Origin of the sequence: Bradyrhizobium sp. Bra78, assembly GCF_024519855.1 — a bacterium.
Classification (GTDB): domain Bacteria; phylum Pseudomonadota; class Alphaproteobacteria; order Rhizobiales; family Xanthobacteraceae; genus Bradyrhizobium; species Bradyrhizobium japonicum_G.
Genome location: NZ_JALJRE010000023.1, coordinates 1 through 57,391 on the forward strand (window position 1 = coordinate 1; position 57,391 = coordinate 57,391).

A 57,391-nucleotide genomic window follows, 5' to 3' on the forward strand; every position below is an offset into this window, starting at 1 on the left:
GCCTGCATGGTTCGAGACGCCCGCTTTGGCGGGCTCCTCACCATGAGGGTCTGATGTCTCACCGCAAAACGCGACCTCATCCTGAGGGCCCGCCGTAGGCGGGCGTCTCGAAGGATGGGCCGCAGGCAAGCTGCCCGCCACGCTTTTCTTCATATGCGATAGCCCTGGGCCTATCAGGGTGTGAAGCGAGCATGACTTCGCCGTCCCCGCGACCTCAGGCGGAGCGGGACCATGGACCTGCGCGAGGGCGAGCTGATCGGCATGAAATGGCGCGAATTGCAGCGCGTCGCGGACTTCAGCCCGGCCCATCTGCGCCTGAAGCGTCAATCGCCGCCGCGAGCGCGAGGCGCCGAAATGCCGGGGCTCGACCGATGCCGCCGGCCCATCACTTCGTCAAAGTGCTTCTTCACCCAATCATTGCAACAGCAGGCTCTGGCTTCGAGCGCCGGCGCATCGAGGATCAAAATGGCGCCGCGGCGGGTCGCGAGGATCCGTCTTGCCTTGAACATCTGGATGACGCGGCTGGCGTAGCTGCGGGACACGCCGAGCAGGCCGGCGAGCTGCTCGTGGGTCAGAGGGATCTCGGGGCCGCCGATATGCTCGCGCGCGAGGATGATCCACTTGGCGGCGCGCTGCTCGATCGAATGCGCGGCGTTGCAGGCCGCGCTCTGGAGCAGTTGCGCGAACTGGCAGTCGGCATAGTGCAAGAAGACCTGCTGGAGCGTGGCCGACCGCTGCTGCGCCTGCTCGAGCGCGCGCAGCGGCAACCGGACCAGGGTGCCGCCCAGCTTCACGACGATGCGCGAATAAGCGGGCGAGGCGCTGCCGCCGAAGGCAATGCCCACGGCGCCCTCGCGCCCCACCAGCAGGCTTTCGACCTCGCGATCGTCCTCGACCGGCACGGCGAACGACACGAGCGTGGGGCCGCAGGGAAAATGAGCCGCCGCCACCTCGTCGCCGGCGTGATGCAGGATATCGCTCGCCTCCAGTTCGACAGGCTGGAGGTGAGGGCCGAGCAGTTCGAAATCCGCGTGGCTGAGCTGCTGGAGAAGATCGTTTTGGGGCCGGCCGGTCACGTGTCTTGCTCTGGCCGGGAATCGGCGCGAGCCGGAACCCTACGTTTCCGCGACGAAGGCGACGGTTCCAAAGTGCACACAAGGCGGCTTCGTGCGTTGAAAACTTGCAGGTCCGGCTTACGGAATTCCGGAAGTCACCGTGGTCAGGCCGCAGGGAACGCCGGACCCGCGGTATTTCGTGTCACGAACTCTGTGCAGCAGTGCACATATAAGGCGCGCGGGTCGGCATAGCATCGTCCTCGCCGGGCGCCGTACCCCGTGCGCTCTGCCCGACGGACCGCCGGCCTGTACCTCGAACGCCGCCGGGCCGGCGGGCCCGAGGGCGACGGGAAGGATCATCACCCGAAGCGCGCTTCGCAGTCATGCGCAGGCCGGCTTTTTTCCACGTGCGCGCGATAGGCGTCGATCGCCCTGTTGGCGAGCATCAACTGCCGGCGTTCGCCGGTCCTGAGCTGGGCTTCGATGGCATCGAGCAGGAGGTTCGCGGTCTCGTCCGGAGGGCCGAGCTCTCCGCTCAGCTCGAGACAGCTCCAGGCGATGAAGAATGCGCTTTCGACGGTGCAGCGAATGGACATGGCTGCCAACGCGGCGCGGCCGTTGCCGTTCCGAGCTTGGTGTCGCGTCACTGGGCGAAAGTGCGGGCGGCGCTACTTGAGCGAGGTGCTGATCGAGCTGAACTTCTTGTTCAGCGTCGAGCCGAGGTTGTTGACGACGGCGATGATTGCGAGCGCGATGCCGGCGGCGATCAGGCCGTACTCGATCGCGGTGGCGCCGGATTCGTCGGCAAGAAATCGGCGAATGGAGCAGCGGATGGTCTGCATGGTCTCACCAGAATTCCAGGAAGGATGCTGGAGAGATATATAGTGTGCTGGTCGCCGGTTCCCCTATTCGGAACCGGGCCTTGCGTCAATTCCGAGTTAATTTTGCCGAGGAAAAGCGCGGCGGCGAATGAAGCTCCTCCGCCGCCACAGAAACTCAGTTCTTCAGCACGATGCGGCCGACGACCTTGCCGGCGCGCAAGCTGTCGATCCATTTCTGGACGTCGCCCATCGGTTCCTCGCGCATCGGCGTCGGCTTGATCTTGCCGGCACGGGCGAGCGCCATCAGTTCGCGGGCCTCCGCGAGCGTGCCGACCATGAAGCCCTCGATGGTCATGCGCTTGTAGACCCACTGCACCATCGGCAGCGTGAACTGGCCGCCCATCAGGCCGGAGACCACGATCTTGCCGCCGCGCGCGGCAACGGCGACGGCGAAGGCCATGGACTTCTCGTTGCCGGCGAAATCGACGATCTCGTCGAAACCGCCGTCGGTCTCCTTGAGAATGCGCTTGATCACGTCGGGCTCGGCCGGATCGTAGGCAACCGCCGCGCCGTTCTTCAGCGCGGTGTCGCGCGCAGCGGCGCTGAGGTCGGCGACCGCGATCGGCTGCTTGAACATGGCCTCTGCAAAGGAAAGGCCCATCATGCCGACGCCGCCGAGACCGATCAGCAGCAAATTGCGCTGGCGCGGACGATCGACGAGGCGCTTGAGCGCGCCGTAAGCGGTGACACCGGAGCACATCAGCGTCGCGGCCTGGTTGACGGGCAGGGGATCGTAATCGAGCAGGTATTTTGCGTCGGGCACCAGCACGTGGGTGGCGAAGCCGCCGTCGATCGAGACGCCGAGGAAGCGCTGCTTGGCGCAGAGATTCTCGTCGCCATTGGCGCAGTCGCGGCACTGGCCGCAGCCGATCCACGGAAACACCGCCTTCTTCGCGCCGACAAGGCCGGCGGCGACGTCGGGGCCGACTTCGTCGACCACGCCGGCGATCTCGTGGCCGAGCGTGAAGGGCAGCGTCATGCCGCGCGTGGTGTCGAGCTTCTTGCCGCCGCCGAGATCGGCATAGCCGTCCTGGATGTGCAGATCGGAGTGGCAAAGGCCGCAGCGCTCGATACGCACCAGGACCTCGCGCCCTTGCGGCTTTGGCGTGTCGACGATGGTCTCGCACAACGGCGCATCGAACTTGACCAGGGACTGCCGACGCATCAACGCCATTTTCTTTCCTCCGGAATTTCCGTTATCAGCCTTCGCTGCGTATATCGGCCAATTCATGCGCCATGGCAACAAAGCCGGAGATCGGAATGGTCTCCGCGCGCCGCGTCGCATCGACGCCGGCGGCTTGCGCAAGGCGTGCGGGATCGACGCCCAGAGACTTCAGGCTCTGGCGCAGCATCTTGCGACGCTGGCCGAAGGCGGCAGCCGCGACCTGTTCGAGCAGTTTGCGATCGCAAGGCAGAGGCTTTTCGCGCGGCACCAGGCGCACGACCGAGGAGGTGACCTTCGGCGGCGGCACGAAGGCGGACGGCGAAATGTCGAACAGGATCTTGGTCTCGCAGCGCCAGTTGGCGAGCACGCCGAGCCGGCCATAGGCTTCATCGTCCTCGCGCGCGACGATGCGCTCGCCGACCTCGCGCTGGAACATCAGCACCATCGTCTCGTACCAGGGCGGCCATGGCTCGGTGGTGAGCCAGCCGATCAGGAGCTGGGTCGCGATGTTGTAGGGCAGGTTGGCGACGATTTTTGCTCTTTCGCCATCGAGCAGCGGACGCGGGTCGAAGGTCATGGCATCGCCATGCACGATCTCGAGCCGGCCGGGATAGCGCACGGAAATATCCTGCAACGCCGGGATCGCGCGCTCGTCATGCTCGATCGCGATGACGCGCCTGGCGCCGAGCGCAAGCAGTGCGCGGGTCAGTCCGCCCGGGCCGGGGCCGATCTCGACGATGGTGGAGTCGTCCAGCGGCGCCGCCGCGCGCGCGATGCGCGCGGTGAGATTGAGGTCGAGCAGGAAATTCTGACCGAGCGATTTGCGGGCCGAAAGCGCGTGCTGGCGGATGACCTCGCGAAGCGGCGGGAGGTCGTCGATCGCGCTCATCGGATTGTCGCAGCCGCCATGCGGCTCGCAAGCCTCAAGGCGGCGATCAGGCTCGCCGGGTTGGCCTTGCCTCTGCCGGCAATGTCGAAGGCGGTGCCGTGATCGGGCGAGGTGCGGATGAAGGGCAGGCCGAGCGTGACGTTGACCGCGTCGTCGAACGCCACCGTCTTGATCGGGATCAGCGCCTGGTCGTGGTACATGCAGACGGCGCAATCATAGCTGTTTCGCGCGGCTTCGTGAAACATGGTGTCGGCAGGAAGCGGTCCCTTCGCCTCGATGCCGTCGCTGCGCAGCGCCTTGAGGGCCGGCGCGATCACGGTCTGCTCCTCGTGGCCGAGCGAGCCGTCCTCGCCTGCATGCGGGTTGAGGCCGGAGACCGCGATGCGCGGCCTATCGATGCCGAAGCGGGATTTGAGCTCGGCTGCGACGATGCGCACGGTCGAGACGATCAGCTCGCTGGTCAGCTGGGCCAGCGCATCGCGCAAGGAGACGTGGATGGTCACGGGCACCACGGCGAGCCGAGGCGACCACAGCATCATCACCGGCTGGGGCACGCGGCCGTGCTCAGCGGCGAGCTCGGCGAGGAATTCGGTGTGGCCGGGATGGCGGAAGCCAGCGCGATAGAGCACGCTCTTGGCGATCGGATTGGTGACGACGGCGCCGGCGCGGCCCTCGCGGACGTCGGTGACCGCCTGGCGGATCGAGGCGAGCGCGGAAGGGGCGCTGGATGCGTCGGGCTTGCCGGGCTCGGCCGTCGCGCGCGTGCCGGTCGCAACCACGGGCAGGGCCTCGGCGAAGGCAGCTTCGGCCTCGCCGGGGCTCACTTCGGCGATCCCGATGTCGGCTCCGAGCGCTTTCGCGCGGCGGGCGATCAGCGCAGGGTCACCGAGGAGATAGAAGGCGGGCAGGCCCAGTTCGCGGCGCCCGAGCCAGGCTGCGATGGTGATGTCGGGACCGATGCCGGCGGGCTCTCCCAGGGTCAGGGCGAGGGGCTTGGCAGGGGGCTTGGCCATCAGCGGTTGCGATATTCGATCATCGCCGCCTTGCGGAGGTCTTCGAGATAGGCCTTCTGGGTCTTCTCGTATTTCTCCTGATACATCTTGTCGCGAACCTCGCGCTTTTTCGGCGTGTCGATCGTGGTCGGCTTGCGCGAGCACAGCACCACCATCTCGATGCCCGACTTGGTCACCTCGGGCGCGGTCAGGTGGCCGATCGCCGTGTCGTCGAGCACCTTGCGCAGCGCCTCGGGCAGGTCCGCGGTGGTCTTGGTGACGGCATCGCGGATGGTGGCGTTGGGCGTCGAGCGGAACAGCGAATTGGCTTCCTCGCAGCTTCCGACGCGCGAGCGATATTGCTCGGCTTCCTTCATCCGTGTCTCCTGGAAGGCCGCAGACGAGCCGCGCGGCACGATCAGCACGATCGGCTGCATCTTGTATTCGGTGCCCTCGATCTGGAGCTTGTCGCCGGTCTGGGCCTGCACGGCCTCCGCGACGTCGCGCTCGCCGACCATCAGCTTCTCCTTGAAGCGGCCGCGCACGAGGCTGGTCCAGACCATCTCGGCCTTCATGCGCGCCTTCAATGTTTCAGGGCGAACGCCTTTAACATCGAGCGATTTGGTGAGCATCTCCGGCGAGATGCGCATGCGCTGCGCCATGTTCTCGTAGGATTGGTTGATGTCGGAGACCCCGGGATCGACGCCGTATTTCTTGCCCTCCTTCAACTTCACCTTCTCGTCGATAAGCTCGTTGATGACCACCTGCCGGGCGGGGGTCTTCTGCGTGGTCAGCTGGATGAGCTTAGCGCGCTGCTCGATGTCGAAATCGGTGATCGGATCGCCGTTGACCATGACGACGATGTTCTGCGCCCGCACCGGCGCGCCGAGCAGGAACAGGGCGGCGAGGACGAGGAGGAGGCGGAGGACAGGCAATGGAGTCGTCATATTTTTTTCGCTCGCATGTCAGCCGCGGTGAGCCTGCGATGGTGCAAACGCGGCCGTCACTTCAAACCGTTCACTGGAAGCCGGAGGTCCCGGAACCGCTGGTCGCCGACGAGGTCGCCAGCGTGCGCAGGCCGATCTGGAACATGAACGCGTGGCTCAGCACGGGCGGCGTCGAGCCCGCGGAATAGCTATACGAAGTTACATAGTTCGCCGCCAGCACGAAGCAATCGTCGACATAGCCGGCGCCGAGCACATACTGGTTGATCTTGTTGGCTTCCAGGTCCCAACGCGCCGAGCCCGTCACCACCCAATTGGTCGCGACCTTGATCGAGCCCGAGGTCAGGATGCCCTCGCGGCGCGTCAGATAGCCGAGTTCCGGTTGCGGCGCGTAATTGCCGTAGATCATCGCGACCGACCAGCGATCGAAGTTGGCGCGGCCCTCCGCCTCGAAGCGCTGGACGTTCCAGGTCTGCTCGTCCATGCGAGAGCGAACGCTGAACGTATAGGTGCGGTTGGGCGAGTAGCTGGCGCTCGCGACGTAATCGGAACGCGGCTTGTCGAGGCCGGAATCCAGGCCGGTGTTGATGGAGTCCTGGACCGCGTAGGAGTTCATGCCGAACAGCTGGTAGGACTGTCCGAACAGCACCTTGACGGCGCCTCCCTTGTCGAACTGCGTGGTGGACTGCACGCCGACATTGGCGCGGCCGCCGCCCTCGACGCGGTCGTAGCCGGAGAACTTGTCGACGCTGAACAGGTTCGAGGCGTCGAACACCATGCTCTGGGCGTCCTCGTTGGGGAACTTGCCGGCATAGGTCTCGTTCGGCCGGATGATGACCTGCGCGATCGGCTCGATGGTGGTCGAGCCCCAGGGCTGAACGTTGATGAAGGGGTAGCGGTATTCGAGGCCCACGGTCGGCATCAGGCGGAACGCCTGGGTGTCGCCGACGGGAAGGTAGTTCGACACGCCCGGCTGGTTCGAGATCGACGAGTTGATCGCATCGGCGCGAAGGATGGCGAACGGCGTCCAGATTTCACCGAACGGATCGGTGTAGGACTTGCGCCACTGCGCTTCGGCCGTCAGGCGGGTGTAGGTGCCGGGAAAGCCGCGCAGCAGGCACTGCGAGGGCGTGCGCGCGAGCGGGTCGGCCGACGTCGTCGTGCACAGGCTGCCGGTGTTGGCGAGCGTCGTGATCGGATCGAACACCGCGTCATTGCGCGACAGGTTCACGAAATTGGTCTTGTAGCTGAACTCGCCGCCGAACACTGGATAGTTGAGCACGTTCGAGTAGTCGATCACGGGGTAGACGACCGGCACCTGGCCCTGGTTGCCCGAGAAGCTCAGCCAGTACATCGTGCGCGCGTCGAAGAAGCTGCGATTGCCGACGCCGGTCAGATAGAGCTGCGAGATCGCGTCCGTCGGCAGGTTCAGGAACGATCCGAGCGGATCGCGGTACGCCGCCAGGCGGTAATCGGACATGAAATAGTAGTCGGAGAGCAGGACGCCGTCCCAGCCCCAGACCCATTTGTCGTTGAGCGCGAACTGTCCCTTGGTCTCGACGCCGCCGCGGAACTGGCGGTCGCCGGGCTGCCCTGCGAACTGGTCGCGGTCGAGCTGGTCGATGCCGTAGACGCGGATCTGATAGGCGCCGTCCATCAGGCGCTGGCGGAACTCGGCCTGGAACAGCACGCCCTGCTTGGACGTGATGCGCGGGTTGAAGGTCGCGTCCATGTCGGGCGCGATCGCCCAGTAGAACGGGATTTCGACGCCGTAGCCGAACGGGGTGTACGACGTGAAGCCCGGCATCAGGAAGCCGGTCTTGCGCTTCACCGTCGGGTCGGGCGTCGAGAAATAGGGCATGTAGGCGAGCGGCACGCCGAAGAATTCGATCTGCGCCGTCTCGAAATACAGCATCTTCTCCTGCTGGTCGTGGATGATGCGCGCACCCTTGACCTGCCACAGCGGCGGCTTCTTCGGATCGTCCTTGCACGGCGCGCAGGCCGTGTAGACGCCGTTCTCGAACACCGTGTAGTTGCCGCTGGAGCGGTCGGCGCGGCTCGCGGCCATGCGGGTCTGGTCGGCGGTGTCCACGCGCAGCGAATCGACGAAACCGTCGCGGTAGTCGTCGGACAGATCCATGATCTCGGCATAGGTGATCTTGCCGTCGGCATCCGTCATGCGGATGTTGCCCTCGGCATGGAGCCGCTTGGTCTTCTGGTCGTAGACGACCCGATCCGCCTCGACGCTGGTGCCGTTGTAGAACAGCTGGACGTTGCCGACCGCGGAGACGCGCGAATTGTTGTAGTCGTAGTCGACCTCGGTCGCCTGGACCAGCATCTGGTTGTCGTTGGCGACCTTTGGCGGCTTCGGACGCGGCGGCAGCGGATTATAGCTGAACTGGGCGGAGGCGGGCGCCACGGCGGCGACGTCGATCAGCCCGCCGAGCGAGGCGGCCGTGACGACGGCGAGCAGGAGCCTGCGGATGGACAAGCCGCGCCCGTTCGCGCGCACCACGATGCGCTGCGTCAAACGAGACACGAGCCTTCGGTGGACGGCCGTCACTATCCGTCCTCCTGATAGAGCAAGGCCAAAAAGCCGGTGAGGCCGCCCACCACCACGGGCAACCACGCCGCAGCGATCGGATGCATCAACTCAGCCTTGCTCAAATCTTCAGTCACTTTCGACAGAACGTAGAGCAGAAAGCCTGCGCCCACGCCACTCAAAACCATCTTCTGCACGCCGCCCATCCGGAAGAAGCGCAACGACACGGAGGCCGCGAGCATCACCATGGCCGCAAGCAAAAACGGCTGCGCCAGCAGCTTCTGATACTGGAGTCGGTATCCGGCTGTCGCGAAGCCCGAGCTTTCGGAGGAGCGGATGTAGCCCGGTAGTTGCCAAAAGGACACAGTCTCGGGGGTGGAAAAGCTGTTGCGGACCTGCGCCTCGGTCAGTGTCGTCGGAATCGCCAAAACGGCCTGCTCGGTCGGCGCCGCGTTGAGCGAGAAGCGACGGACGTCCCTGAATATCCATTGTCCGGTTTCGAGTTCCGCCTCGCGCGCCTCGACGCGTTCCTTGAAGTGCTGCTCTGTGTCGAACCGAAACAGCGTGAGCCCGGTGAGCCGGATACCCTGCTGCTCGCTGCGCGCCGCATTGATGATCGTCTGGCCGTCGCTGGTGACCTGATTGAGCCAGAAGCCGGAGGCATCCTGGATGCCGCCGCCGGGCGCCGAGCCGAACAGCTCGGCCTCCATGCGCTTGGAGAGCTCGCGCAGATTGGCCGACAACGGATTGTAGGCGACGGTGGCGATCACCCCGATCAGCAGCGCGCTGCCGAGCGCAGGCGAGATGAACTGCCAGGCCGAGATGCCGGCGGCGCGTGCCACCACCAGCTCGAGCCGGCGGGAGAGGGCGAGATAGCAGGTCATGGCGCCGATCAGCATGCAGAACGGCGTCAACTTCTCCAGAAGCTGCGGCACCCGGAACAGCGAGGTCTCGGCCACCATGATCGCCGAGGCGGAAACCAGCCCCGAGGTCTTGCGCACCATCTCGATGTAGTCGACCAGCACCAGCAGCAGGAAAATGCCGGCGAACACGCCGAGCGCCGCGACCACGAAGCGGCCGGCGAAATAGCGCCCGAGTGTATTGGTGAGCATGCTCATGCGGTGGCCGGCCGTCCGAACAGCCGCGCGATGCGCGCGTTCGACCTGTTGATGGCCTCCATGAGGCGGGGAGGCGGTTCGACCACGATGCCGCCGATGATCATCCACAGCCCGACGCCGATGGAGCCCAGCACCATCGCGTATTGAACCAGCACGGCGCCCGGCGACTTCACCGCCATCACCGAGCAGGCGAAGCCTGCCATGCGCAGGCCGAACACGGCGATCACTGAACCGCCGATCGAGAAGTTGCGGCTCTGGCGGGTGGTGCGCGGCGCGCCGAGGAAGGCGAAGGTCAGCACCGCGAAGGCGAAGGGATAGATCGGCGCCAGCAGGCTGTCATGCAGGGCCGAGCGGAACTGCCCGGGGATCTGCTTGTAGACCGGATCGTCCTCGGACGGCGAGAACAGCTCCCAGAGGTAACGCTCGCGGATGCCGAGCGTGACGTCGCGGCCCTGGCCCGAGAACTTCGACATGTCGAAGCCGTAGCGGTCGAACGCCACCAGCGCGGGATCGCGCTTGCCCGCTTCGAAGCGCTGCAGGTTGCCGGTCTCCAGCACCAGGAAAGATCCGGTCTCGTTCTTCACGACTTCGCCGTGCTCGGCGACGATCGAGACGCGCTCGTTCGGATCGCGGCGGTCGTCGATGAAGATGCCGGCGAGGATGCCGCCGGGCTGGCGTTCGCGAATCCGGATCGTCAGGTTCTTGTCGAGCTGGGCGAAGCGGCCGGGCTGGAGGATGTTGGTGAGCACGTCGGCGGTGATCTCGGCGTCCCACTGCTTGATCCGTCGCATGCCGTCGGGGGCGAGATAGGCCGCGATGAAGGCGACCAGCAGCGCCACCACGCAGGTGGCGTAGAAGAATGGATAGAACAGCCGGAACGGCGAGAAGCCGGCCGCATTCATCACGATGATCTCGGAATCGGTCGCGAGCTTGTTCAGCGTGTGCGAGACCGCGATCATCAGCGCGATCGGCGAGATGATCAGGACCAGGGCCGGCACGACGAGGCTGGTGATGCCGAGGAAGGTGAGGATGGTCTGCCCCTGGCTCGTCATCAGGTCGATGCCGCGCAACGCCTGCGTAATCCAGATCACGCCCGTGAGGCTGACCAGGACCAGCGCAAACGACGCGAGCGTCGTGCGGAATATATACCTATCGATCGACCCCATGCGCGACCGTACGATTCCCACCAAGTCCCCGATGCCGGCCGGCATTCCGGCTGTCCAACCAATCCCCGATCAGGAGATCCCCAAGGTCGGCCAGCCATCTCTTCCGACAGCTCACTCTCTCACTACCATCCCTTTGATCCGTCAACAAAATGGCTGCCCCGTGGCACCCTCAATATAAGGTTAATATTTCCCTCGTTGTGGCCGCTCGGCCACGCCGGGCGCTTGGCATCTGCCGCGCCGGTGGCCCATAGTGGGGAAAGTCCAGTGAATCGCCGTTCAGCTCCGGCCCGTGGCCGGGACCGCCGAACGACGGAAAGCCCGGTGTTTTGAAGGAGTTACACATGTCCGATGCCATCAAGGTCGGCTTTGTCCCGTTGTCCGCTGCCGCCCGTGGCATCCTCGTCGTGTTCTGCGACGACAGTCTGAAGCTCGGCCCGGCGACCGCCAAGGCGCTCGGCGGGGCCACCGACCTCGTGAAGCGGGCGGCTTCCGCGGCCGCCTTCAAAGGCAAAAGCGGGGCTGCGCTGGACATCCTGGCGCCGGAGGGGGTGAAGGCCACCCGGCTGATCGTGGTCGGCGCCGGCAAGGCGGCCGGCCTGAAGGCGAATGACTTCCTCAAGTTCGGCGGCGTGGCGGCAAGCAAGCTTTCCGCCGGCGCCACGGCCATGACCATCATGGCGGAACTGCCCGACGGCGCCATGACCAGCGAGCAGGCGGTCGCGATCGCCGCAGGCCTGCGGCTGCGCACCTACAAGTTCGATCGCTACAAGACCAGGAAGAAGGACGGCGAGGAGGGCGGCTTGCGCGCCGACGTCTCGCTTGCGGTCGGCGATGTCGCCGCGGCCAAGAAGGCGTTCGCCTCGGCCGGCCACGTCGTCGACGGCGTGATCATCGCGCGCGACCTCGTCAACGAGCCGCCGAACGTGCTTTTTCCTGAAGAATTCGCGCGCCGCGCCAGTCAGCTCCGCAAGCTCGGCGTCAAGGTCGAGGTGCTCGACGTCAAGGCGATGGACAAGCTCGGCATGGGCGCGCTGCTCGGCGTCGGTCAGGGCTCGGCGCGGCCGAGCCGCACCGTGATCATGCGCTGGGACGGCGGCAAGAAAGGCGAGGCGCCGGTCAGCTTCGTCGGCAAGGGCGTCTGCTTCGACACCGGCGGCATCTCGATCAAGCCGGCCGGCAGCATGGAGGACATGAAGGGCGACATGGGAGGCGCTGCCTGCGTCGTCGGCCTGATGCATGCGCTCGCGGCGCGCAAGGCCAAGGCCAACGTGGTCGGCGCCATCGGCCTCGTCGAGAACATGCCCGACGGCAATGCGCAGCGCCCGGGCGACATCGTCACCTCGATGTCGGGGCAGACCATCGAGATCATCAACACCGACGCGGAAGGCCGCCTCGTGCTGGCCGACGTGCTCTGGTACGTCGCCAAGAAGGTGAAGCCGAAATTCATGGTGGATCTGGCGACCCTGACCGGCGCGATCGTGGTCGCGCTCGGCACCGAGCATGCCGGCATGTTCTCCAACAATGACGAGCTCGCCGACCGGCTGCTGACGGCCGGCATCGAGAGCGGCGAGAAGGTCTGGCGCCTGCCGCTCGGCCCCGAATACGACAAGCTGATCGATTCTCAGTTCGCCGACATGAAGAACACCGGCGGCCGTCACGGCGGCTCGATCACCGCGGCGCAGTTCCTGCAGCGTTTCGTCGACGGCACGCCGTGGGCCCATCTCGACATCGCCGGCACCGCCATGGGCGCGCCGAAGACCGACATCAACCAGAGCTGGGGAAGCGGCTACGGCGTCCGCCTGCTGGACCGTCTGGTGGCAGATCATTACGAGCGCAAATGACCCAAGATGACTGAAGTGCTGTTCTACCATCTGCAAAACATGACGGTGGAGAACGTGTTGCCGCCGCTTCTCGAGAAATCGCTCGAGCGCGGCTGGCGCGTCGTGGTGCAGTCGACTTCGCCCGAGCGCGCCGATGCGCTCGACGCTCACTTGTGGACCTATCGCGACGATTCCTTCCTGCCGCACGCGACATGGCGCGTGAACGACGCCGCCGATCAGCCGATCGTGCTGGCGATCGAGGAGGACAATCCGAACGGCGCCAATGTCCGCTTCCTGATCGACAATGCCGCGCTGCCGCAGGACGGGCAGGGCTATGAGCGCATGGTTCTGCTGTTCAACGGCGACGATCCCGACGCGCTTGCGTTCGCCCGCAGCGCCTGGACGGATTGCAAGGCGAAGGGATTTGATGTCACCTATTGGCAGGCCGACGAGCGGGGCCGGTGGCAGCGTCGGAATTAGCGGCCGATCGCAATTAATGATAATTTGCACTTTTCGGGCGATGATGGTTTCGGTCACCTTCGTGCCGCAAAGTGATGTTGGGACAATCGCTTAAGGCTGGTCCTTCACGCGGGGAATTTGGTTTATCGTGCGACATCAAAAGCTTCCCAGCTCGCTCATAGTTGCGTTAGCCGCCATAGCACCGCTGGTCGCGGGCTGCTCTGGCGCGACCGATCTGCTGTCCAAGGACGCGCAATGGTTCAACACGCCGAGCCGCCTGTTCATCAAGAGCATCTCGATTGAATCGCCGCCGCTGACCCCCGACAAGCCGGTGACGGCCGAGGATCTGGTCAGTGCCGACGGCGCCTGTCCCGGCATGGCGCCGCCCCCCGGGCCGGCCGACGCCAACGCTTCGACCACGGCACCGGCGCCCATGGGCGGCACGGTCGCGCTCGGCCACACCGAATGCGACGTGGTGCGCGGCATCGGCGCGCCCTCGAACGTCAACCTCTCCGGCGATGCCGCCGGCCGCCGCGTCGCCGTGCTCACCTGGACCGCCGGTCCGCGCGCCGGCATTTACACCTTCACGTCCGGCCGCCTGTCCTCGATCGAGGGCACGCCGGAAGCGCCGGTGATGCCGAAGGCGACCAAGCCGAAGCCGAAGAAGAAGGCTGCGACGTAACACGGCCTTCTGCCCTGAAATTGGTTGCGGCTGTCAAATGCGATCAGCCGCGCATGCTCGTCCCGATCGTCAAGCGGCTTTGCATCCCTTGATCGCGGTGGCCGAGGCGTGAACCGTGATCTCCCCGTTCGCGCTCGCCGGCAATCTTGCCTGTAGCCGGCGTTTGAGTTCCGCGCTCTCCGTCTCCGACAGCCTTCCCAATACGCCGGCCGGGCTGCTGACGACCATCGACAGCCAGTAGTCGTCGAAATTCGCAAACGTTCGCTCGACAACCAGTTCGCGAGTTTCGACATCGCGGATGCCGAGCTTCGCCCAAAGCGCTTTCAGTGCCTCGAACCGCGATACATCCGCACTCGGTGGGCGTTGCGCAGGTTTGCCGAGAGCGTCCATCTCCTCCCACAAAGGCTGCGTAGGCGAGCCGCCCCGCGAGATGTCCCAGGTGTAGGATGCGACCATGCCGCCGGGCTTGGTGACGCGGACCATTTCCGATGCACCTTTCTGCGCGTCGGGGACGAAGAACAGCACCAGCGCCATCACCGCGGCGTCGAAGCGGTTGGCGTCGTAGGGAAGCGCCATCGCATCGCCAATCGAAAACTCGACCGGCTTTGCCGATAGCTTCTGGCGTGCGGTAGCAATCTGTGCGTCGGAGGGATCGATCGCGCAAACGGACGAAGGGGCGGACTTCGCAACAAGGAGCTCAGTGAACGCGCCGTTGCCGCAACCGATATCCACCCAGGCCAATCCGGTGCGTGACGCCAGCCAATCGAGGAACAGAGTGCCGGCCGATCGGCTCCAGGGCGACATGAAGCGTTCGTAAGCTGCACCGTCGGTGAATCTGATAGGTTCCGGTGACGACATGTGAGATCTCCCTCAAATATTCCTTGTCTGGATATCCATCGAACCGGAAATGCTGGTCGCTCAACTATTGAGCGGGATCGTTCGTTATCGCTGGCGCCAATTCCGTCGCCGAGCTTAGTACCAAATGCATCGAGCCCACAGGTGCAATTTTCGTTCGGCTCGGCGTGCGCGTCGTTAGCTGCCCCGCAGCCTCGTCAAGCTGCGCGCTTGTCTCGAGCCGCGGTTCTTCCACGCGTTTGAAAATCACGGGGTCGTTACGCGTGATCCGTGATCAGCGACTCGTGATGAGAGCGCCTCCGCATCCGCTGTCGAATACTGCCCCGAAGCAAAACTGGAGGAAATCTCCAGAATAATCACGCGCGTCTCAAGCAGCGGCTCAAGAATGTCATGTGTGCGGCTGCTACGCATCGAAGGGAGGGGCTAGATCGATCGAAGGATATTTGGATGTCTACTACCTCTGTCTTTTCCCCGGTTACGGGGCAGCTCACCATTTTCGGCGACAACGCGAATAACGGCCTCGTGATCAGCCGCGACGAGGCAGGCCGCATCCTGGTCAATAACGGACACGTGAAAACGATCGGTGGCGAACCGACCGTCGACAACACCACCGCGATCGACATTTTCGGTCAAGGCGGTGATGACACGATCACCGTCAACGAATGCCACGGACCGATGCCTGCGGTGCACATTTTCGGCGGTGACGGCAACGACAGGATCACGGGCGGCTCGGGTGCGGACCTGCTGTTCGGGCAGGCCGGTGACGACGTGATCAAGGGCGGCGGCGGCAACGATCTGCTGTTCGGCGGTGCGGATAACGACGTCCTGGATGGCGGCAGCGGCGACAACCAGCTGTTCGGCGAGGCGGGCGACGATCTCATGATCTGGAATCCGGGCGGCGGCACCAATCTGTTCGAGGGCGGCGACGGCAGCGACACCGCGCGGGTCAACGGCAGCAACGACGCCGAGACGTTCACGATCACGGCGAACGGCACGCGCGTGCGGCTCGACGGCATCGGCGCCGCGCCGTTTTCGCTCGACATCGGCACCACGGAAAATCTCGTGCTGCACGCCGGTGGCGGCGATGACGTCATCACCGCGGGCAACGGGCTCGGCAGCCTGATCTCGCTGACGCTCGACGGCGGCGCCGGCAACGACAGGATCATTGGCGGCGACGGTAACGACCTCGTCATCGGCGGCAGCGGCGACGACATCGTCAATGGCGGACGCGGCAACGACGTCGCCCAGCTCGGATCGGGCGACGACACCTTCATCTGGAATCCCGGTGACGGCAGCGACACGGTCGAGGGCGGCGCGGGCACCGACAAGCTTCTGTTCAACGGTGCCAACATCAACGAGACCATCAATATCTCGGCCAATGGCGGCCGGGTGCGCTTCACCCGCGACGTCGCCAACATCACGATGGACCTCAACAGCGTCGAGCAGATCGAATTCGATGCGCGCAGCGGCGCCGACAACATCGTTGTCGGCGATCTCACCGGGACCGGCGTCAAGCAGGTGCTGGTCGATCTCGGAGCCGTTCCCGGCGAGACGCAAGGCGACGGCGCGGCGGATATTGTGACCGTCAATGCTGCCGGCGGCAATCAGCACATCGAGGTCACGGCTGAGGGCACCACCGTGACGGTGACGGGTCTGCCGGAAGTCGTGACGATCGTAAATGCGGAGGCTGCCAACGACCGGCTGGTGATCCAGGCGCTCGGCGGCAACGACGTCATTGATGCATCCCTGCTCGCCGCGGCGATCGGGCTGACCATCGACGGCGGCGCGGGCAACGACACAATCATCGGGAGCCAGGGGGCTGACACCCTGATCGGCGACGACGGCAACGACAAGGTCGTCGGCGGCCGCGGCAACGACGTCGCTCTTCTCGGCGCGGGCGATGATCTCTTCACGTGGAATCCCGGCGACGGCAGTGACACCGTCGAGGGCGGCACGGGAATGGATACGCTGGTGTTCAACGGCTCCAATGTGGCCGAAAATATGTCGATCTCTGCGAACGGCGGTCGTGCACTTCTCACCCGCGACGTCGGCGCCATCACCATGGATCTCAATGGCATCGAGCGGGTGCAGATCGCCGCTGCCGGCGGGGCCGACAACATCTCCGTCAACGATCTCTCGGGGACCGGAGTCACGCAGGTCGCGATCGACCTCAGCGCCGGCCCCGGCAGCCAGAGCGGCGACGGTGCGGCCGACCGCGTGACGGTGAACGGCAGCGCCGGTGACGACAACATCGCGGTGACGACCGCCGGCGGATCGATCGTGGTCAACGGGCTTGCGGCGCAGGTGACCATCGCTCACGCCGACGCCGGTGACGTGCTGACCGTCAACGGCGGAGGCGGCAACGATGTCATCGATTCGTCCGCGATCAAGGCGGGACAGCTGTTCAGCCTCAACATCAATGGCGGCGACGGCAACGACACCATCACCGGCAGCGCCGGCAACGACATCGTGATCGGCGGACGCGGCAACGATTTCGCCAATCTCGGAGCCGGCGACGACACCTTCATCTGGAACCCCGGCGACGGCAGCGACACCGTCGAAGGCGGCAAGGGCACCGACACGCTGGCGTTCAACGGCGCCAATATCAACGAGACCATCAACATCTCGGCCAATGGCGGCCGGGTGCTGTTCACCCGCGACGTTGCCGCCATCGCGATGGACCTGAACGGCGTCGAGCATGTCGACTTCAACGCCCTCGGCGGTGCCGACAACATCACGGTCGGTGATCTCTCGGGCACCGGCGTGAACCAGGTCGACCTCGACCTCGGTGCCAATGACGGCGCCGCCGATACCGTGACCATCAACGCAACCGGCGGGAACGACGTCATCACGGTGACCGAGCACGACGGCATCATCACGGTGTCGGGGCTTGGCCAGGACATCAACATCAGCGATGCCGGTGCGGGCGACAGGATCGTCATCAACGGACTCGATGGCGATGACGTCATCACGGCTTCCGGCTTGCACGGCGGCATCCAGCTCGTCGCCAACGGCGGCAATGGCGACGATATCCTGATCGGCGGACCCGGCAACGACACACTGGCCGGTGGAGCAGGTGACGACGTGCTGATCGGCGGCGGCGGCCTCGATATCCTCGATGGCGGTACCGGCAACAACGTCGTCATCCAGGGCGCCGCCTTCGCCGCAGCGATGATGCTCAACCAGGCCATGGCAGGCAGCTTCGTTCCGGCAGGTGACGGCCACGGCGAGATGCCGCTGGCCGATCCGCACACGGCACAGACCCAGACGCTTGCTCCGCCGCAGCACGCCTGAGTTTGATGAAAGCTGCTGTTGCAACGACGGAGGTGCACTCCCTCTCCCGCTTGCGGGGGAGGGCTGGGGTGGGTGTGCCTCCGCAATCGAGAACCCCGAAGAGGAAGAAGCCCTCACCCCGCCGCCATAGCCGATGCGAAGCATCGGCGTCCAACAGAACGGTGGCCACGGGCCGCCTATGGCGACCTCTCCCGCAAGCGGGAGAGGTTGAACGAGCCCGGCCCGGAGAACGCCCATGACGACGAATACGGTCTCGACCGATACGGGTCTCGACGCGCTGCTCACCCTGCTGCATTTGCAGGGTGTTGCGGCCGATCGTGATCAGCTCAGGCACCGGCTGGGCGCGGCAAGATTCGGCGCAGCTGACATCGTCCGCTGCGCCAGGTCTCTCGGACTGAAGGCACGAACCTATCGAACGCAGTGGAGCCGTCTGTCGGGCAGCCCGCTGCCGGCGATCGCGATGCTGCGTGACGGCAGCTTCATGGTCATTGCAAAAGCCTCGGCCGACAAGGTGCTGGTGCAGTCGCCGCAGGCGCAGCGCCCGGTGCTGATGGAGCGCGACGAGCTGTGTGCGATCTGGGACGGCGGATTGATCCTGATGGCCCGGCGCGCCGGGCTCTCCAACCTCGGGCGGCAATTCGACATCACATGGTTCATCGCGGCGATCGGCAAGTACCGGCGGCTGTTCGGCGAGGTGCTGGCCGCCTCGTTCTTCCTCCAGCTGTTTGCATTGGTCTCGCCGCTGTTCTTCCAGGTCGTCATCGACAAGGTGCTGGTGCACCGCTCGCTGTCCACGCTCGACGTTCTCGTCATCGGCCTCGTCATCGTCTCGCTGTTCGACACCGTGCTGGGTATCCTGCGCAATTATCTGTTCGCGCACACGACCAACCGTATCGACGTGGAGCTGGGGGCGCGGCTGTTCCATCATCTGCTGGCGCTGCCGATGGCGTGGTTTCAGGCCCGGCGCGTCGGCGATTCCGTGGCGCGGGTTCGCGAGCTCGAGAACATCCGCAATTTCATCACCAGCTCGTCGCTGACGCTGCTCATCGACCTGGTCTTCACCTCGGTGTTCCTGGTCGTGATGTTCGCCTATTCGCCGCTGATGAGCTTCATCGTGCTGGCCTCGTTCCCGTTCTACATTGGGATCTCGGCGGTGGCGACGCCGCTGTTTCGGCGCAGGCTGGATGAGAAATTCCGCCGTGGCGCCGAGAACCAGGCGTTCCTGGTCGAGAGCGTTAGCGGCATCGAGACGCTGAAGGCGATGGCGGTCGAGCCGCAGATGCAGCGCCGCTGGGAAGAGCAGCTCGCCGGCTATGTCTCGGCGAGTTTTGGCGTCACCAGCCTCGGCAACACCGCAAGCCAGCTCGTGCTGTTCGTCAGCAAAATCGTCACCGCTGCCATTCTTTATGTCGGCGCGCGGCTCGTGATCGGCGATGCGCTGACCGTCGGCGAACTCGTGGCCTTCAACATTTTTGCAGGGCGCGTTTCGGCGCCGGTGCTGCGGCTGGCGCAGGTCTGGCAGGATTTTCATCAAGCGCGCCTGTCGATCGCGCGGCTTGGCGACATCCTCAACAGCGCGGCGGAGCCGGCTTACTCCGCGGGCCGCGCTGGGCTGCCGCCGCTTCGGGGCAACATCCGCTTCGAGCATGTCGCTTTTCGCTATCGGCTCGACGGGCCGGAGATCCTGCATGACGTCTCGTTCGATATTCCGGCGGGCCAAACCGTCGGCATCGTCGGCTCGTCGGGCTCGGGCAAGAGCACCTTCGCGAAACTGGTACAGCGGCTCTACGTGCCGCAATCCGGCCGCGTGCTGATCGACGGCATGGATCTCGTCATGACCGACCCGGCCTGGCTGCGCCGGCAGATCGGTGTCGTGCTGCAGGAGAACATGCTGTTCAATCGTTCGGTGCGCGACAACATTGCACTGGCCGATCCGACCCTGCCGATGGACCGCATCATGGATGCGGCCAAGCTCGCGGGCGCGCATGATTTCATTCTGGAGCTTCCCGAAGGCTATGACACCGTCGTTGGCGAGCGCGGCTCGACGCTCTCGGGCGGGCAGCGCCAGCGCATCGCGATCGCCCGCGCGCTGGTGACCAATCCCCGGATCCTGATCTTCGACGAGGCGACCAGCGCACTCGACTATGAGAGCGAGCGGATCATCCATGACAACATGAAGGAGATTGCGAGGGGCCGCACGGTCCTGATCATCGCGCATCGTCTCTCCACCGTCCGCGGCGCCGATCGCATCTTCACACTGGAGCGCGGCCGTCTGGTCGAGGACGGCACGCATGATGCGCTGATCAAGACCGGCGGCCGCTACGCCGCCCTGCATCGTCTTCAGGGAGGGATCTATGAAGTCGGCTAGCGCCGTCCCGGCCTCAAGGCCCGAGCACACCGTCGTTCCCTTCCGGAATGCGAAGAGCCGGCGCGCCGAGGAGGCCGCTTTTCTGCCTGCCGCGCTGGAGATCACGGAAACACCGCCGTCGCCGACCGGCCGCGCCATCGCAATGGCCCTGATGCTCCTTGTCTGCGCGGCGCTGGCGTGGTCGGCCTGGGGTACGATCGACATTGTCGCGTCCGCAGCCGGGAAGGTCGTGTCGAGCGGGCGAAGCAAGGTGGTCCAGCCGTTCGAGATCGGCGTGGTGCGCGCCATCCACGTCCAGGACGGGCAATCGGTCAAAGCCGGCGACCTGCTGATCGAGCTCGATCCGACCGTGAACGCCGCAGAGCGCGATCGTCTGCACGACGATCTCATGGCCGAACGGCTCAATGTCGCGCGGCTGCGTGCGGCCCTTGCAAGCGGCGAGGCGGCATCCGCCGATCTGGTCGTGCCCGCGGATGCCGATCCCTTGCTGGTCGCGACGCAGCGGCAGCTTCTCGCCAATCAGGTCAGCGAGCACAGGGCCAAGTTGGCTGCGCTCGCGCGCCAGGAAGCCCAGAAGGAGGCCGAATATCAGACCATTGCGGCGACGATCCACAAATTGGATGCGTTGCTGCCGGTGACCCAGCAACGCGTCGATATCCGCAAGACGCTGATGGAAAAGGAGATCGGCTCGAAGCTGACCTATTACGAGACGCTCCAGCTCCAGATCGAGCAGCAGGAGGAGCTTCGCGTTCAAGGCAGCCGCCTCAAGGAAGCCGAGTCAGCCGTCGCCGCGATCGCCGAGACCCGCAACCAGGCCGTGGCCGAGTACAGGAAGAGCCTGTCCGACGAGCTTGCCAAGAGCGAGCAGAAGGCAAATGGCGTCGCGCGCGACCTGATCAAGGCTCGCCAGAGGACAAGCCTGCAGCAACTGACGTCACCCGTCGATGGCGTCGTGCAGCAGCTCGCGGTCCACACCGTGGGAGGTGTGGTCACGCCGGCGCAGTCGCTGCTCGTGATCGTGCCGACAGATACGCGGCTCGAGATCGAGGCGATGATTTCCAACCGCGATATCGGATTTGTCGAGGCCGGGCAGGGCGCCGCCATCAAGATCGACACCTTCAACTTCACCCGTTACGGCCTTCTCGAAGGCCGGGTCCTGAGCGTCTCGCAGGACGCCATCATCCGCGATCGTCCGCCGGAGCGCGGCGACCGCGCGCTCGGGCAGCAGCACGACAGCAGCGAGCCCAACGGGCAGGAGTTGAGCTACAGCGCGCGCATCTCGCTCGATCGCAGCCAGATGCAGGTGGACGACCGCCTCGTCAGCCTGTCGCCGGGAATGGCGGTCACCGTCGAGATCAGGACCGGCTCGCGCACCATCATGAGCTACCTGTTGTCACCGCTGCAGCGCTACCGGCATGAGATCATGCGGGAACGCTGATTCCGACCTGCTGCCGCCGACCGACCTTCGGCGGGAACATTTGGATTTGGATCGGGCTCGTGTCATTCGGGTCCGCCCGCTGAGACAATATCGCCGAGCTGAGGGTCGATCAGGTTTCCCGGTAGCTACGCCATGCCGCGGGGCGACACGCCTGATGACGTCGTTTCGTGATGGTCGCGCGGCCATGAATGGGTACATATGGCGCGAGCAAAAATTTGGAGGAAAGTATGCGGTTCATTGCCCTCGTATCGGCTCTGCTCTTGCCGTTTGGCGCGGCGCTCGCCCAGGACTATCCGGTCAGGCCCGTCACGATGCTGGTGCCATTCGCCGCCGGCGGCCCCACGGACACCATTGCTCGCCTGACCGCGGCTGGCATGTCGAAATCGCTCGGCCAACAGATCGTCGTCGAGAACGCTCCCGGCGCCGGTGGCACCATCGCCACGACCCGCGCCTCGCGAGCCCAGCCCGACGGGTACACGCTGCTGATCCATCATGTCGGCCTGTCGACCGCCGCTACGCTGTACCGCAACCTCAGCTATGACACGAAGACGGCCTTTGCGCCGATCGGGCTTGTGACCAATGCGCCGATGACCATCATCGCGCGTCCGGATTTCCCGGCCGACACGCTGAAGGAATTGATCGCCTACGCCCAGCAGCAGGGCGACAAATTGACCTATGCCAATGCCGGGCTCGGAGCGGCGTCGCACCTCTGCGGCATGCTGTTCATGACGGCGATCCAGAAGCAGCTCACCGCGGTGCCCTACAAGGGCAATGGCCCCATCATGAACGATCTTCTCGGCAGGCAGATCGATCTCACCTGCGACCAGGCGACGAACACGACCGGCCCGATCCTGTCGAAGCAGGTCAAGGCCTATGCGATCACCACCAAGGAGCGGCTGAAGAGCCTGCCCGATCTGCCGACGGCCGACGAGGCCGGCCTCAACGGGTTCGAGCTCGGTGTCTGGCACGGCATCTATGCCCCCAAGGGCACGCCGCCGGTGGTCGTTCAGAAGCTGACGGCGGCGCTCCAGTCCGCACTCAAGGATCCCACGCTGATCGCTCGGTTCAACGACATCAACACGGAGCCTGCCCCGCAGGAGAAAGCGACGCCGGAGGCGCTCGCCGCCATGCTCGCGAGTGAAGTCGACCGCTGGGCGCCGATGATCAAGGCAGCCGGCCAGTTCGCGGATTGAACCACTCCGGCGCAATTTGCGCCGGCATCGCCGCCTGGGTGGCTCTAATCGCCACGGCTAAAGAACGTCCCATTCAATGGGTAATCGCCAGGTAATAAAATACCGGTACTTTGCATGGGGTTGTTTTTCACATTTTGATGGGGAGCCTAGCCCGCCGCCTCATCGAACTGCGTGCTCGCCTCGAGCCACTGCTCCTCCGCGCGCGCCAGCGCCTCTGATGCATTGGCGCGCGCCTTGGACAGTTGCGCGGCCTGCTTGGGGTCGCGGCTGAAGATGTCGGGCAGCGCCAGTGCCGTGTCGATCTTGGTGATGATCTCGGTGACCCGTGCAATCTCGCTCTCGGCTTCCGCGATGCGCTTCTTCAGCGAGCCGCGATTGTCCGACTTCGGACGCGGCGGCTTCTCGCTCACGGCGCTGCGCTCGCGCGGGGCGGGTTCGCCGTTGCGCGACGACAGCACCAGGCGGCGATATTCGTCGAGGTCGCCGTCGTAATTGGTCACGGTGCGGTCGGCGACGATCCAGAGCCGGTCGGCGCAGGCCTCGATCAGATAGCGGTCGTGCGAGACCATGATGACGGCGCCGGGGAATTCGTTGATGGCTTCGGCAAGCGCGGCGCGGCTGTCGATGTCGAGATGGTTGGTCGGTTCGTCCAGGATGATCATGTTGGGGCCGAAGAAGGTCGCAAGGCCCAGCAGCAGCCGCGCCTTCTCGCCGCCCGACAATTTTGCAACCTTGGTGTCGGCCGCCTTGCCGGAGAAACCGATCGCGCCGGCGCGTGCGCGCACCTTGGCTTCCGGCGCATCGCCCATCAGCTTGCGGACGTGGTCGTAGGTCGAGGCGTCCTCGTTCAGCTCGTCGAGCTGGTGCTGCGCGAAATAGGCGATCGACAGCTTGTCCGCGCGCGTCACCTTGCCCGAGAAGGGGGCAAGGCGCCCGGCGAGCAGTTTGACCAGCGTCGACTTGCCGTTGCCGTTGGCCCCGAGCAGCGCGATGCGGTCGTCATTGTCGATGCGCAAGGTGACCCGGCCGAGCACGGGGCTGGCCGGATCGTAGCCGACCGCGGCGTTGTCGACGGCGATGATCGGCGGCGACAGGATCTTCTCCGGCGCGGGAAAGCTGATCTCGCGCACGTCCGCGGTCACCAGTGCCGTGATCGGCTTCAGCCGCTCGAGCATCTTCACGCGCGACTGCGCCTGGCGCGCCTTCGAGGCCTTGGCCTTGAAGCGGTCGACGAAGGCCTGCAGGCGCGCGCGTTCGGCCTCCTGGCGCTTGACCGCCTTGGCATCGAGCAACTCGCGCGCGGCGCGCTGCTCCTCGAAGGAGGAGTAGGTGCCTTTGTAGAGTGTGAGCTTGCCGCGCTCCAGATGCAGGATCTGGTCGACCGAGCTTTCCAGCAGATCGCGGTCATGGCTGATCACGATCACCGTGCGCGGATAATGCGCGAGGTGGTCCTCCAGCCACAGCGTGCCTTCCAGGTCGAGATAGTTGGTGGGCTCGTCGAGCAGCAGCAGGTCAGGGGCGGCGAACAGCGTTGCGGCAAGCGCGACGCGCATGCGCCAGCCGCCGGAGAATTCAGCGCAGGGGCGAAGCTGATCGGCGGCGGAGAAGCCAAGGCCGGAGAGGATCGCAGCCGCGCGGCTTGGCGCCGAATGCGCGTCGATGTCGACGAGGCGGGTCTGGATCTCGGCGATCCGGTGCGGATCGGTGGCGCTCTCGGCTTCATGCAGCAGCGCGTCGCGTTCGAGGTCGGCCTTGAGCACGACGGAGATCAGGCTTTCGGGGCCGTTCGGGGCTTCCTGCGCAAGGCTGCCCACGCGCCAGCGCGGCGGCAGCGTCACAGTGCCGTGCTCGGCCGACAGTTCGCCGCGGATCACCTTGAACAGGGTCGACTTGCCGGTGCCGTTGCGCCCGACCATGCCGACCCGTGATCCGGGCGTGATCTGCACGGAACTCTGGTCAATCAGAAGGCGTCCGGCGAGGCGGATGGAAAGGTCGGTGATGGACAGCATGCGGCCTTGTCACCGCAGGCGGGCGCAAACGCAACCCGTTTTTCCGGATTTGCCGTCAGTGCGAATCGCTGTCGCGCTGCTTCAGCTCGTTGAGGAGTTGCTCGAGATGCGTCGGGAGCCTGGCTTCGGGACGCAGGCTCTGCTGAAGCCGTTCGCCAACGGCATCGCAGATCGAGCGGCTGGTGCGCAGGTCGATTTGTTCGCTGTCATCGGCAAGAAGGCCAGCCATGGCGGGGTTCCGTGTTCTCGAATGAGCGTCACGGTACCAAGTCCTTGACCCCCGAATGGTTTCGCCACTCGCGGAGATTGCCGGGCCTTCTAGTAAAAATTGTGGGAAGTCCTCGCATCTGCTCAAATACTAAGCCCCGGCGCAGGGGAACGACGGGGCTTCGCTTGGAAGGTACCTTGGGGGGCGGGTACCCTTGGAAAGGTGCTGTCGGGCTCAGTAGCAGCGGTTGATCATCCGCCAGCGGGGTCCCCAGGGGGTCGGGACCAGCCGGCGCGTATAGCAGCCGCCGTAGCCGTAGGAGACGACGGGGCCGCGGGCATAAAAGCGCGGGCCGCCGTAGCCGTGGCCCCAGCCGCCGCCATGCCAGCCGCCGCCGTGCCAGTGCGCGGAGGCGGAGGTCGGCGCCAGCGCGGCACCCAGCGCGACCGCAGCGACGGCGGCAAGCGAAAGTTTCCTCAACATGGTGATCTCCTCAAGACTGCCGGCGCGGGGCTATCGCGTCGATGGAAAGGCCGCCGAAACGGTCCGCCTGATGATCAGGCTTCGGTTTCGATGGGGCCGACCTTACGCCTGCGAAGCTGAACCGAACCCTGACGGAGGTTTCAGATTGGGTTCATCGGGGTGAAATTGTTGTAATCCATATTGGAATCAGGGGCTGGCGCCTGCGGCGAAGCGCCTGTGAGGGCCGCTCCGGCGGTCGCTTGCCGTCCGGCGGCAGCGCCGATATAAGCCCCGCAACTCCGAACCCTCCGCTTTCTCCTCAAGGACAAGATCATGGCCATCGAACGCACGTTCTCGATCATCAAGCCCGACGCCACCGCGCGTAACCTGACCGGTGCGGTTAACGCCGTGATCGAGAAGGCGGGCCTGCGCATCGTCGCGCAGAAGCGCATCCGCATGACCAAGGAGCAGGCCGAGACCTTCTATGCCGTCCACAAGGCGCGTCCGTTCTTCGGCGAACTCGTCGAGTTCATGACCTCGGGCCCCGTCGTCGTCCAGGTGCTGGAAGCCGAGGGCGCCATCGCCAAGTACCGCGACGCCATGGGCGCGACCGATCCGTCGAAGGCGGCCGACGGCACCATCCGCAAGCTCTACGCAAAGTCGATCGGCGAGAACTCCGCGCACGGTTCGGATGCGCCGGAGACCGCCGCGATCGAGATCGCACAGTTCTTCTCGGGCAACGAGATCGTCGGCTGATCCAGCCGATGAGTTAAGCCGACCGGACGAAAGGACGTATTGTGAACTGGCTCTGGCAGATCTTCGATCCCGCTACGATCGGGGCCTTCTTCACCCAGTTCCGCAACGAGATGGCCGAACCGACCTTCTGGGTCGCGGTCGGCAAGATCATCTGGATCAACATCCTTCTGTCCGGCGACAATGCTCTGGTAATCGCGCTCGCCTGCCGTGGCCTCAAGCCGCGGCATCGTCTCTGGGGCATGATCCTGGGCGCCGGCGCGGCGGTGCTGCTGCGGATCATCTTCACCGGCATCGTTGCGAGCCTAATGGAGCTGCCGTACCTGAAGCTGGTCGGCGGTCTCGCGTTGATCGTGATTGCCGCGAAGCTGCTCGTCCCGGAAAACGAGGACGAGGACGGCGTCGAGTCGGCCTCGCATCTGTGGCAGGCCGTCCAGATCGTCGTCGTCGCCGACATCGTCATGAGCCTCGACAACGTCATTGCGGTGGCCGCCGCCGCCAATGGCAGCGTGCCCCTGCTGGTGCTCGGTCTTGCCATCAGCGTACCGCTGATCGTCGCCGGTGCGGCGCTGATCATGGCGTTGCTGGCAAAGCTGCCGGTTCTGGTGTGGGCCGGCGCGGCGCTGCTCGGCTGGATCGCGGGCGAGGTGATTGCGACCGATCCCGGCATTGCCCCGAGGCTGCACACGCTGTTCGACGGCCCGTTCGGCGCCTCGCTGGACAACATGCTCGGCGCCTTGCGCATCCCGGCGCAATTCGGCCATGGCGGCGGAGGCGGCGAATATCTCTGCGCTGCACTCGGCGTCGTCGTCGTGCTGGTCGTCGGCACCATCTGGCGGAGGCGCAGCCTCAGTGCGGCCGCGCTGGGATCCTCCGAGCGCCACGCCAAGGTTTCTGCCGAATAACTTCTAGCGTCTGACGATCGAGCCGGCGCGGTTGATCAGCCGCGCGAGAGCGCGGAAACGGCTGCCGACGCGGTCGGCGACGAGATCGCCGAGGCGGTGCTCGAACACCAGCATCAGCTTGCGGCCCTGGCTGCGGAAATGCGTGGCGGGCAGGACGCCCGGACGCGCCGCCGAGATCAGATGCGCGACGCGGAAGGCCGCGCCGAGCAGGCGGGCGCGTTCGAGCTGGGTCGGCGTCAGCAGCTCCTGCATGGTGACCGGCGGCTGGTTCTCCTCGCTCAGGCCGGCATACCGATAAAACACGGACAGGCCGACGAAGGCGCGCTCGGTGTGGGTGATCGCGCCGAAATTGCCGTTGACAACGAGGCTGAGCGTCTGCTCGCCGCGATGATCAGGATGCACGCGCCAGCCGATGTCGGAGAGCAGGCAGGCCGCGTGGCGCAACCGGCGGTCCTCCGCGGTTTCGCGCAGCTTCACCACGCGCGCGAGGCGATCGGTCCAGGCGATCAGCTCACGGGCGTGCCTGGCCGAACGCGACAGCAACTGGTTCAGCTCCTCGGCCGCGCAGATCAATCCGTCCTTGTTGCGCTCGGACTCCGGCAGCTTCTCGTGCAAGAGGCCCTCGCGCACGCCGAAGGTCGAGAACACGATGGTCTTGGGCTTCGCCACGCGGATGATGTGCTCGAGCACTAGCGCCGCATAGGTGAGGAGAGGGCGTCGCGCATCGGCGACGATCTCGATGTCGGCAAGCGTGCCGGTGGCCACCAGACGGCGGAGGCGGCGCGAGAAGTCGAGCGCTTCGGCCGCGGAAATGGAGTAGCCGTGCATCACCTGGAGCGGATAGCCGCTCTGGATGATGTGGATGCGCGCGAGTGCGCGCCAGGTGCCGCCGACGGCGTAGAAGGTGCGGCCGCGGCCCGCCGCGAGCTGCGGCACCTCGTCGAGCTTTTCGCGGACGATGCGGTCGGCACGCTTGAGCGATTTGTGCGCGAGGTCTTGGAGCGCGAGCCCGCCGAGCGGCAGTGTCACGCCGCTGCGCACGCTGTTCTTGCGCACGTCGATCAGCTCGAGCGAGCCGCCGCCGAGATCGCCGACGATGCCGTCGGGGTGATGGATGCCGGAGATCACGCCGAGCGCCGACAACCGCGCCTCGCGCGGCCCCGACAGGATCTCGATCTTCACGGCGCAGATGCGCTCGGCTTTCGCGATGAAGTCGGCGCCGTTGGAGGCATCGCGGCAGGCGGCAGTCGCGATCGCAAACACCCGTCCGACCTGCATCACCCGGCACAGCGCACGAAAGCGCTTCAGCGAGGTCAGCGCCTTGTCGACGGCGTCGGGCGCAAGCAGGCCGGTGCTCTGCACCTCGCGCCCGAGGCCGCACAGCGTCTTCTCGTTGAAGATCGGAATGAGGCTCCGCGTCAGTCCCTCGTAGACGACGAGACGGACCGAATTGGAACCGATATCGATGACAGCGACGCTCGAGCCGCGCTTGCGCGGCCGCTTCACGTCAGCGATCCCGGATCAGGATTGATGGCGTTCATTACGGCGCGTGAGGCGGCGCGGCGAGGATTCCTTGAGCGACTTTCCACGGCCAGACAGACTCGGATTTGTCATGAAGTAGTTGTGGACGTTGAAAGGCTCCTCGCCCTTCGCGGTCTTCATACGCGTTGACGACCCGTCCGGCAACAATTGCCAGCTCTGCTCATTGTCCTTGAGGTTCGCGACCATGATCTGTTCTAGAACCTGCTGATGCACCGTGGGATTTTGCAGCGGACACAGCACCTCGACGCGGCGGTCGAGGTTGCGCGGCATCATGTCGGCCGAGGAGATATACACAGCCGCTTTCGCGCTCGGCAGGCCCTGGCCCATGCCAAAGCAGTAGATTCGGCCGTGTTCCAGGAAGCGCCCGATGATCGATTTGACGCGGATGTTCTCCGATAGGCCGGGAATGCCGGGCCGCAGGCAGCAGATGCCGCGCACCACGAGCTCGACCTGCACGCCGGCCTGCGAGGCCTCGTAGAGCGCGTCGATGATGTCGGGGTCGACCAGTGCATTCATCTTCATCCAGACCGCGCCGGTCCGACCGTGCCGCGCATGCGCGGTCTCGCCCTGGATGTGCTCGATGATGCGCTTGCGCAAGGTCAGCGGCGACACCGCCATCTTTTCGAGATCGCTCGGCGCCGCATACCCCGTGATAAAGTTGAACACGCGCGCGGCATCGCGGCCGATGGTCGGATCCGAGGTGAAGTAGGAGAGGTCGGTGTAGATGCGCGCGGTGACGGGGTGATAATTGCCGGTGCCGGTATGGACGTAGGTCGTGAGGCTGCCGCCCTCACGGCGCACCACCATCGAGAGCTTCGCGTGCGTCTTGAGCTCGAGGAAGCCGTAGACGACCTGCACGCCGGCGCGTTCGAGGTCGCGTGCCCAGCGGATGTTGGCCTCCTCGTCGAACCGCGCCTTCAGCTCGATCAGCGCGGTGACGGACTTGCCGGCCTCGGCGGCTTCGGCAAGTGCGCGCACGATCGGCGAGTTGTTGGAGGTGCGGTAGAGCGTCTGCTTGATGGCGACGACGTCGGGGTCGCGCGTCGCCTGCTGGAGGAACTGCACCACGACGTCGAAGGATTCGTAAGGATGGTGGACGACGAGGTCCTTCTGCCGGATCGCGGCAAAGATGTCGCCGCCATGCTCGCGAACGCGCTCGGGATGGCGCGGCACGTAAGGGGTGAATTCGAGATCGGGCCGGTCGAGGCGGGTGAGCTGCGAGAGCTCGTTCATGGCCAGCACACCGTCGACCAGGAACACCTCGTCGTCGGCTGCCGACAGCGCATGCTGTACGAAGTTGCGCAGCTCCTCCGGCATCTTGGCGTCGATCTCGAGCCGGATCACGGACCCGCGGCGGCGTCGCTTGAGTGCCGTCTCGAACAGGCGGACGAGATCCTCGGCCTCTTCCTCGATTTCGAGCTCGGAGTCTCGGATGATGCGGAAGGCGCCCTGGCCGTGCAGATTGTAGCCGGGGAACAGGCGGTTGATGAAGAGACCGGTCGCCTGCTCCAGCGAGATCAGGCGCACAACCTTGCCCTCGGTCGGCAGGCGGATGAAGCGGTCGATCTTGCCGGGCATGCGGATCAGCGCGTTCATCTGCTTGCCATCGGCGGCGCGCGTCAGTTGCAGCGCCATGGTGAAACCGAGGCTCGGGATGAACGGGAAGGGGTGGGCCGGATCGATCGCCAGCGGCGTCAGCAGTGGGAACACGTTGCTGAGGAAATAGTCCTCGATCCAGGTCCGCTCCGCCTTGGTGACCTCCTTGCCGTCGACCAGCGCGATGCCGACGCCGGCGAGCGTGCCGCGCAGGTCGGCCCAGATCGCCTGCTGGTCAGAGGCAAGCTGCGACACGGTCTGGTTGATGAGAATGAGCTGCTCGGACGGCGTCAGGCCATCGGGGCTGCGCTCGGCAATGCCCTCGCGCACCTGGGCCTTGATGCCGGCGACGCGGACCATGAAGAACTCATCGAGGTTATTCGCTGAAATCGACAGGAATCGCACCCGCTCCAGCACGGGATGGTTGGGATTGACCGATTCCTCCAGGACCCGGCGGTTGAAATGCAGCCAGGACAGCTCGCGATTGATGAACCGCTCGGGGCTTGATGCGATCACCGGCAGGCCCTCGGCTTCTGGGGCTTTTTCTTTAACTTCAGCAGCTTGCGCGGAGTCCATCAGAAGTCGGTCCATCCAGTTCGCCCCAATTTGCGACTACGCGCAAAACCGGCGGGAGCATGTGTTAGTGCGATGACGTTTCGATGACATTGATGTTCCGCTGCCGCGCCGCGTCAAGCCGCCTTGGTGTCGGAAGGACTTGGCGTCGGGGGTTTTCGCGTCGGAAGTCAGACATCCCGGAGCAGTTCGGCGGCCAAGGCCCGGGTGACCGGGCGACCGAGCCGCAAGGCCTCACTGTCGAGCAGTTCCACGGCCTGCCGGGCGGCGGCCGAAGACCGCTCCAGGCGGGTGGCGAGGTAGCTCACCACGCTCTCGTCCACCGCGAGCTGGCGGTCGGCGCAGAACTTGACGATCAGGCCGCGGAAGAGCTGGTCATCGGGCGGCAGCAGCGAGACGACCGGCACGGCGCGCAGGCGCGAGCGCAAGTCGCGGAGCTCGATCTGGAGCGACGCCGGCACCTCGCGTCCAGTGAAGAGGACGTAGGCGCCGTCCTCGCGGGCGAGGTTCATGAGGTGGAACATGGCCCGCTCGTCGAATTCCTTTTCCTTGAGATCCTGGACCACCAGCGCACCGGTGGCGAGCGCCCCCGGAACGGCTTCGGCGGTCAGCCCATTGGCCGCGGTCGAGCGGGCGCCGGCCTCCTCGGCCCATATCGCGGCTAGATGGCTCTTGCCGCTTCCTTCCGGACCGGCCAGCCACATGATCCGGTTCGGCCATTCCGGCCAGGCATCGATAAGGGCAAGACCGGCTTCGTTGGCGGGGCCTTCAAGGAAATTGTCCCGGCTCAGGCTCTCCGCATGCGGAAGCGAAAACGCCAATTGTCGGGGATGAACGCGGCCTGCCACGCTTGCTTTGCTCCGTGCCGGCGCGCCGGCTTCGTTTGAAGAGAATCGACGTAATCGAGCCGGAGTTGGCCTTTTGCGGGGCCGCATCCCGGCTCATCTGGCTTCGATCGTGCTACTTGGCCTCGATCGTGCTCATGTGCCGCAGCCACTCGACGAGGTACAGCGACACCGAGGAGAGCGTGAAGACCGTGACCAGGCCCATCAGGATTATATCATAGGGGCCGGGCTTGAAGCCAAAGGCGAGGGAAGCCAGCACCAACGCAGCGTACGCGACCTGGGCCGCCGTGTTGAGCTTCGACACCTTCGACGGCCTCATCTCGACCGGCTTGTCGAACAGCCAGGAGACGATCACCGCAGTGACGATCATGATGTCGCGCGAGACCACCAGGATCACGATCCAGCGCGGAATGTCGCCCCAGATCCCGAGCGACAGGTAGATTGAGACCAGCAATGCCTTGTCGGCGAGCGGGTCGAGCAGGGCGCCGAGTTCGCTCGTCATGTTGAAGCGCTTGGCAAGGAAGCCGTCGACCGCATCGCTGATACCAGCGATCAGGAAGACGGCGAATGCCACCTCCCTTTGGCTCGACACGATGGCCCATACGATGATCGGGACCAGCATGATGCGGCCCAGGGTAATGATGTTCGGAATACTCACGCGGCGCTTCCCGGCACCCGGCCTGACCTCGAATCCAGCCCTTTAGAAGGCTGAACCCGTTGATATCTACATAGTATCGCGCTGGGCGCCATGCGAGCCATTGCGCGTCCCCTGAATTCGACGTAACCAGCCGCAAACCCACTGGAAATCGGGCATGACCGACCGCAAAAACGGCCTCACCTACGCCGATTCAGGCGTCGATATCGATGCGGGCAACCGCCTGGTCGACCTGATCAAGCCGATGGTGCGCGCCACCGCACGGCCCGGCGCCGATGCCGAAATCGGTGGATTTGGCGGCCTGTTCGACCTCAAGGCGGCCGGTTTCAAGGACCCGGTCCTGGTCGCCGCCACCGACGGCGTCGGCACCAAGGTCAAGATCGCGATCGAGACCGGCCTGCATGGCGGCATCGGCATCGACCTCGTCGCCATGAGCGTCAACGACCTCGTGGTGCAGGGCGCCGAACCGCTGTTCTTCCTGGACTATTTTGCCTGCGGCAAACTCGATCCGGAGGCGACCGCGTCGATCGTCGCCGGCGTCGCCGAAGGCTGCCGCGAATCCGGCTGTGCCCTGATCGGCGGCGAGACCGCCGAGATGCCCGGCCTCTACAAGGACGGCGACTACGACCTCGGCGGCTTTGCCGTCGGCGCGGCGGAGCGCGGCACGCTGCTGCCGCGCAAGGACATCGCCGCGGGCGATGCCGTGATCGGCCTCGCATCGTCGGGCGTGCACTCCAACGGCTTCTCACTGGTGCGCAAGATCGTGGAACAGTCCGGCCTCGGCTTCGCGGCGCAGGCGCCGTTCGCCCCGGTCATGACGCTCGGCGGCGCGCTGCTGACGCCGACGCGGCTCTACGTCAAATCCTGCCTGCGCGCGATCCGCGAGACCGGCGCGGTGAAGGGGCTTGCCCATATCACCGGCGGCGGGTTCACCGACAACATTCCGCGCGTGCTGCCGCAGCACCTCGGCGTCGGCATCGACCTCGCACGCCTGCCCGTGCTGCCGGTGTTCAAATGGCTGGCCGCCCAGGCCGGTATCGCCGAGCTCGAAATGCTGCGCACATTCAACTGCGGCATCGGCATGATCGCGATCGTCGAGCCCGACAAGGTCGACGAGGTGATGCAGGTCTTCACCGATGCGGGCGAGACGGTCGTGCAACTCGGCACCGTGATTCCGGCCGAGGGCGAGCACCGCGTCGTCTATAACGGCCATCTCGATCTGGCGCTGTGATGAAGCGCCGCGTCGCCATCCTGATCTCCGGTCGCGGCTCCAACATGGCCGCGCTGATCAAGGGCGCGGCCGCGCCGGATTTCCCGGCCGAGATTTCGCTGGTGATCTCGAACAAGGCCGACGCACTCGGGCTCGAAAGGGCAAAGGCGAGCGGTGTCAAGACGCTGGTGATCGAGAGCAAGCCGTTCGGCAAGGACCGTGCAGGCTTCGAGGCGGTGCTGCAGGCGGCGCTCGACCAGCACGGCATCGAGCTGATCTGTCTCGGCGGCTTCATGCGCCTGTTTACGGCTGAGTTCACCAGGGCCTGGTACGGGCGGATGCTCAACATCCATCCCTCGCTGCTGCCGTCGTTCCCTGGCCTCGACCCGCACGGCCAGGCCTTGCGCGCCGGTGTCAAACTGTCCGGCGCGACAGTGCATTTCGTGATCCCCGAGACCGACGCCGGCCCGATCGTGATGCAGGGGGCGGTGCCTGTGAGCGACAACGATACCGGGGCCACGCTGTCGGAGCGGATCCTCGAAGTCGAGCACCGCATCTATCCCGAAGCGCTGCGGCTGCTCGCAACCGGAAAGGTCCGGATCGAAGGCGACGTCTGCAAGACAACCGGGAGCGGGCCGTCGGAGAATTTTTTGATCGCGCCCGCCGTGACGAGCTGAAGCGCCGCACCAGACGCCTGGCTTTGTCGCCGAAAATAAAAATCCCCCGGCAGAGCCGGGGGCAACGTCATGATCTCTCGCGTCTGGCCTGAGAGAAATCAGGAGACCTTGAGGTTCTCCGCGGATGCCTTGCCGCGGTTCTCCACGAGGTCGTATTCAACCACCTGGTTCTCATTGAGGGTGGAGAGTCCGGCGCGCTCGACGGCGGAGATGTGGACGAAGACGTCCTTGTCACTGCCGTTCGGCTTGATGAACCCATAGCCCTTGGTCGGGTTGAACCATTTGACGGTGCCCTTTTGCGGCATCCTCAGTCTCCTCCGCTAGATACAAAAACGACGCGGCCGCTTTTCGCGTGCCACGCCACAAACGGGCTTCCGGAAGTCTGTTCGAGTCTTGAGTCTCAATGTCACGAAACGCACAGTCGAGCGGCCAATTCCGATTGTGTCCGATATTGCAACATGAAAATCGCCCGTTAGCAAGCCGCGCGCGAATTTCAAGTCCAGGCCGGCAGTCTCCTTCTGCAATTTGTGACCTGTGGCAGCGGAACCACAATCGAGGCAATAGCCTCGGCCATAGCGCGCCAACCGGTTGACCCTTCGTGGCAGTTCGGCACAAATCGCCGCACCTGCCGCGGATCGTGTTGCATTTTTGCGGGCCGCCATTTTGCTTCGGGATTTGTCGTCATGAGCTGCCAATCGCGGTCCTCCGGGACACGGCAGGCGACCGGGTTGGACCGCGTCCGGCGGGTTGCGATTGCGATGGCCGTTGCGTTCGTCGCGATGATGTCGGCGGCCACGTCAGGCTTTGCTCAGAGCCCGACGCCCACGCCGACGCCCACGCCAATTCCGTCGCCGACTCCCATTCCGGTGCCGACTACCGCCACGCTCGATCTCGGCTCGAATTTCCTCGAGCGGCTCGGCAACCAGTCATCTGGCGGCGTCAACCGGGCGTTTCGCACCAATCCCGGCGGCGGTGGTGCGTCGGCGAGCACGGAAGACCCGCGCTACCGCACCTGGTTCGAGGGCTACGGCATCTCGGTCCGGACGGATGCGGAAGGAGACTTCGTCGGCGACAAGCGCAAGACGTTCGGCGGCGTCGCCGGGTTTGGTGCGCGGGTCGCGCCGGGTGTCAATCTCGGCTTCTCGATCGATCAGAGCCATACCGACATCGACGTGCCGCTGGCGCTCCAGTCGGCGACGCTCGACCTGACGCAACTCGGTTTCAGCGGCTCGGTCGACAAGGGCCCGTGGACCTGGGCCTTCGCGGTGGTGCACGGTTTCGGCAAGGTCCGTTCGAGCCGGGACACCGGCTTTGGCCTCGCAACCGCGGGCTATCGCGCCGCAGTCGACGGCGCGCTGACCGAGATCAGCTATTACTGGACCAAGGACCAGATGCGAATCGTGCCCAAGGGCGCTCTAGAATATGTCCACGCCACCGGCGCGGCGTTCCAGGAGGCCGGTGGCCTCGATCCCCTCAATGTCGGCTCAACCGCGCTCTCGCGTGCGCGCGTCATGATCGGGGCAGAGATCGGACGCTACTTTATCTTCGACCAGAAGATCCTCGACCTGTCCGCCTACGGCAAGTTCGTCGACAATTTCTACCAGAACCTGGGATCGGTGCAGGTCAGCCTCGGCACCCAGAGCATCGTCGTGCCCGGCATCGGCGAGAGCCGCTACGGCATGGATGCCGGGGCCTCGGCCTCGCTCAGCCTGACCAACACTGCGCGGCTCTACGTCAATTACGACGGCAAGTTCCGCAACGAGCTGACGTCGCACCAGGGCACGGTCGGATTCGAATATCGGTGGTGAGGGGCGACCCGCTCTCGTCCCCTAGGTCGGCGTTGCCGCGATGTAGCCCGTCAATCCAAAACCCTCGCGCGCGGCCGTCATCATCGGCACCAGCGCGTTCGGATGGATGAACTCGTCGCGGAAGCAGGGATGGGTCCTGGGATCGAAGATCTTCTTCAGCCAATCGACCACGATCTTGTGGCGCTCGGAGGCGCGGAACTCCTTGTGGTAGGTGAGCCAGAGATCGGCGTGATGACTGACGCCGAGATCGACGGCGACAAGCGGGGCGCCGAGCGCGATCGAGACGGTCGGCAGAAAGCCGATACCGGCGCCGCGCTCCACTGCATAGAGCACGCCGACCGAGGAGTTGGTCTTGATCCCGACGATGCCCTCGAGCGATTTCAGCCCGAGCACGCGGGCGTAGGCGCCGTCGTCGACCTGCGGCGCGCTCTGCTTGATGATGCGGTGATTCTTCAGCTCGGCCAGGCTCGTCGGCACGCCGTAGAGGTCTTCGTACTCCTTGGAGGCGAAGGGATAGATGTGCAGACGGCCGAGCTTGGTAACGATCAGGTCGGGATTGGTCGGCGGCTCGAGCTGGATCGCGATATCGGATTCGAGCCGTGCGACGTCGGCCTGCTCCATCGCGCAGCGCAGGTCGACAGTGATCTTGCGATAGGTCTTCTGGAAGTCGATCAGTCGCGGCAGGATCCAGAAATTGCCGGGACCTTCGGTCACCGCCACGCGCACGGTGCCCGACGTATCGTTCGACGATCGCGAGGCGCGCCGGAAGACGTTGAAGGCATGACGCTCCATGTGCGCGACGTCGGCAATCATCGCGCTGCCTTCGTCACTGAGTGTGAGCCCGCTCTGGTCGCGCAGGAACAGCTTGCAGTCGATGCTCTCCTCGAGCCGGTCGATCCTGCGCATCAGGGTGGTGGAGGTGAGCCCGAGCTCCTCGGCGGCGTTACGGAAACTTTTATATTTTGCGCAAGCTAAAAACAATTTCAAATCGTCCCAGGACGCATCCAGGGTTTCTTCACGGTGCTGCATCATAGCAGCACCCCGGTGCAATAACTGCTGCATACGCCAAATCCCCAGCCGCTAAGCTCTACATAGCGGGGTACGAAAGCCGCGAACGATAGAGGGGCGATCTGGGTATGGAAAGGGGCTCGTTTGCCGCAAGGCATGATTTCGACGCGTTGCCGCTCAGTCCGGATGTCGATGTCCGCGGCGCACAATTTTCCGAAATTGCGGAGCTTTCCGAGATGGCGCGCCGGCTGGTGCCCGGCGTGCAGATCGGGACGGCGGAGCTTGCAAGATACTTCACCTTTGATCCTCAGAGCATCCTGGCTTTCAGCCGGAACGGCCGTCTGCTCGGCGGCATGGCCTTCCTCTTTCTCAACGACCGCGGCCACGACGCGCTGCTGCTCGACGAGATCTGCCTCACCGCACCCGAGACGCACTATCTCGCCTCTGCCGGCGAGGAGGTTTCCGCCATCTACATCTGGGCGATCGCCGCGACGGGGCGCGGTATCGCCGGTCTCGGCAAGGCCGCGGCTCATCTGCGACAGCTAAGATTTCGCAACGCGGATTGCTATGCGCAGCCGTCAACCGTGGCCGGACGTGACATCATGAGGGCGACCGGTTTCGAGCCTGTTCCGAGCTTCCAGCCCGACCTCTGGTGCTACGAGCGGCCCTGGCATCGACAGCCGATGCGCATGCCCGGCGCGATCATCCAAGCAGGGAGTTTTGCAGATGCACGGTACTAGAATTCCTCTCGCGAAGCCCGATTCCCGCGCCATCACCATCCGCCTCGCGCGCGATCTCAGCGATCTCATGCTGGTCACCTCAATCCGCTCAGCGGTCTATCTCGCCGAGCAGGATTGCCCGTTCGACGAGGAGTTCGACGGCAACGACATGGTCGCCGCGCATTTCATCGGCTATGTCGGCAACGAGCCTGCGGGCTGCCTGCGGGTGCGGTTCTTCGGCGATTTCGCCAAGGTGGAGCGGCTCGCGGTGCGGCACCAATATCGGCGCTCGCGCGTCTCGTTCAAGCTGGTGCAGGCGAGCGTCGACTATGTGAAGCGCAAGGGCTTTCGCAAGATCTACGGCCAGGCGCAGGACCGGCTGGTCGATTTCTGGGCTCATTTCGGCGCCAAGCCGCTGGGCCATAACCGAAAGATCACATTCTCCGACTTCTCCTACACGGAGATGCTGCTGGAGATCGAACCGGGACCGGACGCCATCACGCTGGACAGCGATCCCTACGTGATCATCCGTCCCGAGGGCGATTGGGACCGGCCCGGCGTGCTCGACGCCTCGGCAGGGCGGGTGGTGACCTCGCCGCTGCGAGACCTCGCGCTCGCCGACCGCTGAAACCGTGCAGCTGCGCGCAAGACCATGCTGGCTTCCATCTCCGACGATCCGCCGATCCTGGTCTGCGCGGATCTCCAGGTCGAATATCTGACCCCTGGGCGTCGCCACGTCATTCTCGACGGCGATGCCGCCACGGCGCGTTGCGTGGAACTGCTGACGCTGTGGCGCGACAATCTCTGGCCGGTGATGCATCTGAAGCGCATCGCGCAGGCGGCCTGGTTCAATCCGGCATCCAGGCTGACCGATTGGATCGCGGAGGCGAAGCCGCGGCCGGGAGAAATGACGTTCGAGCACCCGCTGCCGTCGGCCTACAGTTCGGCAAGGTTTGTGGACTACATGTCCAATATCCGCAATGTCCGCTGCGTGCTCGCGGGCTTTTCCCTGGACGAGACCATCCTGGCCACTGCCATTGACGGGTTTCATCGCAGCCATCGCTACCAGATGGTCGCCGATGCCGTGGCCTGCCGGCAGCCGGGGACGGCCGATGCGGCCGCCTACAAGCATGCGGTAGTGAATGTCATCGGGAATTTTGCTACAATCCAGTCCAGCGCCGAACTGATCAGAACCAGCGGCGCCGTTGCGGTGTAGGCGGCCGCGATCGGCGGATAGGATGAGGCATTGTCACGGGGAGACGAGCTCAAAGAGCTGACGAGCGAGCTGTCGCATGCCGCCGAGACGGCGCAGCGGCTTGGTCTGCCCACGACGCTGTATCTGCTTTCGATGGCTCTGGTGGAGGTGCGGGAGGCCACTGCCGCCGACCGCGACGGAGACGATGACGGCGCGGCGTGACAGCTGCCCGATGCGCGGCTTTGTGCAACGCTGCTGAGCGCTTGCTGCCGACGAATTGGCGTTGCAAGTTCTGCGCTGTCGCAATAGCCAAGGAGTCTGATCATCGAGTGATGACGCTGGCCGGGCCGGCGACGTGACGCTTTCAAGGATTCCCGCAAATGTCCATGCTGCCCAATTCGCAAGAGGCCCGGGATGTGGCCTATCAGCTCCATCCCTACACGAACGCGCGCGCGCATCAGCAGGCCGGTCCCCTAGTGATCGAACGCGGCGAAGGCCCTTACGTGTTCGACGCCTCGGGCAAGCGTTATTTCGAGGCGATGGCGGGCCTGTGGAGCGTCGGGCTCGGCTTCAACGAGAAGCGTCTCGTCGAGGCCGCGCACAAGCAGATGCAGGCACTGCCGTTCTATCACACGTTTTCCGCCAAATCGCACGGGCCCTCGATCGACCTCGCCGAGAAGCTGGTCGCACTCGCGCCGGTGCCGATGAGCAAGGTGTTCTTCACCAATTCCGGCTCGGAAGCCAACGACACCGTCCTGAAGCTGATCGCCTACCGCTCCAACGCGCTCGGCCAGCCGCAGCGCAAGAAGGTGATCAGCCGGATGCGCGCCTATCACGGTGTCACCATCGCGTCCGCCAGCCTCACCGGCCTGCCGAACAACCACCGCTCGTTCGACCTGCCGCTGCCGAACATCCTGCATACGGGCTCGCCGCATTTCTACAAGGACGGCGCGCCGGGCGAGAGCGAGGAAGCTTTTGCAACGCGCCGGGCCGAGGAGCTCGATGCGCTGATCCAGAAGGAAGGGCCGGATACGATCGCGGCGTTCTTCGGCGAGCCGGTGATGGGTGCGGGCGGCGTCATCGTGCCGCCGGCGACCTATTGGGACAAGATCCAGAAGGTCCTGAACAAGTACGACATCCTGCTGGTCGCCGACGAGGTGATCTGCGGCTTCGGCCGCACTGGCAAGATGTTCGGCTGCGAGACCTATGGCATCAAGCCCGATGCGATCGTGGTCTCCAAGCAGATCACCTCGAGCTATTTCCCGCTGTCGGCGATCATCATGAACGACCGCATGTTCGAGCCGATCGCGGACGAGAGCAACAAGATCGGCGTGCTCGGCCATGGCTTCACCGCGGGCGGCCATCCGGTCGGCTCGGCGATTGCGCTCGAGAATTTGAAGATCATCGAGGAGCGCGGCCTGGTCGCGCATGCCGCCGAACTCGGCGGCTACATGCAGGGCAAACTGCGCGAGCTCACCAGCCATCCGCTGGTCGGCGAGGTCCGCGGCGTCGGCATGATCGCGGCGCTCGAGCTGGTGCTCGACAAGCAACGCAAGACCGCCGCGGCAACGCCAGGCGCCGTCGGCGGCATGGCGAGCCGCATGTTGCAGGAGCGGGGCGTGATCTCGCGCAACATGCTCGATGCCATCGCCATCTGCCCGCCGCTGATCGTGACCAAGGCCCAGGTCGACGAGCTGATCGCCGCGATCGCAGGTGTGCTGGATGACATGAAGGGCGAGGTGGCGAAGCTGCCGCCGGCTTAAAGCGGGTCCAACTCCATCACCGTCACCCTGAGGTGCTCGCTTCTTCGGCGATCCTCGAAGGGTGACGGCCCGACTGTAGCAGAGGGGGGCGTTCACCCTTCGAGGCTCGCCGTGCGACGCTTCGCACGCCTCGCACCTCAGGATGACGGTGTGGCAGTTATTCCGCGTCGATAGTTAGCGAGGCCTATTCCGCCCGCTGCACCCCGACCACACGGCCCTTTTCGATCGCCAGCGCCAGCTCGCCGCGCTTCAGCTTCAGCGCGGCGTCACCGAACAGCTCACGGCGCCAGCCGCGTAGCGCCGGCACGTCGGCCTCGTCATCGGCCGCGATCTCCTCGAGATCGTCGACTGTGGCGATCACCTTGCTGGCGACCGCATGGCGCTCCGCGGTCATGCGCAGCAAGACCTTCAAGAGCTCGACGATCGCGGCGCCGTTGTTGTTGTTGCGCGGCTTTTCCAGCTTCGGCAGCGTGGCGTGATCCCGCGCCAAGCCGCGCTCGACCGCAGCGACGATGTCCGCGCCCCATTTGGATTTCTCAAAACCCTTCGGCACCGAGCGCAGATGGGCGAGTTTCTCCAGCGTGTTCGGCGCGTGGGTCGCGATGTCGCTGATGGCCTCGTCCCGAAGCACGCGGCCGCGCGGCACGTCGCGGCTCTGCGCTTCCTGCTCGCGCCAGGCGGCGACCTCCATCAGGACCGCGAGGTCCTTGGGCTTGCGCACCCGCGTCTTGAGCCGTTCCCAGGCGCGCTCGGGGTGGAAGTCGTAGGTCTTGGGCGAGGTCAGGACCTCCATCTCGATCGAGACCCATTCGCTGCGGCGGCGCTTCTTGAGGTCGGCATCGAGCGCCGCGAACACGTCGCGCAAATGCGTGACGTCGGACACTGCGTAATGCATCTGCTCCTTGGTCAGCGGCCGGCGCGACCAGTCGGTGAAACGGTGGGTCTTGTCCGGGCGGTGGCCGGTGACCTTCTCGACCAGCGCGTCATAGGCGATGCTGTCGCCGTAGCCGAGCACCATGGCCGCGACCTGGGTGTCGAACACCGGATGCGGGATGATGCTCGCCTGGTGCCAGATGATCTCGATGTCCTGCCGGGCGGCGTGAAACACCTTCAGCACGCTCTCGTTGCCCATCAGCTCGAAGAACGGTTTGAGGTCGATGCCCTCGGCGAGGGTGTCGATGACGATGGCTTCCTCGGCGCTGGCCATCTGCACCACGCACAGCAGCGGGTAGTAGGTGGTCTCGCGCAGGAACTCGGTATCGACGGTAATGACGGGGTGCTTGGCCAGCCGGCTGCAGGCAGCCGCAAGGTCAGCGGTGGTGGTAATCAAATCCATGAACGGCCCATGACACGTACATCAGCCGTTCTGCCGAAAGCGCTGTGATGTCAAGGGGGTTGGAGCGAATTCGAGCCTTGCATTTGGGACGGAATCGCTCGGATCGGCAAAAATTCCTACTCGTAACGCACTCGCTGCGAGGATTTGCGGGCGCAGGGCAGCGCCACCACGAGCACGCACATGGCGACCAGAGCCAGTCCCAGGAACTCGAAAACCAACAGATCCACGGCAAAAATCCCCCAGAAACATTGCTAAACTTGTCTGGCGCGAATTGAGGGTCTGTTAATTCTCGTGGTTACCGGCGGTGCGCCGGGCCGGATGGTGGACGCGGGGTTAACGCGCCCGGGCTACTCAAAACGAATTCGGCGCCCCGCATGACGGAGCGCCGATGTTCGTTTGCCGTTGGAGGCGGCCTTACGGCAGCTTCAGCGACGTCTCCGCGTTGTACGGCTTCAGCGTCTCTTCAGCGGCCTTCTGGGCGGCGACGAGGGCCTCCTTCGGCTGTTTCTTGCCGTTGAGAACCAGCATGACCTCGTCTTCGAGGTTCTTGCGCACCGGGACGGTCTTGTAGGTCGCGAACCAGGGTTTTGCGACGTCGAGCTGCTCGACGGCGGTCTTGGCGTCCGGGTTCTTGCTCAGGAACTCGACCATGTCGGGCGTCTTGTAGGCAGCCATGTTGGGCGCGAAATAGCCGGTGGCGCGGCTCCACCAGGCGCTCTTCTCGGGCGAGGTCATCCACTTGATCAGCGTCCAGGCCGCCTTCTGCTTGTCGGCCTCGAGCCCTGCCGGAATGATCAGCGAAGCGCCGCCGATCGGCACGGCGTTGCGGACGTTGCGCGGGATGAACGCGACCTTGTAGTTGAACTTGGCGTTGTCGCGCACATAGGTCAGCGAGCCCGTGGAGAGCATCATCATCGCGGCATTGCCGGAGATGAAGGAGGTGCTGACGGCCGGGCCGGGGGTGGCGCCGGGCGGGTGGACCTTGTGCTTGTAGACGAGGTCGTTCCACCAGGAGAGCGCGCCAAGCATCGAGGGCGTGTCGTAATAGACCTCGCCGCCGAATTCCTCGTTGTAGTAGCGCCCGCCATTGGACATGGTGAGCGTTTCCATCATCCAGCCGCAATAGTCGTAGGCGCAGGGGATCGCGATGCCCCAGCGGGTCACCTTGTCGCCCTCGCGCTTGGTGAGCTTCTTGGCCCAGTCGGTGAGCTCGGCCCAGGTTTGCGGCGGCTTGTTCGGGTCGAGGCCGACTTCCTTGGCCTGGTCGGCATTGATGTAGAGCAGCGGCGTCGAGTTCTGGAAGGGCACGCCGTAGACGGAGCGATTGATCACCGCGTTGCCCTGGAGCGCGGGAAAGAACTGGCCGAGGAACTGGTCCTTGGTGGTGCCGTCGGCCTTGATGAGGGGATCGAGATTGGTGAGCTCGTTCTCGATCTGCATGTCGAGCAGGAAGTTCGCCGACATGATCACGGCAGCCGGCGGCTTGCCGGCCTTGATCGAGGCGCGCGTCTTGATCAACGTGTCGTCATAGGAGCCGGTGTAGACGGCGGTCGCCTTGATGTCGGGATGACCCTCGTTGAACTCCTTGATCAAGGTGCCCATGTCGCGGGCGAGCTTGCCGTCGACGGGGACGGGGAAGAACAAATCGATCTCGGTCGGACCTTCGCCGGCGAGTGCTGGGAAGGAGAGGGCGCCTGCCATAGTGCCTGCGATGGCGAGGCCGAGCATGAGCCTGCGGGAAAACAGCATCGGATAATCTCCTATTTGATGCCTGAGGTGACGAAAGAGCTGATGAAACGCTTCTGGAAGATCAGGAAAGTGACGAGCAGCGGCGCGATCACCATCAGCGTGCCGGCGGCGATGGTGCCCCAGGCCTGCGTGCCTTCGGCGGTCGCGGTGAAGACCGACAGGCCGACCGTGAGCGGCCGCTTGTCCGGCGAATTGATCACCATCAGCGGCCACAGGAAGTCGTTCCAGTGGCTGGTGACCGAGATGATGGCGAACGCCGAGAAGCTCGGCATCGACAACGGCACGTAGATGTGGCGGATGCGCTGGAGCAGGCTGGCGCCGTCGATCAGGGCCGCATCTTCCAGCTCGGTCGGAATAGCCTCGAAGGCCTGGCGCATCAGGAAGGTGCCGAAGGCCGAGGCGAAGAACGGCATCATCACGCCGATCAGCGTGTCGTAAAGTCCGAGCTGTGCCACCAGGCTCAAATTCGGCACGATCAGCAGCACCGGCACCAACATGAGCTGCATCAGGAACAGGTAGAAGATCAGCGACTTCCCGGCGAAGTCGAGCCGCGCGAACGCAAAGCCCGCCAGCGTGATCGTGACGAATTGCACCGACAGGATGCCGGTGCAAATGATCGTGGTATTGAGGGCGTATCGCGGGAAATCGCCGATCTCCCAGGCGTCCCTGATGTTGTCGAGCGTTGGCTTCAGGCTCGGCATCAGCTCGGCCATGGCGTTGATGCCATCGGAGGGCGGGCGCAGCGTCGCCACGCCCATCCACAGGAACGGGATCAGCCAGACGATCGCGAGCAGCACCGTCAGCGCAAAACCCAGCTTCGGCGTGATCTCGCGGCGGGTGGCGAGCGGGGTGTCCTTGAACAGGCGGTCGATCAGCGTCATGCCCCGCCCTCGCGGTTCGCCATCGTCCGGAACGAAAGCGCGGTGAGGCCCATCAGCGCGGCGAGCGTCAGCAGCGTTGCCGCCGAGGCCTTGCCGATGTCGTAGTGCTCCACCGCCTGCTCGTAGATGTAGAACAGCACGAGACTGGTCGAGTTCGACGGCCCGCCCTTGGTCATGACGAAGACGTGGTCGACCTGCGTCACCGCATTGAGGGTGGCGATCACGATGACGAACAGGAAGGTGGGCTTAAGCTCCGGCAGGATGATGTGGCGCAGGCGCTGGTACGGGCCGGCGCCGTCGAGATGGGCGGCCTCCATGACGTCCTCGGGCACCGCCTGGAGGCCTGCGAGGAAGAACAGCATGTAGTAGCCGGCGTTCTTCCAGATCGTGATGACCATGATCGCGTAAAGCGCGATGTCGGAATCGCCGAGCCAGTTCGGCAGCACCGGAAGGAAGCGGCCGATGTAGTAATCGAGCAGCCCGACATTGGGCAGGAAGATGAACAGGAACAGCGCGGACGCCGCGACCATCGGAATCAGCACCGGCAGGAACAGCGCGGCCCGCAGCGCACTGGTCACGGCGTTGGTGCGCGACAGCGCCAGCGCGAACAATAGTGCGAGGGCGATGCTCGGGATCGCCGTGCCGACGGCATAGATCAGGTTGTTGACGACCGCGCCGGTGAAGGCGGGGTCGGCGAGCACCGCGTTGATGTTGTCGAGCCCGACGAAGCGGAGCGGCGCCTTCGGCGTGGCGCGCTGGTAGAGCGCATCGACGAACACGCGGCCCATCGCGCCATAGGTGAACAGCGCGAGGAAGATCAGCGACGGAAGCAGCAGCAGATAGGCCGGCAGCGAGGCTTTGAACCGGTGCGAAAACCGATTCAGGATATGCAGACGCGCCGGCGCCGAGGCCGCGACGGGGAGAGCCGCGGGTTCAGCCAGGCTCATCTCACCGCGCCGCGAACTTGAGTGCATAGTCGCGGCCGTCCATTCCCGCCGGTGGCTCGAAGGGGAAACGCAGACTGGTGTCGAGGAAGTCGTGGCTGTGCACGACCAGGTTCTCCCCGTCGATCAGCACCACGCCGTAGGCCGGCGGCTCATGGCTGGCGAGATGCTCGGTCGCCGCAGCGTCAAGCTCGAACCAGACCTGGTGGTTGGTCCCGCGGAGCGTCGAGAACGGTATCTTGCCGTAGCTGCCGAAGATCGGCCGGTGCACATGGCCGAAGAAGAGGTGGCGGATGCGCGAACGATAGGGCGCGATCACCTCGGCGAACTCCGCGCTCTGTGCCAGCGAGATTTCGTCCATCGCGTGGACGCCGACCGGGAACGGCGGATGATGCATGAATACGACGAACGGCATGTCGGCGGGCGCCGCGGCCAGCGTGCTTGCGAGCCAGCTGAGGCGCTTGGCGCACATCTCGCCGGCATGGCTGGTCTCGTCCAGCGTATCGAGGAACACGAACAGGCCGTGCTCGGTGGTGCGGGTGCCCTGCACGAAGCCGTCGGGATCGCGCGGCGCGGCCTTCAGGCCATCGAGGCAGGCCACGCGCTTGTCGTGATTGCCGACCATGGCGATGTACGGGATTTTCAGCGCAGCCATCGCGTCTGCGAAATTGGCGTAGGAGTCAGGCTCGCCCCAATGGGTGAGGTCGCCGGTCACGACCGCGAACGCAGCGTCGGACTGGTGCTTGTTGATGTCGGCAATCGCAGTGTCTAGCCGGGCGCGTGGATCGAGGCCATAGAGCTTCAGCCCCGGGTTCGCCAGATGCGTGTCGGTGATGTGGATGAATTTAAAGGGCATGCGCGCTTGTCAGGACTGTTGGAGGATGGACGCCTCCGGCAAGACGACCCTGACAGGCGGTTAGAGCGCGTGTGTTTCAGTTTGATGACAGCGGTTCCGCGGCGCTCGGAATCCACAGGACGCGCCGGCGAGGGCGCTGGGTCGCATGCCGCACAAAAATCTTGAAAACAACCCCATGCACAGTAGCCGAGGTTGCCGGGACAATGGCTTACGCGCCTCTCGACGCACGTTGACACGTCGGGCAAAACAGGGGCATGATGCCATCATCGGAAAATCCGCAGAGCGCGCCGTGGCCGGCCCGGCGATGGGCGGCTCGATGGAAGGGCTGCCTGCGAAGCCCGGCTCGCCTTACGTTCCGCAGAACGTCTGCAGCACCCGTTCATCCGGCAGGGGCGGATCGGCGTAGGCCTCATACTCAGGCTGATCCTGGTAGGGCTTGGCCAGTACCTTCACCAGCTCCTCGAAGGGCGCATAGTCGTCATTGTTCACGGCGGCCTGGATCACGGCCTCGACGCGGTGGTTGCGCGGGATGAAGATCGGATTGATGGCGTGCATGGCGGCCTGCCGTTCGGCCGCTGTCTGCGGCTCCCAAGCCGTGCGCTCGTGCCAGCGCCTGGCCCAGTCGTCGAAGTCTGCGGGGTCCATGAACTCTGCGCGCGCGTCGTCCGCGGCCGGATCGCCTGCAGCATCGCCCAGCTTGCGGAAGGTGAGGGTGAAATCCGCCTGGTTCTTCGCCATGGTGTCGAGCAGGTCCTGGATCAGGGCCTCGTCGCCGTCGCGCTCCGTGAACAAGCCGACCTTCCTGCGCAGGCCCGCTTGATAGGCCTTGCTGAACGTCTCAGGGAATGCGCCGAGAATTTCCTGCGCCTGCTCGACCGCCTTCTCCTGCTCCTCGCCGAACAACTGCAACAGGCATTCGGCCAGCCGCGTCAGATTCCACAGTGCGATGCGCGGCTGGTTGGCATAGGCGTAGCGGCCCATCTCGTCGATCGAGGAAAACACCTGCGCGGGATTGTAGGCATCCATGAACGCGCAGGGGCCGTAGTCGATGGTTTCGCCCGAGATCGAGCTGTTGTCGGTGTTCATCACGCCATGGATGAAGCCGACCAGCAGCCATCGCGCGACGAGATCGGCCTGCCGTGCGACGACGCCGGCGAGGAGTGCGTGATAGGGCCGCTCGGTGCCTGATAGCTCCGGATAGTGGCGGGGGATGACGTGATCGGCGAGCCGGCGGACCGCCTCGGTGTCGCGGCGGGCGGCAAAGAACTGAAAGGTACCAACGCGGATGTGGCTGGAGGCGACGCGGGTCAGCACGGCGCCGGGCAGCGCGGTCTCGCGGATGACGTGCTCGCCGGTGACCACCGCGGCGAGCGAACGCGTCGTCGGGATGCCGAGCGCGAACATCGCCTCGCTGACGATGTATTCGCGCAGCACCGGCCCGAGCGCGGCGCGGCCGTCGCCGCGGCGGGAGAACGGGGTGGGGCCCGAGCCCTTGAGCTGGATGTCGCGGCGGACGCCGTCCTTGTCGATGACTTCGCCGAGCAGGATCGCCCGTCCGTCGCCAAGCTGGGGCACGAAATTTCCGAACTGATGGCCGGCATAGGCCATCGCGATGGGATCGGCGCCGGCGGGAACCGTTTTGCCGGCCAGGATTTCGGCGCCCTCCGGGGTCTCCAGGACATCGGGATCGAGGCCGAGCTGGACCGCCAGCGGCCGGTTCAGCTTGATCAGCCGGGGGGCCGCGACCGGGGTCGGCGCGACGCGGGCGAAGAAGCTGTCCGGCAGCGCCGAGTAGGAGTTCTGGAAGGGGAAATGGACTGTCATGGGCTCAAGATAGGCAGGGAACGCCGATCGGCAAAGGCTCTGGCCTTGGCTGGCCAAAAATGGGCGGTTCGGCCCTAAAACAGCGCGTTCCCTCGGTTGCCGCCCCGGGTCTCGTCGGGTAAACCCTGCCGCAACTCTGGACCGGCCGTTTCGGCCGTCCGATTCGATCCTCAGACATCATTTTGGGACGACCATGCATCGCTACCGGTCACATACATGCGGCGCGCTCCGCGAGGGCAACATCGGCGAGACGGTCCGCCTTTCAGGCTGGGTCCATCGCGTTCGCGACCATGGCGGCGTGCTGTTCATCGACCTGCGCGACCATTACGGCCTGACCCAGTGCGTAGTCGATCCGGACTCGCCGGCGTTCTCGCAGGCCGAAAAGCTGCGCTCGGAATTCGTGGTGCGGATGGACGGCAAGGCCCGCCGCCGCCCCGAGGGCACCGACAATGACGATTTGCCGACCGGCAAGATCGAGATCTATGTCACTGAGATCGAGGTGCTGGGACCGGCCGGCGACCTGCCGCTGCCGGTGTTCGGCGACCAGGAATATCCCGAGGACATCCGCCTCAAGTATCGCTTCCTGGACCTGCGCCGCGAGAAGCTGCACCAGAACATCATGACCCGCATCGACATCATCAAGTCGATGCGCCGGCGCATGGAGGGGCAGGGCTTTTTCGAGTTCAATACCCCGATCCTGACCGCGTCCTCGCCGGAAGGCGCGCGCGACTTCCTGGTGCCCTCGCGCATCCATCCGGGAAAATTCTACGCGCTGCCGCAGGCGCCGCAGCAGTACAAGCAGCTCTTGATGATGTCGGGTTTCGACCGCTATTTCCAGATCGCGCCCTGTTTCCGCGACGAGGACCCGCGCGCCGACCGTCTGCCGGGCGAGTTCTATCAGCTCGACGTCGAGATGAGCTTCGTCACGCAGGAAGACGTGTTCGCGGCGATGGAGCCCGTCATCACCGGCGTGTTCGAGGAGTTCGCCAAGGGCAAGCCGGTGAGCAAGAACTGGCGCCGCATCCCGTTCGCCGAAGCGCTGCGCAAATACGGCAGCGACAAGCCGGACCTGCGCAACCCGATCGAGATGCAGGACGTCTCCGAGCATTTCCGCGGCTCCGGCTTCAAGGTGTTCGCGCGCATGCTCGAAGACCCCAAGAACCAGGTCTGGGCGATTCCGGCACCGGGCGGCGGCAGCCGCGCCTTCTGCGACCGCATGAATTCGTGGGCGCAAGGCGAGGGCCAGCCCGGCCTCGGCTACATCATGTGGCGCGAGGGCGGAGAGGGCGCAGGTCCGCTCGCGAACAACATTGGTCCCGAGCGCACCGCTGCGATCCGCGCGCAGATTGGTGTCAAGGAAGGCGATGCCGCCTTCTTCGTCGCCGGGGATCCCGACAAGTTCTGGAAGTTCTCGGGCCTTGCCCGCAACAAGGTCGGCGAGGAATTGAACCTCACCGACAAGGAGCGCTTCGAGCTCGCCTGGATCGTCGACTTCCCGATGTACGAGTACAACGAGGACGACAAGAAGGTCGACTTCTCGCACAACCCGTTCTCGATGCCGCAGGGCGGCCTCGATGCGCTCAAGGGCCAGGACCCGCTGACCATCAAGGCGTTCCAGTACGACATCACCTGCAACGGCTACGAGATCGCCTCGGGCGGCATCCGTAACCACGTGCCGGAAGCGATGGTGAAGGCGTTCGAGATCGCAGGCTACGGCGAGCAGGAAGTCGTCGATCGCTTCGGCGGCATGTACCGCGCCTTCCAGTATGGCGCTCCGCCGCATGGCGGCATGGCCGCCGGCGTCGACCGCATCGTGATGCTGCTCTGCGGCACCAACAATCTGCGCGAGATCTCGCTGTTCCCGATGAATCAACAAGCCATGGATTTGCTGATGGGGGCGCCGTCGGAACCCAGCACCAAGCAGCTTCGCGAGCTGCATGTGAAGGTGAACCTGCCGCAGAAGGGCTAATTCCGGCTGAGGGGGACTCTCCGCGAGTCCAACTCTCATCGTGATTGTGGAAGCAGCCTCTCACCCCAACCCTCCCCCCGCAAGAACGGGGCGAGGGAGCGCTCCGCCGTTCTGGCTTACAGCCCCGTCGACGCGTCGATCCGGAATTGCGCCAGCGCGCTTTCCGGGTCGGCCTGGATGAGCTGCATCAATTGCATCAACGGCACCTTGGCGCGGGGCGTGACCTTGATGACGAGCGTCTGGCCCGGCGTCTCGACAAAGCTTGCGATCGCATCCACGGCCGTGCCCGCATCCGGATTAGCGGCGGCGACGTCCGCGCGGTACCCCCTGACGCGGTCGACGAGCGCCTGGCGCGCGGCGTCGCGGCTGACGTTTCGCCCTCGCGCATTCTGCGTCACGGCGGAATCGACGAAACCGTTGTCCCGCACTGAGAATTCGAGCGAGCCGGCTTCAATCCGGGCCGCCTGACCGATAAGCTGGGCAGGATCGGCCGAAAACACGTCGCGTGGCACGTTGCTGAGCGCGATACGCAATTGCGCTTTTGCGATCCCTGCGATGTCGAGGGTTGCCGGCGTCAGAACGAAGCTGTTGGACGACTCTGTCCACGCCGCGCCGAGATCGAGGTCGATCGCGAACTTGTCGATCCCGCTGAGGATCAATGTGAGCTGCTTCGGGTCGGATGGATCGGTGGGCGCGACAAATTTGGCAACCACATGCGCCTTGCTCGGGATCGACCCGACCAGCTGCCCCCAGTCCAGGCTCAGCGTGTCAATCGTGACCAGCTTTTTGGTGTTCTTGTAAGGCGCCACCACTCCCCGGATCTCGGCGCCTTCGAGCACCCGGAACAGGCCCAGCATCTGGTCCGGCGAGGGCCGCTGGCCGGGATCGGTGAAGCCTGCCGTCCAACGCAGCAAGTTTGGTACGCTGAAGGCCTTGAGCGTGAAGCGCTCCATCTTGATCTGGCCTTGCGGCGTGGGCGCATCGAGGCCTTCGAGGGCGAATTCGCCCTCTCGGTATCTGATCGCCTTCAGCGTCGGCGTCCCCTGCGGGGTCGTCATCGACAGATTGCCGATATCGACCCTGCCGACGCGAACGCCCTCATAGAGTCCCGCGAGCTTCTCCATCATCTCGCGCGATTGCGCTGGCGTCGGACGTGACGAGCCGTCGCTGGCCGGCGACAAGGCGAGGACCTCGGCCAACCGGAATTTCGACGGCTGGATAGCAATATCGTCGATGGCGATCCCATCGATCTGCATACGCATGCCCAGCGTCGACGTCGCCACATATGGTCCGGTCGAGATTTGCCCGTAGGCCCGGTGATAGCTGCTGTCATCCGCCTTCTGCGGATCGAGTGCGGCAGTGATCGCGGTCACGTCGATATCGTTGACCGCGATGGTGGAGATTTCGCCGGTCACCTTGTCCGCCTTGCCCGATCCCTGCACGTTGATCGTGAAGTTGACCCGGTCCGCCGTCATGGCGTCGATCTTGCCGCGCTTCAGATTCCGGATCGTCAGCCCGGAATAGGAGATGTCGCCGCTGCCGGCGGCACCGCCGCCTCCATCGAACGTGAAAGCCAGGGTCGGGGCCGTCACCGAAGATGCCGTCACACTCGCATATTGTTCGAGTGCATAGCGGTACATGTCGATCTGTGTACCGCCCGCCGGCGCGTTCATCGCGCGGAGGGGGCCGGCATAGTCCCGCATGGTCAGCTGCTGAATCTTGTACGAGCCTTTCAGCTTCGCCGGGCCGATTTCGCCCAGCGCGAGTTCGAGCCCCGCGATGTCGATGCTATCGGCCGAAAAGCGCGTCTCGTCGAGGAGGCGGACGCCCGTGCCCTTGATGCCGGCGATCTTGATCTGCGCCTGCGACGCGCTGCCGGGCGTGATCGCGATGTCCTCGACCGTCAGCGTCCGGCTCATCAGATCGAACCCGATCTTGCCATGGCTTGCCTTGCCGCCACTCGCACGAACCTGGTCGAACGCTGCCTCGACCTCGGCGGTGGCGCGGTGCTGGATGTAGAGATTGAAGCCGAACCACCCACCTGCGGCGAGTACGACGAGTGCGCTCAGGCCGATCAGGATTCGCTTCATTCCCAGCTCCAGTTGCTCGTTTTGCACTGCGCAACCTGCCATATTCGCGAAATGCCATGCGGTCCAGGGAAAGCTAACGCTATCAGATATTTGACCGCGCGCCCTGTTGATGGGGGCGTAATCGGATGTTGCCACCGGGGCGCCGGGCGTGCTTCATCCCGTTTCCACGGCCCGGAAATATCGCCGTCCACTAGGACGGTCGCTCCGGATTGTGCATTTTGAGGCCGGTAACGCGAGGCAGAGACCGCATGTCGTCCTATTCTGATGATCTCCACCAGGCGGCGCTGGCCTATCATCGGCTGCCGCGCCCCGGAAAGCTCGAGATCCAGGCAAGCAAGCCGCTTGCCAATCAACGCGATCTCGCGCTGGCCTATTCGCCGGGCGTTGCCGCCGCCTGCACCGAGATCGCCAAGAACCCGGCCGAGGCCGCCACGCTCACCACCCGCGCCAACCTGGTCGCGGTGGTCTCCAACGGCACTGCGGTACTCGGCCTCGGCAATATCGGCCCGCTGGCCTCCAAGCCGGTGATGGAGGGCAAGGCGGTCCTGTTCAAGAAATTCGCGGGCATCGATGTGTTCGACATCGAGATCGCAGCCGACACGATCGAACGTGTGGTCGAGACCGTGGCTGCGCTGGAGCCAACCTTCGGCGGCATCAATCTCGAGGACATCCGCGGACCCGAATGTTTCGAGATCGAGGCGCAGCTCAAGGAGCGCATGAAGATCCCGGTCTTCCATGACGACCAGCACGGCACCGCCATCATCGTCGCCGCCGCCGTCACCAACGCCCTGCGGCTCAACGGCAAGAAGCTATCCGACGTGAAGATCGTGGCATCGGGGGCAGGGGCCGCGGCGATCGCGACGCTGAACCTGCTGGTGTCGATGGGCGCGCAACGCAAGAACATCTGGGTCTGCGACATCGACGGCCTCGTGCACGAGGGCCGCAACACCACGATGGATCGCTGGAAGGCGGTCTACGCGCAGAAGACCGACAAGCGTACGCTCGCCGACGTCATCGGCGGCGCCGACATCTTCATCGGCCTCTCGGCGCCGGGCGTGCTCAAGCCGGAGATGGCCAAGGCGATGGGCGAAAAGCCCCTCATCATGGCGCTCGCCAACCCGACCCCGGAGATCATGCCGGAGGAGGCGCGCAAGGCCCGCCCCGACGCCATGATCTGCACCGGGCGCTCCGACTATCCGAACCAGGTCAACAACGTTCTCTGCTTTCCCTTCATCTTCCGCGGCGCGCTCGATGTCGGCGCCACCGCGATCAACGAGGAGATGAAGCATGCCGCGGTCGAGGCCATCGCGCAGCTCGCGCGCGAGGCGCCGTCGGATGCGGTAGCGCAGGGCTTTGACACCGGCGAGACGCAAGGCTTCGGTCCGGGCTCGCTGATCCCGAGCCCCTTTGATCCACGGTTGATCCTGCGCATCTCGCCGGCCGTGGCCAAGGCCGCGATGGAATCGGGCGTCGCGACGCGCCCCATCACCAATTTTGACGAGTACACCGCGCTGCTCGAGCGCTTCGCCTTCCGCTCCGGCCTCGTTATGAAGCCGATGTTCGCCAAGGCCAAGACTCAGCCGGTGCGCGTGATCTACGCCGAAGGCGAGGACGAGCGCGTGCTGCGCGCCACGCAGGTGGTGCTGGAGGAGAAGCTGGCGACGCCGATCCTGGTCGGCCGTCCGTCGGTGGTGGAGGCGCGCATCCAGCGCTTCGGTCTGTCGATCAAGGCCGGCAAGGATTTCGACCTCGTCAATCCCGAGGACGATCCGCGCTATCGATCCTATGTGCAGTCGTATGTCGAGGTCGCCGGCCGCCGCGGCGTGACGCCGGATGCGGCGCGCACGGTAGTGCGCACCAACAATACGGTCATCGCCGCGCTCGCGGTGACGCGCGGGGAGGCGGATGCGATGCTCTGCGGCGTCGAGGGGCGCTACATGAGCCATCTGCGTCATGTCCGCGAGATCGTCGGCTTCTCGGCAGGGATCAGCGATTATGCGGCGCTGGCGCTGCTGATCACCAGCAAGGGCGCCTTCTTCATCGCCGACACCCAGGTGCGACCCAATCCGAGTGCCGAAGAGCTTGCCGAGATCGCCTCGCTCGCGGCGGTTCATGTCCAGCGTTTCAACATCAAGCCGAAGATCGCCTTCGTCTCGCATTCGGATTTCGGCAGCTACGACACCGAGTCCTCGCGCAAGATGCGGCGGGCAACCCAGCTCCTGAAGGAGAAGCATCCGGAGATCGAGGCCGACGGCGAGATGCAGGGCGACACCGCACTTTCGGCTGCTGCGCGGAAAATGGTGCTGCCGCACTCCAAGCTCGAGGGCGAGGCCAACATCATGATCATGCCGACCCTCGATACCGCCAACGTCGCCTATCAGATGATCAAGTCGCTCGCGGATGCGCTGCCCGTCGGCCCGATCCTGATCGGCCCGGCGCGCCCCGCGCACATCCTCACCCCCTCGGTGACGGCGCGCGGCATCCTCAATATGACGGCAGTTGCGGTGGTCGAAGCGCAGGAGCGCGCGGCGCGGCAGCAGCCGACGTTGTTTACGTAGAGGCGTCGGGGCGTTACCTCTCCCCGCAGGCGGGGCGAGGGGGCGCACCTTCGGCGCGTCGGCGGTTCAATCTTTTCAAATCGATTTCGCGATTTCCGCGTTTGTAAACCGGCGAATGACTCATCATAATCGCCTGGTGCTTTCGCCAAATTCCGGTTTCAGAAAGCCTGAGCCAAGAGGCCGATCATGCCAGCGTTCGTGACTTTCGGGCGAATACTGTTCGCCGTGCTGTTCATCTACTCGGGCGCGACCAAGCTCATTGCCATCCAGGCGACGGCCGATTTCATCGCCACCAAGGTCGTGGTGCCCGACATGGTCGCGCCCTATGCCAAGCAGCTCGAGACCGCGACGGCGATGTCCACACCGCAGTTGCTGGCGATCGCGGTCGGGGCGCTCGAGGTCATTGCCGGCCTGATGATCGCGCTGAATTTCGGCGCGCGCTTCTTCGCCATGCTGCTGATCATCTATGTCGCGGTCGCAACCGTGTTGTTTTACGACTTCTGGAACATGGCGGCGCCCGACAACGCCAAGATGCTGGTCGACGCGCTCAAGAACCTGTCGATCATCGGTGCGCTCTGCATGATCATCGGCTATGGCCGCACCACCCGCCCGGCCGAGGCGGCGTACGGGGACGTATGAGGTTCCGCGAGTTGGGTGGCGCTATCGCGCCGCCGCCCGACGCCACGGCGTGACGGTGACGTCATGCGCCGCGTCGAGCATGTAAGGCGTGCCCGGCCTCATCCCGTGGGAAGCCAGCACCTCGTGCGGCGTCCGCTCCGGGACACCGACAAAGCAGCCTTCGCCGCCGGGCAGGCGCAAATGCGGGGCTTCAGATAGCCAGAACGTGTCGTAGCGGTCCATGAACATGTCGAACACGACGGGGCCGCCGATGATCGCAACGGTGCCCGAGGCGACGTCGGCGAAGGCGCAGGCGTCCTCGAAGCTCGAATGGTCCGGATTCCACAGCGTCGCGTTCGGCATCTCCGGGTCGACAGTGAGGGTCTTGATCCTGCGGGTCGTGATCAGCCGCTTGCGCTTCGGCGAGTTCGGCTGCTGCTCGTGCGAATGCCGGCCGTGCACGATCAGCGCTGCACGGTCGAGCGCCTGTTCGAAGAACAGCTTGTCGCCTTCGAACTTCAGACTGTCGGGCATGACATGCGCAGCATCCGCGAGCATGCCGTCCGCGGAGACGATGACGTAGCCTTCGAAACGGAAAGACAATGGCCTTTTATTCCGAGACCGTCGTCACGACGCTGTTGACCGGCCGGGTGCTCACCGTCGGCAGCTTGACGTCCTTGAGCAGCTCCTGGTCGTATTCGGGCAGCGTCGAGGCCGGGAACTTGGCGCGCATCGCCACCACCTTGTAGCCGCCAGCCTTCAGGCGCTTGAGCAACTCGGGCAGGGCCTCGGCGGTGTGCTTCTGGAAGTCGTGCATCAGGATGATGCCCTTGCCCTTGCTGTCGAGCTTCTTCATCACGGTCTCGATCACCTTCTCGGGCTTGGACGCCTTGAAGTCGAAGGAGTCGATGTCGCAGGAGAAGATCGCGGTGTTGCGGTTGCCGAGATAGGTGACCATCTCCGGCGGATGCTGGAGCGCCGGGAAGCGGAAGAACGGCGACGGCGAAATGCCGCCGAGCGCCCACTTCACCGCGGACAGGCCCTTCTCGATCTCTTCCTTGCGCTGCGCTTCGGTGAGCTTCTTGTTGTTGAGATTGGCGTGCGACCAGGTGTGGGTGCCGACCGTGTGGCCGGCGGCATAGACCTGCTTCAGGATCTCCGGCTCGTAGGTGGCGTGCTTGCCGATCGAGAAGAAGATGCCGGTGGTGCATTCGTCGGCGAGTGCCTTCAGGACCGCGGGCGTGTTCTTGGGCCAGGGACCGTCGTCGAAGGTCAGCACCACCTCCTTGTCGCGCAGGAAGTCGAGCTCCTTGAAATGCTCGAAGCCGAAGCCGGGACCGCCCGTGGTGTCGATCTCGACGGTGCGGGCGACGCCGAGCGCGCCCGGTGTGTTGCAGGCGGCGCGGGCGGGCTGCGGCGCCTGTTGCGGCGGCGGCGGATTGACGAAGCCCGCGGGCTGAGCGACGGCTGGAGTGGCTGCCGGAGCCGCAGCGGGCACTGCCGCGGCCGGCGTTGCCGCCGGCGCGGCTTGCGTCGCGGCTGCGGGCTTTGCGGCGGCGGTCTGCGACCATGCCGCGCCCGTCATGCCTAAAGACATCGCGCTTGCCAAAATCAGTCCTGCCGCCACACGCATGGTGTTGTCCTCGAGATTGATCCCGTTGTTCCGCCGTGGCTTTTCGCCTCCGGCAAAACCATCCTGCCCCAAACGATCCTAGCCTAGATGGTGGGCCCTCGCCATTGCAACGGCTGTTTGGCGCGCCGTCACAATTGTGCCCAA

At 64.9% G+C, this 57,391-nt stretch carries 49 protein-coding genes; 20 read left to right on the plus strand and 29 right to left on the minus strand.

All coding sequences use genetic code 11. The features are described 5' to 3' along the window. Positions 1 to 323 precede the first annotated feature (323 nt). The 10 genes from OC450_RS33015 to lptF all read right to left on the minus strand — a co-directional run bounded on the left by OC450_RS33015 (position 324) and on the right by lptF (position 10,752). Positions 324 to 1,076, minus strand: coding sequence for a Crp/Fnr family transcriptional regulator (locus tag OC450_RS33015; protein WP_211385436.1), 753 nt, complete (start codon positions 1,074 to 1,076; stop codon positions 324 to 326). Between the two features lie 338 nt (positions 1,077 to 1,414). Beyond that, entirely contained in the window at positions 1,415 to 1,651 is a 237-nt protein-coding gene (locus tag OC450_RS33020; protein WP_211385437.1) for a hypothetical protein, read from the minus strand. Between the two features lie 72 nt (positions 1,652 to 1,723). Then, positions 1,724 to 1,897: a Flp family type IVb pilin gene (locus tag OC450_RS33025; protein WP_249129309.1), complete on the minus strand. Its 174-nt coding sequence runs from the start codon at positions 1,895 to 1,897 to the stop codon at positions 1,724 to 1,726. A 154-nt stretch (positions 1,898 to 2,051) separates the two neighbouring features. After that, on the minus strand, positions 2,052 to 3,110 hold the full coding sequence (locus OC450_RS33030) for an alcohol dehydrogenase (protein ID WP_211385438.1): 1,059 nt from the start codon (positions 3,108 to 3,110) through the stop codon (positions 2,052 to 2,054). A 25-nt stretch (positions 3,111 to 3,135) separates the two neighbouring features. Next, positions 3,136 to 3,990, minus strand: coding sequence for a 16S rRNA (adenine(1518)-N(6)/adenine(1519)-N(6))-dimethyltransferase RsmA (gene rsmA, locus OC450_RS33035; protein WP_211385439.1), 855 nt, complete (start codon positions 3,988 to 3,990; stop codon positions 3,136 to 3,138). Next, positions 3,987 to 5,003 (minus strand): 4-hydroxythreonine-4-phosphate dehydrogenase PdxA, encoded by a 1,017-nt coding sequence (gene pdxA, locus OC450_RS33040; RefSeq protein WP_211385440.1) that lies wholly within the window; start codon positions 5,001 to 5,003, stop codon positions 3,987 to 3,989. The genes rsmA and pdxA overlap by 4 nt, the downstream gene beginning before the upstream one ends. After that, positions 5,003 to 5,929: a SurA N-terminal domain-containing protein gene (locus OC450_RS33045; RefSeq protein WP_211385441.1), complete on the minus strand. Its 927-nt coding sequence runs from the start codon at positions 5,927 to 5,929 to the stop codon at positions 5,003 to 5,005. The genes pdxA and OC450_RS33045 overlap by 1 nt, the downstream gene beginning before the upstream one ends. A gap of 70 nt (positions 5,930 to 5,999) precedes the next feature. Next, on the minus strand, positions 6,000 to 8,456 hold the full coding sequence (locus OC450_RS33050) for an LPS-assembly protein LptD (protein ID WP_410050534.1): 2,457 nt from the start codon (positions 8,454 to 8,456) through the stop codon (positions 6,000 to 6,002). A gap of 32 nt (positions 8,457 to 8,488) precedes the next feature. Then, entirely contained in the window at positions 8,489 to 9,586 is a 1,098-nt protein-coding gene (lptG, locus tag OC450_RS33055; protein WP_211385443.1) for an LPS export ABC transporter permease LptG, read from the minus strand. Continuing rightward, the gene (gene lptF / locus OC450_RS33060; protein ID WP_256809238.1) at positions 9,583 to 10,752 is read right to left on the minus strand and encodes an LPS export ABC transporter permease LptF; all 1,170 of its coding nucleotides are present in this window, start codon (positions 10,750 to 10,752) and stop codon (positions 9,583 to 9,585) included. Before lptF ends, lptG begins: the two co-directional genes overlap by 4 nt. A gap of 341 nt (positions 10,753 to 11,093) precedes the next feature. Between lptF and OC450_RS33065 the strand changes: the two genes are divergently transcribed. The 3 genes from OC450_RS33065 (at position 11,094) to OC450_RS33075 (ending at position 13,713) form a co-directional block, all read left to right on the plus strand. Then, positions 11,094 to 12,593, plus strand: a complete 1,500-nt coding sequence (locus OC450_RS33065) for a leucyl aminopeptidase (RefSeq protein WP_211385445.1) — start codon at positions 11,094 to 11,096, stop codon at positions 12,591 to 12,593. A gap of 6 nt (positions 12,594 to 12,599) precedes the next feature. Next, a complete protein-coding gene (locus OC450_RS33070) occupies positions 12,600 to 13,052 on the plus strand; it encodes a DNA polymerase III subunit chi (protein WP_211385446.1) in 453 nt (150 codons plus the stop codon). Positions 13,053 to 13,179: 127 nt separating this feature from the next. After that, complete coding sequence (locus OC450_RS33075; RefSeq protein WP_211385447.1) at positions 13,180 to 13,713, plus strand: hypothetical protein; 534 nt, start codon at positions 13,180 to 13,182, stop codon at positions 13,711 to 13,713. Positions 13,714 to 13,782: 69 nt separating this feature from the next. Here the strand turns inward: OC450_RS33075 and OC450_RS33080 are convergent, their stop codons facing one another. Continuing rightward, positions 13,783 to 14,571: a class I SAM-dependent methyltransferase gene (locus OC450_RS33080; RefSeq protein ID WP_211385448.1), complete on the minus strand. Its 789-nt coding sequence runs from the start codon at positions 14,569 to 14,571 to the stop codon at positions 13,783 to 13,785. 444 nt (positions 14,572 to 15,015) lie between these two features. On the opposite strand from OC450_RS33080, the gene OC450_RS33085 reads away from it, so the two are divergent. The 4 genes from OC450_RS33085 (at position 15,016) to OC450_RS33100 (ending at position 22,861) form a co-directional block, all read left to right on the plus strand. Further along, positions 15,016 to 17,862, plus strand: a complete 2,847-nt coding sequence (locus tag OC450_RS33085; protein WP_211385449.1) for a beta strand repeat-containing protein — start codon at positions 15,016 to 15,018, stop codon at positions 17,860 to 17,862. A gap of 235 nt (positions 17,863 to 18,097) precedes the next feature. After that, positions 18,098 to 20,230 (plus strand): type I secretion system permease/ATPase, encoded by a 2,133-nt coding sequence (locus OC450_RS33090; protein WP_211385450.1) that lies wholly within the window; start codon positions 18,098 to 18,100, stop codon positions 20,228 to 20,230. Then, positions 20,217 to 21,668, plus strand: a complete 1,452-nt coding sequence (locus OC450_RS33095; protein ID WP_262049411.1) for an HlyD family type I secretion periplasmic adaptor subunit — start codon at positions 20,217 to 20,219, stop codon at positions 21,666 to 21,668. The genes OC450_RS33090 and OC450_RS33095 overlap by 14 nt, the downstream gene beginning before the upstream one ends. A gap of 227 nt (positions 21,669 to 21,895) precedes the next feature. Next, a complete protein-coding gene (locus tag OC450_RS33100) occupies positions 21,896 to 22,861 on the plus strand; it encodes a tripartite tricarboxylate transporter substrate-binding protein (protein WP_211385452.1) in 966 nt (321 codons plus the stop codon). Between the two features lie 146 nt (positions 22,862 to 23,007). On the opposite strand, the gene OC450_RS33105 is transcribed toward OC450_RS33100, so the two are convergent. From OC450_RS33105 to OC450_RS33115, 3 genes are all read right to left on the minus strand, one after another. After that, complete coding sequence (locus tag OC450_RS33105) at positions 23,008 to 24,870, minus strand: ABC-F family ATP-binding cassette domain-containing protein (protein WP_211385453.1); 1,863 nt, start codon at positions 24,868 to 24,870, stop codon at positions 23,008 to 23,010. Between the two features lie 55 nt (positions 24,871 to 24,925). Next, the gene (locus tag OC450_RS33110; protein WP_211385454.1) at positions 24,926 to 25,099 is read right to left on the minus strand and encodes a hypothetical protein; all 174 of its coding nucleotides are present in this window, start codon (positions 25,097 to 25,099) and stop codon (positions 24,926 to 24,928) included. Between the two features lie 213 nt (positions 25,100 to 25,312). Next, positions 25,313 to 25,561: a sulfur globule protein precursor gene (locus tag OC450_RS33115; RefSeq protein ID WP_211385455.1), complete on the minus strand. Its 249-nt coding sequence runs from the start codon at positions 25,559 to 25,561 to the stop codon at positions 25,313 to 25,315. Between the two features lie 312 nt (positions 25,562 to 25,873). On the opposite strand from OC450_RS33115, the gene ndk reads away from it, so the two are divergent. Both ndk and OC450_RS33125 read left to right on the plus strand, forming a co-directional pair. After that, entirely contained in the window at positions 25,874 to 26,296 is a 423-nt protein-coding gene (gene ndk, locus OC450_RS33120) for a nucleoside-diphosphate kinase (protein ID WP_027535388.1), read from the plus strand. 41 nt (positions 26,297 to 26,337) lie between these two features. Continuing rightward, positions 26,338 to 27,198: a TerC family protein gene (locus OC450_RS33125; protein ID WP_211385456.1), complete on the plus strand. Its 861-nt coding sequence runs from the start codon at positions 26,338 to 26,340 to the stop codon at positions 27,196 to 27,198. Positions 27,199 to 27,201: 3 nt separating this feature from the next. On the opposite strand, the gene ppx is transcribed toward OC450_RS33125, so the two are convergent. From ppx to OC450_RS33145, 4 genes are all read right to left on the minus strand, one after another. Beyond that, on the minus strand, positions 27,202 to 28,704 hold the full coding sequence (gene ppx / locus OC450_RS33130; protein WP_262049412.1) for an exopolyphosphatase: 1,503 nt from the start codon (positions 28,702 to 28,704) through the stop codon (positions 27,202 to 27,204). Between the two features lie 15 nt (positions 28,705 to 28,719). Further along, on the minus strand, positions 28,720 to 30,912 hold the full coding sequence (locus OC450_RS33135; RefSeq protein ID WP_211385802.1) for an RNA degradosome polyphosphate kinase: 2,193 nt from the start codon (positions 30,910 to 30,912) through the stop codon (positions 28,720 to 28,722). 167 nt (positions 30,913 to 31,079) lie between these two features. Beyond that, positions 31,080 to 31,757, minus strand: coding sequence for a DnaA ATPase domain-containing protein (locus OC450_RS33140; protein WP_211385458.1), 678 nt, complete (start codon positions 31,755 to 31,757; stop codon positions 31,080 to 31,082). Positions 31,758 to 31,869: 112 nt separating this feature from the next. Next, the gene (locus OC450_RS33145; protein WP_211385459.1) at positions 31,870 to 32,412 is read right to left on the minus strand and encodes a CDP-alcohol phosphatidyltransferase family protein; all 543 of its coding nucleotides are present in this window, start codon (positions 32,410 to 32,412) and stop codon (positions 31,870 to 31,872) included. A gap of 154 nt (positions 32,413 to 32,566) precedes the next feature. On the opposite strand from OC450_RS33145, the gene purM reads away from it, so the two are divergent. Beyond that, a complete protein-coding gene (purM, locus tag OC450_RS33150) occupies positions 32,567 to 33,640 on the plus strand; it encodes a phosphoribosylformylglycinamidine cyclo-ligase (protein WP_211385460.1) in 1,074 nt (357 codons plus the stop codon). Next, positions 33,640 to 34,296, plus strand: a complete 657-nt coding sequence (purN, locus tag OC450_RS33155; RefSeq protein WP_211385461.1) for a phosphoribosylglycinamide formyltransferase — start codon at positions 33,640 to 33,642, stop codon at positions 34,294 to 34,296. Before purM ends, purN begins: the two co-directional genes overlap by 1 nt. Positions 34,297 to 34,394: 98 nt before the next feature. Here the strand turns inward: purN and OC450_RS33160 are convergent, their stop codons facing one another. Beyond that, on the minus strand, positions 34,395 to 34,601 hold the full coding sequence (locus tag OC450_RS33160; RefSeq protein WP_007591938.1) for a cold-shock protein: 207 nt from the start codon (positions 34,599 to 34,601) through the stop codon (positions 34,395 to 34,397). Positions 34,602 to 34,979: 378 nt separating this feature from the next. Between OC450_RS33160 and OC450_RS33165 the strand changes: the two genes are divergently transcribed. Further along, a complete protein-coding gene (locus OC450_RS33165) occupies positions 34,980 to 36,104 on the plus strand; it encodes an autotransporter outer membrane beta-barrel domain-containing protein (RefSeq protein ID WP_262049413.1) in 1,125 nt (374 codons plus the stop codon). A 21-nt stretch (positions 36,105 to 36,125) separates the two neighbouring features. On the opposite strand, the gene OC450_RS33170 is transcribed toward OC450_RS33165, so the two are convergent. Next, positions 36,126 to 37,166: a LysR family transcriptional regulator gene (locus OC450_RS33170; RefSeq protein ID WP_211385463.1), complete on the minus strand. Its 1,041-nt coding sequence runs from the start codon at positions 37,164 to 37,166 to the stop codon at positions 36,126 to 36,128. Between the two features lie 74 nt (positions 37,167 to 37,240). Between OC450_RS33170 and OC450_RS33175 the strand changes: the two genes are divergently transcribed. The 5 genes from OC450_RS33175 (at position 37,241) to OC450_RS33195 (ending at position 40,789) form a co-directional block, all read left to right on the plus strand. Beyond that, positions 37,241 to 37,852, plus strand: a complete 612-nt coding sequence (locus tag OC450_RS33175; protein ID WP_211385464.1) for a hypothetical protein — start codon at positions 37,241 to 37,243, stop codon at positions 37,850 to 37,852. After that, entirely contained in the window at positions 37,839 to 38,459 is a 621-nt protein-coding gene (locus OC450_RS33180) for a GNAT family N-acetyltransferase (RefSeq protein WP_211385465.1), read from the plus strand. The genes OC450_RS33175 and OC450_RS33180 overlap by 14 nt, the downstream gene beginning before the upstream one ends. 24 nt (positions 38,460 to 38,483) lie before the next feature. After that, the gene (locus OC450_RS33185) at positions 38,484 to 39,047 is read left to right on the plus strand and encodes an isochorismatase family protein (protein WP_211385466.1); all 564 of its coding nucleotides are present in this window, start codon (positions 38,484 to 38,486) and stop codon (positions 39,045 to 39,047) included. A gap of 30 nt (positions 39,048 to 39,077) precedes the next feature. After that, entirely contained in the window at positions 39,078 to 39,248 is a 171-nt protein-coding gene (locus tag OC450_RS33190) for a hypothetical protein (RefSeq protein WP_211385467.1), read from the plus strand. 158 nt (positions 39,249 to 39,406) lie between these two features. After that, positions 39,407 to 40,789, plus strand: a complete 1,383-nt coding sequence (locus OC450_RS33195) for an aspartate aminotransferase family protein (RefSeq protein ID WP_211385468.1) — start codon at positions 39,407 to 39,409, stop codon at positions 40,787 to 40,789. 184 nt (positions 40,790 to 40,973) lie between these two features. Here the strand turns inward: OC450_RS33195 and rnd are convergent, their stop codons facing one another. From rnd to OC450_RS33225, 6 genes are all read right to left on the minus strand, one after another. After that, positions 40,974 to 42,125, minus strand: a complete 1,152-nt coding sequence (gene rnd / locus OC450_RS33200) for a ribonuclease D (protein ID WP_211385469.1) — start codon at positions 42,123 to 42,125, stop codon at positions 40,974 to 40,976. Positions 42,126 to 42,539: 414 nt separating this feature from the next. Further along, positions 42,540 to 43,874 (minus strand): ABC transporter substrate-binding protein, encoded by a 1,335-nt coding sequence (locus tag OC450_RS33205; protein WP_211385470.1) that lies wholly within the window; start codon positions 43,872 to 43,874, stop codon positions 42,540 to 42,542. 11 nt (positions 43,875 to 43,885) lie between these two features. Further along, on the minus strand, positions 43,886 to 44,755 hold the full coding sequence (locus OC450_RS33210) for a carbohydrate ABC transporter permease (protein WP_211385471.1): 870 nt from the start codon (positions 44,753 to 44,755) through the stop codon (positions 43,886 to 43,888). Beyond that, on the minus strand, positions 44,752 to 45,702 hold the full coding sequence (locus OC450_RS33215; protein WP_211385472.1) for a carbohydrate ABC transporter permease: 951 nt from the start codon (positions 45,700 to 45,702) through the stop codon (positions 44,752 to 44,754). Before OC450_RS33215 ends, OC450_RS33210 begins: the two co-directional genes overlap by 4 nt. Position 45,703: 1 nt before the next feature. Further along, the gene (locus OC450_RS33220; protein WP_211385473.1) at positions 45,704 to 46,555 is read right to left on the minus strand and encodes a phosphodiesterase; all 852 of its coding nucleotides are present in this window, start codon (positions 46,553 to 46,555) and stop codon (positions 45,704 to 45,706) included. Between the two features lie 348 nt (positions 46,556 to 46,903). Continuing rightward, positions 46,904 to 48,379, minus strand: coding sequence for a protein adenylyltransferase SelO (locus tag OC450_RS33225; protein WP_262049414.1), 1,476 nt, complete (start codon positions 48,377 to 48,379; stop codon positions 46,904 to 46,906). Between the two features lie 193 nt (positions 48,380 to 48,572). Between OC450_RS33225 and aspS the strand changes: the two genes are divergently transcribed. Continuing rightward, complete coding sequence (aspS, locus tag OC450_RS33230) at positions 48,573 to 50,348, plus strand: aspartate--tRNA ligase (protein ID WP_211385475.1); 1,776 nt, start codon at positions 48,573 to 48,575, stop codon at positions 50,346 to 50,348. Positions 50,349 to 50,464: 116 nt separating this feature from the next. Here aspS and OC450_RS33235 read toward each other — a convergent pair whose 3' ends face one another. Next, entirely contained in the window at positions 50,465 to 52,438 is a 1,974-nt protein-coding gene (locus OC450_RS33235) for a hypothetical protein (protein WP_211385476.1), read from the minus strand. Positions 52,439 to 52,686: 248 nt separating this feature from the next. Between OC450_RS33235 and OC450_RS33240 the strand changes: the two genes are divergently transcribed. Then, positions 52,687 to 54,996: an NADP-dependent malic enzyme gene (locus tag OC450_RS33240; RefSeq protein ID WP_256809261.1), complete on the plus strand. Its 2,310-nt coding sequence runs from the start codon at positions 52,687 to 52,689 to the stop codon at positions 54,994 to 54,996. Between the two features lie 186 nt (positions 54,997 to 55,182). Further along, entirely contained in the window at positions 55,183 to 55,635 is a 453-nt protein-coding gene (locus OC450_RS33245; RefSeq protein WP_211385478.1) for a DoxX family membrane protein, read from the plus strand. A 21-nt stretch (positions 55,636 to 55,656) separates the two neighbouring features. Here OC450_RS33245 and OC450_RS33250 read toward each other — a convergent pair whose 3' ends face one another. Together OC450_RS33250 and OC450_RS33255 are read right to left on the minus strand one after the other, a co-directional pair. Then, positions 55,657 to 56,217, minus strand: a complete 561-nt coding sequence (locus OC450_RS33250) for a dihydrofolate reductase (RefSeq protein WP_211385479.1) — start codon at positions 56,215 to 56,217, stop codon at positions 55,657 to 55,659. A gap of 7 nt (positions 56,218 to 56,224) precedes the next feature. After that, the gene (locus tag OC450_RS33255; protein ID WP_211385480.1) at positions 56,225 to 57,247 is read right to left on the minus strand and encodes a polysaccharide deacetylase family protein; all 1,023 of its coding nucleotides are present in this window, start codon (positions 57,245 to 57,247) and stop codon (positions 56,225 to 56,227) included. Positions 57,248 to 57,391: the final 144 nt, after the last annotated feature.

What these genes read in the sequence shown, in the direction of transcription:
- OC450_RS33020 (WP_211385437.1), bottom strand. Translation starts at nt 1,651, where the DNA reads ATGTCCATTCGCTGCACCGTCGAAAGCGCATTCTTCATCGCCTGGAGC.
- OC450_RS33025 (WP_249129309.1), bottom strand. Translation starts at nt 1,897, where the DNA reads ATGCAGACCATCCGCTGCTCCATTCGCCGATTTCTTGCCGACGAATCC.
- OC450_RS33030 (WP_211385438.1), bottom strand. Translation starts at nt 3,110, where the DNA reads ATGGCGTTGATGCGTCGGCAGTCCCTGGTCAAGTTCGATGCGCCGTTG.
- rsmA (WP_211385439.1), bottom strand. Translation starts at nt 3,990, where the DNA reads ATGAGCGCGATCGACGACCTCCCGCCGCTTCGCGAGGTCATCCGCCAG.
- pdxA (WP_211385440.1), bottom strand. Translation starts at nt 5,003, where the DNA reads ATGGCCAAGCCCCCTGCCAAGCCCCTCGCCCTGACCCTGGGAGAGCCC.
- OC450_RS33045 (WP_211385441.1), bottom strand. Translation starts at nt 5,929, where the DNA reads ATGACGACTCCATTGCCTGTCCTCCGCCTCCTCCTCGTCCTCGCCGCC.
- lptG (WP_211385443.1), bottom strand. Translation starts at nt 9,586, where the DNA reads ATGAGCATGCTCACCAATACACTCGGGCGCTATTTCGCCGGCCGCTTC.
- lptF (WP_256809238.1), bottom strand. Translation starts at nt 10,752, where the DNA reads ATGGGGTCGATCGATAGGTATATATTCCGCACGACGCTCGCGTCGTTT.
- OC450_RS33065 (WP_211385445.1), top strand. Translation starts at nt 11,094, where the DNA reads ATGTCCGATGCCATCAAGGTCGGCTTTGTCCCGTTGTCCGCTGCCGCC.
- OC450_RS33070 (WP_211385446.1), top strand. Translation starts at nt 12,600, where the DNA reads ATGACTGAAGTGCTGTTCTACCATCTGCAAAACATGACGGTGGAGAAC.
- OC450_RS33080 (WP_211385448.1), bottom strand. Translation starts at nt 14,571, where the DNA reads ATGTCGTCACCGGAACCTATCAGATTCACCGACGGTGCAGCTTACGAA.
- OC450_RS33085 (WP_211385449.1), top strand. Translation starts at nt 15,016, where the DNA reads ATGTCTACTACCTCTGTCTTTTCCCCGGTTACGGGGCAGCTCACCATT.
- OC450_RS33090 (WP_211385450.1), top strand. Translation starts at nt 18,098, where the DNA reads ATGACGACGAATACGGTCTCGACCGATACGGGTCTCGACGCGCTGCTC.
- OC450_RS33095 (WP_262049411.1), top strand. Translation starts at nt 20,217, where the DNA reads ATGAAGTCGGCTAGCGCCGTCCCGGCCTCAAGGCCCGAGCACACCGTC.
- OC450_RS33100 (WP_211385452.1), top strand. Translation starts at nt 21,896, where the DNA reads ATGCGGTTCATTGCCCTCGTATCGGCTCTGCTCTTGCCGTTTGGCGCG.
- OC450_RS33105 (WP_211385453.1), bottom strand. Translation starts at nt 24,870, where the DNA reads ATGCTGTCCATCACCGACCTTTCCATCCGCCTCGCCGGACGCCTTCTG.
- OC450_RS33110 (WP_211385454.1), bottom strand. Translation starts at nt 25,099, where the DNA reads ATGGCTGGCCTTCTTGCCGATGACAGCGAACAAATCGACCTGCGCACC.
- OC450_RS33115 (WP_211385455.1), bottom strand. Translation starts at nt 25,561, where the DNA reads ATGTTGAGGAAACTTTCGCTTGCCGCCGTCGCTGCGGTCGCGCTGGGT.
- ndk (WP_027535388.1), top strand. Translation starts at nt 25,874, where the DNA reads ATGGCCATCGAACGCACGTTCTCGATCATCAAGCCCGACGCCACCGCG.
- OC450_RS33135 (WP_211385802.1), bottom strand. Translation starts at nt 30,912, where the DNA reads ATGGACTCCGCGCAAGCTGCTGAAGTTAAAGAAAAAGCCCCAGAAGCC.
- purM (WP_211385460.1), top strand. Translation starts at nt 32,567, where the DNA reads ATGACCGACCGCAAAAACGGCCTCACCTACGCCGATTCAGGCGTCGAT.
- purN (WP_211385461.1), top strand. Translation starts at nt 33,640, where the DNA reads ATGAAGCGCCGCGTCGCCATCCTGATCTCCGGTCGCGGCTCCAACATG.
- OC450_RS33160 (WP_007591938.1), bottom strand. Translation starts at nt 34,601, where the DNA reads ATGCCGCAAAAGGGCACCGTCAAATGGTTCAACCCGACCAAGGGCTAT.
- OC450_RS33165 (WP_262049413.1), top strand. Translation starts at nt 34,980, where the DNA reads ATGAGCTGCCAATCGCGGTCCTCCGGGACACGGCAGGCGACCGGGTTG.
- OC450_RS33170 (WP_211385463.1), bottom strand. Translation starts at nt 37,166, where the DNA reads ATGCAGCAGTTATTGCACCGGGGTGCTGCTATGATGCAGCACCGTGAA.
- OC450_RS33175 (WP_211385464.1), top strand. Translation starts at nt 37,241, where the DNA reads ATGGAAAGGGGCTCGTTTGCCGCAAGGCATGATTTCGACGCGTTGCCG.
- OC450_RS33180 (WP_211385465.1), top strand. Translation starts at nt 37,839, where the DNA reads ATGCACGGTACTAGAATTCCTCTCGCGAAGCCCGATTCCCGCGCCATC.
- OC450_RS33185 (WP_211385466.1), top strand. Translation starts at nt 38,484, where the DNA reads ATGCTGGCTTCCATCTCCGACGATCCGCCGATCCTGGTCTGCGCGGAT.
- OC450_RS33195 (WP_211385468.1), top strand. Translation starts at nt 39,407, where the DNA reads ATGTCCATGCTGCCCAATTCGCAAGAGGCCCGGGATGTGGCCTATCAG.
- rnd (WP_211385469.1), bottom strand. Translation starts at nt 42,125, where the DNA reads ATGGATTTGATTACCACCACCGCTGACCTTGCGGCTGCCTGCAGCCGG.
- OC450_RS33205 (WP_211385470.1), bottom strand. Translation starts at nt 43,874, where the DNA reads ATGCTGTTTTCCCGCAGGCTCATGCTCGGCCTCGCCATCGCAGGCACT.
- OC450_RS33210 (WP_211385471.1), bottom strand. Translation starts at nt 44,755, where the DNA reads ATGACGCTGATCGACCGCCTGTTCAAGGACACCCCGCTCGCCACCCGC.
- OC450_RS33215 (WP_211385472.1), bottom strand. Translation starts at nt 45,702, where the DNA reads ATGAGCCTGGCTGAACCCGCGGCTCTCCCCGTCGCGGCCTCGGCGCCG.
- OC450_RS33220 (WP_211385473.1), bottom strand. Translation starts at nt 46,555, where the DNA reads ATGCCCTTTAAATTCATCCACATCACCGACACGCATCTGGCGAACCCG.
- OC450_RS33225 (WP_262049414.1), bottom strand. Translation starts at nt 48,379, where the DNA reads ATGACAGTCCATTTCCCCTTCCAGAACTCCTACTCGGCGCTGCCGGAC.
- aspS (WP_211385475.1), top strand. Translation starts at nt 48,573, where the DNA reads ATGCATCGCTACCGGTCACATACATGCGGCGCGCTCCGCGAGGGCAAC.
- OC450_RS33235 (WP_211385476.1), bottom strand. Translation starts at nt 52,438, where the DNA reads ATGAAGCGAATCCTGATCGGCCTGAGCGCACTCGTCGTACTCGCCGCA.
- OC450_RS33240 (WP_256809261.1), top strand. Translation starts at nt 52,687, where the DNA reads ATGTCGTCCTATTCTGATGATCTCCACCAGGCGGCGCTGGCCTATCAT.
- OC450_RS33245 (WP_211385478.1), top strand. Translation starts at nt 55,183, where the DNA reads ATGCCAGCGTTCGTGACTTTCGGGCGAATACTGTTCGCCGTGCTGTTC.
- OC450_RS33255 (WP_211385480.1), bottom strand. Translation starts at nt 57,247, where the DNA reads ATGCGTGTGGCGGCAGGACTGATTTTGGCAAGCGCGATGTCTTTAGGC.